The sequence below is a fragment of the Pseudogulbenkiania sp. FW507-F1 genome (assembly GCF_058781125.1).
Window position 1 is genome coordinate 56,393 of the sequence record NZ_JBYSWM010000012.1, and the last position, 55,054, is coordinate 111,446.

Consider the following 55,054-nt stretch of genomic DNA (forward strand, 5'->3'; position numbering starts at 1 on the left):
TCGATGCTGGTCACCTGCCCCAGCAGCGAGGCCTCTTCCCGGGGCAGCAGCTCGGCCCGAAACTGCACCGACTTCACCATCACCCTGACCCCGTAGCGACGCTGCAGCGTGGCGTACACCCCGCCACCGAACTGCCGCAGCCATCGGGCGTCGAGCCCTTCGAACTTTTCGCACGACAGGTAGGCATCGTCGAGCGCGATCGGCTGCCCCTGATAGCGCCACAACTGCCTCAATCGCCATAGCGGTTCGCTTCGACGCAACCCGAGCGCCTCGGCCATCTCCACCGAAGCATTGGCACGGGAGCAACTCAGCAGCTCGACCAGCGGAGCGGCACCGCCCGCCCCCATCGCGCCCGGAGCACTGAGCAAGGCATCACCCCAATCGCTGACGGACTCAGCGACGAATGTCCCCCTGCCTTGCTGGCGGTACAGAACTTCATCCTGGACCAGTTCGGTCAAGGCCCGACGGATAGTGCCCTGGCTAACCGACAGCTCTTCGGCCAAGTCCCATTCGCTGGGCAGCGCCTCGTCCACCTGCCACTCGCCGTCATTGATTCGCAGCAGCAGGAGCGACTTGATTTGTTCATACAACGGCCGGCGGCGGAGCTGGTTGCGATTCATGTTGTGTACTTTTTATCACCAAACAAATCAAGCGTAAATAGAAGTCTTATATAAGACATAAGTCATTATCGATGATATCAGAAAAAGTGATGGGGAATCCACGGCCACAAGCGCCGGACCTCGTGGTAGACTTCTTGGTCGCAGCCATTTATTGCGCAGCAACATTCCCTCACATCTCACGTCGAATAAAGGAGTGCCTCCTGATGAAAGCCCCTGTACGCGTTGCCGTGACCGGTGCAGCCGGCCAGATTGGTTATAGCCTGCTGTTCCGCATTGCCAGCGGTGAAATGCTCGGTAAAGACCAGCCCGTCATCCTGCAACTTCTGGACCTGCCGCAGGCCCAGACCGCCGTCAAAGGCGTGATGATGGAACTGGAAGACTGCGCCTTCCCGCTGCTGGCCGGCATGATCGCCACCGACGACCCGAACGTGGCTTTCAAGGATGCTCAGGTCGCCCTGCTGGTCGGCGCCCGTCCGCGCAGCAAAGGCATGGAACGCAAGGACCTGCTGGAAGCCAACGGCGCCATCTTCACCGTTCAGGGCAAGGCGCTGAACGACCACGCCGACCGCAACGTGAAAGTGCTGGTCGTCGGCAACCCAGCCAACACCAACGCCTACATCGCCATGAACAGCGCTCCGGATCTGGATCCGAAAAACTTCACCGCCATGTTGCGCCTTGACCACAACCGCGCCCTGTCGCAGCTCGCGGCCAAGACCGGTACCGCCGTATCCGACATCGAGCACATGCTGGTCTGGGGCAACCACTCCCCGACCATGTACGCCGACTACCGCTTCGCCACCGTGAACGGCGAATCGCTCAAGGCCAAGATCAACGACGAAGCCTGGAACCGCGATGTGTTCCTGCCGACCGTGGGCAAGCGCGGCGCCGCCATCATCGAAGCACGCGGCCTGTCGTCGGCCGCCTCGGCTGCCAACGCCGCCATCGACCACATCCATGACTGGGTGCTGGGCACCAACGGCAAGTGGGTGACTATGGGCATCCCGTCCGACGGCTCCTACGGCATTCCGGAAGGCGTCATGTACGGCTTCCCGGTTGTGTGCGAAAATGGCAAATACACGATTGTTCAAGGCCTTGAGATCGACGAGTTCAGCCGCGAACGCATGAACCTGACCCTGGCCGAACTGGAAGAAGAGCGCGCGGGCGTTGCCCATCTGCTCTGATAGCATTAGCCCGGTTCATGCAAAAGCGCACCGCGAGGTGCGCTTTTTGTCTTTGATCGGGCCTGCATTTTCTGTTTTTACGCATAGCGAATTGGGAGTTGTTGAGATGATCGAAGTCGAAGTTCTGAACCAGATCGACGCCAAGATTGCAGATCTGGCGAGCCGTGCCACCGCCATTCGGGGGTATCTTTGACTACGACGGCAAATGTGACCGTCTGGAAGAAGTCGTCCGTCTGACCGAAGACCCGGAAATCTGGAACGACCCCAAGCGCGCCCAGGACCTGGGCCGCGAACGCAAGCAACTGGAAGACGTGGTGCTGGTCATCGACAGTATCAGCGGCGCAGTCAACGACAGCCGCGACCTGTTCGACATGGCGCGCGAAGAAAACGACGCCGACACCATTCTCGCGGTGCAGGACGACCTGGCCGAGGCAGAGGCCAAGCTGGCCCAGCTCGAATTCCGCCGCATGTTCCACGACCCGATGGACCCGAACAACTGCTTCCTGGACATCCAGGCCGGCGCCGGCGGCACCGAGGCACAAGACTGGGCCGGCATGCTGCTGCGCATGTACACCCGCTACGCCGAGCGCAAGGGCTTCAAGGTCGAAATCCTGGAAGAATCCGAAGGCGAAGTGGCCGGCATCACCAGCGCCACGCTGAAGATCAGTGGCGAATACGCCTACGGCCTGCTGCGCACCGAAGTCGGCGTGCATCGCCTGGTGCGCGTCTCGCCGTTCGACTCCAACGCCCGCCGCCATACCTCGTTCTCATCGGTATTCGTCTACCCGGAAGTGGACGACTCGTTCGTGATCGAGATCAACCCGGCCGACCTGCGCGTGGACACCTACCGCGCCTCCGGCGCCGGCGGCCAGCACATCAACAAGACCGACTCGGCGGTACGCATCACGCACAACCCGACCGGCATCGTGGTGCAGTGTCAGAACGACCGCTCGCAACACCGCAACCGCGACGAAGCGATGCAGATGCTGCGCGCCAAGCTCTACGAACTGGAGCTGAAAAAGCGCAACGAAGCCAAGCAGGCGCTGGAAGACACCAAGACCGACGTGGGCTGGGGCCACCAGATCCGCTCCTACGTCTTCGACCAGTCGCGCATCAAGGATCTGCGCACCAGCTACGAGGTCGGCAACATCAAGTCCGTGATGGACGGCGACCTCGACGGCTTCATCGAAGAGAGCCTCAAGCAGGGCGTCTAAGCCCGCCTTGCTGACGGGGCGGAACCGCACCCTCCGCCCCAGATAAAAGATTGCCATTGGAGTCACTATGTCAGAACACGAACAAACTGCCCCCGCTCTCGATGAGAACCAGATCATGGCGGAACGCCGCCAGAAGCTGAAGGCCATCCGCGAACAGGGCGTCGCCTTCCCCAACGACTTCCGCCGTAGCCACATGGCGCGCCAACTACACGATGCGCACGACGATAAGGAGCGCGAACAGCTGGAAGGCGAACAGATCGAGGTGGCGGTGGTCGGCCGCATGATGCTCAAGCGCGTCATGGGCAAGGCCAGCTTCGCCACGCTGCAGGACGGCAGCGGCCGCATCCAGATCTTCGTATCGAACGACAAGACCGGCCTCGAGCAGCATGACCAGTTCAAGCACTGGGACATGGGCGACATCGTGGCGGCCCGCGGCACGCTGTTCAAGACCAAGACCGGCGAGCTGACTGTCCAGGCAAGTGAAGTGCGTCTGCTGTCGAAAAACATTCGCCCGCTGCCGGAGAAATTCCACGGTCTCACCGACCAAGAACAGAAATACCGCCAGCGTTACCTCGACCTGATCATGAACGAGCAATCGCGTGACGTGTTCACCAAGCGCTCGCAGATCGTCCAGGGCATCCGCTCCTACATGGTAGACGAAGGCTACCTGGAAGTCGAAACGCCGATGATGCACCCGATTCCGGGCGGTGCTACGGCCAAGCCGTTCGTCACGCACCACAACGCGCTCGACATGCCGCTCTACCTACGCATCGCCCCCGAGCTGTACCTGAAACGCCTGGTAGTGGGCGGCCTGGAGCGCGTGTTCGAAATCAACCGCAACTTCCGCAACGAGGGGATGAGCACGCGTCACAACCCCGAGTTCACCATGATGGAGTTCTACGAGGCCTACTCGGACTACCAGCGCATGATGGAAATGACCGAGGGCGTGATCCAGAAGCTAGCGAAGGACATTCTCGGCACGCTGCACATCCAGTACCAGGGCAAGACGGTCGACCTGTCGAAATTCGAACGCCTGACCATCGTCGGCGCCATCAAGAAGTACAACCCGCACTACAGCGACGAGCAACTCCACGACCGCGCCTGGCTGAAGGAAGAGATCGCCCGCCTCGGCGGCAAGCCGGTACTAACCGACGGCATCGGCGGCCTGCAGCTGTCGCTGTTCGAAGAATGCGCCGAGAGCCAGCTATGGAATCCGACCTTCATCGTCGACTACCCGGTGGAAGTGTCGCCGCTGGCGCGCGGCTCGGACAAGCACCCCGGCATCACCGAGCGCTTCGAGCTGTTCGTGGTCGGCCGCGAGCTTGCCAATGGCTACTCGGAGTTGAATGATCCGGAAGACCAGGCTGCCCGCTTCCTGGCCCAAGTGCAGCAGAAGGATGCCGGCGACGACGAGGCCATGCACTACGACGCCGACTACATCCGCGCGCTGGAATTCGGCCTGCCGCCGACCGGCGGCTGCGGCATCGGCATCGACCGCCTGGTGATGCTGCTGACCGATGCCCCGTCGATCCGCGACGTCATCCTGTTCCCGCAGATGCGCGCGGAATAAGCACGCCGATACGACCTTTTGTAGGTTTGCAGAGTTCGTGCAAATTACTGCATTTAGGTGAACAATCGAGTGCTTTCTCAGAAAAAGCCCCGACTTTAAGTCGGGGCTTTTTTACATACAGTACAGTGTTGGAATTGGGGATGAAGCGGGAAAATTGAGCAACAATGGCACGCTGATTTCGCGCACCATTTTCTTACGCGAGTAGACCTAGCCGTTATTGCGACGGCGGCGTGACTCCACGCTCGGCCAAGAGGGTGCGATGCGCGGCCAGAATCTCACCCATGCCATGGGGTTCGAGTTGACTTGAGGGGGCATGATTGGATGCCATCAAGCCAGCAACTCTTGGCTGAGGTTGATTGGCCTTATAGGTGGCGAGAATCTTCTGTGCTTCTTCAAGCAGCTTTAGGATTTCTTGACTGTCACCACGGAGCTTGCCGAACCAGTGCGCAATGAAGATAGAGTCGAGCTTTGCATAGTCGAGTACACCGTACTGGACCCGATAGGCCACGACACTTCTCGTGCGCGACTTCAAGCTGTTCGCCGAGAGGTGCCAGCGCCAGTAGCGCACATCCATACGCATGAGGAATCCGTTATCTGGGTAGATAACATACCGTTTGAGGGTATCTTCACCGGCGGTTCCGCTACCCAGGATAACGTCTAGGCCGTCGGAGATGACATCGCCGATAAAGTTGGCAATACGGGCTCCTTGTTCGTCGTCCTTGGTACCAAGTTTTGTAGCTTTGGTGACGAGGTCGGTGACACTTTTCCTCAAGCCCGCAGTGTCATCGCTGATGATGACGTGCGTCTGTTCGTCGATAAAGTCCTTCAATGTACCCGGGGCCATGTTCTCATCACCATTGGTCCAGGATTTGTTCATTTCATCGCGGAATGTGGCGAGACGCGCTTCGGCAAGTCGAGAAAGGACAGTCAGCGTTTCAGAGAGGGCCTGCTCAATTTCTTTTGAGTTGTCGAGGCTGTTTACGAAGTCACGAACGATACCCATGAATCCTCCTAAAACTTTGGTTAAGGCTCCCTGCTTGTTAAGGCAGGTAGCCCAGTAGCGCACAAGAAATATGTTATTAGTATATTTTTTGCCATTGCACTAGTATGAATGAGCAAAATTTTTGGCAGCAATCAATGCCCTAGCATGCTAATGCTTAACACTGATCCCGAAATCTTTGCTCACGTTTGGCTCGGAATTTCTAGTGAAGTAGTCCACACATCATCTGGAGAACCAGCACATGGGAATGGAAAAGCAGGTCGGTGCTTGGATGTATGGCCTTATCAAGAACCAGAATATGCAAACTCAGCAAGGCCAGGCATACAACAAGTATCTACAGGCACTTTTGCAGAAGGGTGGGGCCGAAGGCTGGGTTCAGGTCGAGATGGCAATTTTTTTCGAATCGATCCCAGGCGTCGTCAACGTGCACCGAGAGAAGCACATATATCAAAATCCGAACAAAAAGGTCGACTTTGCTCTTGAGTGTAAAAATGACGTGGGACAGTGGTTTGGTTACCTAGTGGAACTGAAGTGCGAATCGTTATTCCATTCCGCCGAACTAGGCCGCTCGACGATGGACCACACTCAATATGCCGAGGTACAGGTTGACGTCGACAAGCTGAAGTATGAAAGGTCGCCCGAATTCGCCTCGAATGGGTCGTGCGTTTTGGTTGTGACATTCTCACGGGAAGCAGAACAGGCGATAGATAACCGTTTCCAGCACATTCTCAACGATGATCCCGAATGCAAACAGGAACTGGAACTTCAACATTTCGGTGAGTGGTGGAAGGTCTGCGTCTATGCTCTGCCGGTGAGCTGACAAAGCACTGGCCTGTCAATCGTTCCCCTGGACGCAGGAGCCAGGCGACTCAAGCAGGAGGAGTTGGAGCCAGCGTCTCGGCAAAGTCCAGATACGCAGGGCGAGCAGCAAATGACTTCTCGGCAATGCAAGCAACTCACCCCGAAGAACAGCTAGTTTCCGGCACCCTCACGGCTTCAACCGTGGCGACAGGCGGAGGATGCTGCCCTATCAGGCGCTGGAGGTGGTGAGTCGCTCCGGCAGCAGGACGCCCTTCTCCAGCAGCTTCTCGAACTCCTTGGCCGGGACCGGTTTCGCCAGCAGGTAACCCTGGGCGGCATGGCAGCCCTCGCGGTCGAGGAACTTCCACTGCTCGATGGTCTCCACCCCTTCCGCAATCACCGTCATGTTGAGGTTCTTGGCCATGTTGATGATGGCGCGGGCAATAGCCGAATCGTCCGCATCCATCGGAATGTCACGCACGAAGGAACGGTCGATCTTCAGCTTGTCCGCCTTGAAACGCTTAAGGTAGGACAGACTGGAGTAGCCTGTACCAAAGTCGTCGATGGAAAGCTGCAGCCCCATGCTCTTGATGCGGTCGATGGTATGGATGGTGGTTTCGACATCGTCCATGATCACGCTCTCGGTCACCTCGACGTCCAGATCACTGCCCACCAGCCCGTGCGCCGATAGTGCCCGCTGCAGGTGTACGGCCAGGTCTTGCTGCCTGAACTGCAGCGTGGACAGGTTGACCGCCAGCGAGATGCGCGGCAGTCCCTGGCGGCGCCACTGCGCCAGCTGGCGGCAGGCCTCCTGGATCACCCAGTTGCCGATCTGGACGATGAAGCCCCGCTCCTCGGCGACCTCGATGAAGCGTACCGGCCCCAGCAGGCCCAGCTCGGGATGCTGCCAGCGGATGAGCGCCTCGGCACCGATGATTTCCCCGGTCTTCAGGTCGACCTGCGGCTGGTAGTGCAGCACGAACTCGTCTCGATCCAGCGCGTAGCGCAGCTGGCTCTCGATCTCAAGGATTTCCCGAGCCCGTGCATTGAGGTCGGCCGTGTAGAACTTGTAGCTGTTGCGGCCGGCCGATTTGGCGTGGTACATCGCGGCATCGGCGTTGCGCACTAGGGTCTCGAAGTCACGGCCATCGTCCGGGAACACGCTGATGCCGATCGACGGCGTGATCGAGATCGAGTGGTTGAACAGTTCCACCGGCGGCTCAAGCACCTCGCGGATGCGCTCGGCGGCCAGTGCCGCACTGCCAGGATCGGCGATCAGCGGCAACAGCACGATGAACTCGTCGCCGCCTTGGCGTGCCACCACTTCACCCGTCAGCAAGGTCGAGCGGATACGCTCTGCCAGCACCTGCAGCAAGGCGTCGCCCGCCGAATGGCCGAGCGACTCGTTGATGGTCTTGAAACGGTCGAGGTCGAGCAGCAGCAGGGCCAGCCGCTCGTTGTCGCGCGTGGCGTTCTGGATCGCCAGCTCGACCCTATCCTGGATATGCGCGCGGTTGGGCAAGCCGGTCAGCACGTCGAAATGCGCCAGGAACTGGATGCGCTCGTCGGCGGCCTTGCGTTCGGACAGGTCGCTGAAAATCGCCACGTAATGGGTGATTTCGCCCACCGCATTGCGCACGGCGCTGATTGCCAGCCACTCCGGGTAGACCTCACCGTTCTTGCGGCGATTCCACAACTCGCCCTGCCAGGAACCATGCTCGTTGATGGCACTCCACATCGCTTCGTAGAAGGTCTCGTCGTGACGGCCGGAAGACAGCATGTCCGGCTTCTGCCCCAGCACTTCCTGCTGGCCGAAGCCGGTGATCTGGCTGAACGCCCTGTTGACGCTGCGGATGCGCTTGTCCGCGTCGGTGATCATGATGCCCTCGACGGTATTCTCGAACACCTTGGCCGCTAGCTGCATGCGCTCTTCAGCCACGCGCTTTTCGGAGATGTCGCGCACCATGCGCCATACCGCGTTGATGCGACCGAAGGAATCCCGCATCGCCACGGTCTTGACGCTGACCGGCACCACGTTGCCGAAGCGGTTGATGTAGCTGGCCTCGAATTCATCGCAATAGCCGAAGCGCAGCACCTTGTTGTCGAGGTTGAAGCGCTCCATCCCCTCGCTCTCCGGCGCGATCAGCGACCAGAAGTTCTGCAACTTGAGTTGGTCGAGGCTGTAGCACATCAGGTTGAGGAAAGCCGGGTTGGCATCGATCACCTGGCCGTCGAGCGAGCTGATCACGATGCCGTCTAGATTGGACCAAAACAGCTCGCGGTACTTGTTCTCGGAACGGCGCAAGGCATCCTCCACCTCGCGCCGCCGGGCGATGTCCGACTCCAGCGCCAGGGTCTTGGCGCGCAATTCGTCGATCAGGCGCTTAAGTTCGGCTCGCGTCCACTCGAGGTGGCGCCCCAGCCGGCCGATCTCATCCTTGCGCTCCCAGAGAAAGGGGGTGTCGAGGTGCAATTCGGCCAGATGCGTCGCCTGCTCGGTCAGGGTGCGCATCGGCTTGAGGAAGCGGGAATGCAGAATGCCGACAATCAGCAGAATGGACAGCCCCAGCTGGGCGAACAGGATCATCAGCAGGTTCTTGAGCTGATTGCTCTGGGCGATGGTCAGGTGCTCGGTATCGAACTCGATGGTGACCTGGCCGATTTCCTCGCCACGGTAAATGACCGGCTTCTGAACGAAGGAGACGCCGCCGATACGGCGCTCGCTACGCAGCGCGTAGAGGAAAACGGTGTTGGACTGAGTATCGGTCACCCGCACCGAAATGACGCGGCTGTCCTCCATCACCGAGGCGATCAGCGGACTACCGGCCTGCCGGCTGAGGTTCCACAGCGGCTCCTGCATGCCCAGCGCCACGATGTCGAGCAAACGGCGCTGATCGGTTTCCAGCTGCGCCACCATGTTGTCGCGCTGCAGCCCGAACCCCAGCACGGTGATGATGGACGCAGGAATCAGCAGACCAAGAATAACGGCAACAAGCACCACCACCCGCAGCGAAAAGCGCGAAGCCACGGTCTGGTTAACGGCTGACTGGCGCGACGATGTCATGTTTTTCTGGTCCATCAAGCTCAAGCGGGGTCAGATCCCGGTATTTAATAGTTATCGACACGTTTACCTAATTCGAGAGGGAGTATACCCCTACCCGTCGATTGCCTTGCCTGTTTCACGCGCCTACAATCCGCAGAACTTATACCAAGGATAGGCAGTTCGAGCAAAGATGACACGACCACAGTATGACATGACGGTCAGCGCGCGCTGGATGATCACCGTCGAACGCGACGGCGAAGTGCTTGAAAATCATGCCATAGCCATCAAGAATGGCAGAATCGAGGCAATAATACCAGCCAACCAATTGGCGGCGATTTCTGCGACACAACACGTCGATCTGCCCCACCATGTTCTGATGCCGGGCCTGATCAATCTGCACGGCCACTCGGCCATGACGCTGTTACGCGGCCTGGCAGATGACAAAGCCCTGATGGACTGGCTGAACAACCATATCTGGCCGGCGGAAGGCAAGCATGTGCGCGACGACTTCGTGTTCGACGGCGCACTGATCGCGATGGCGGAAATGATCCGGGGCGGCACCACCACCATCAACGACATGTATTTCTATCATGCCGCCATGGCCCGCGCCGGGCTAGCGTCCGGCATGCGCACCTTCGTCGGTTGCTCCATCCTGGAGTTCCCGACCAATTACGGCGCCAACGCCGACGACTACATCAGTAAAAGCCTGGCCGAGCGCCGCGAATTCCTGGGCGAGGAGCTGGTCACCTTCACCCTCGCGCCGCACGCCCCCTATACCGTTTCCGACGACACCTTCCGCAAGGTCGCAATGCTGGCCGAGCAGGAAGACATGCTGATCCACTGCCATATCCATGAAACGGCCGACGAAGTCGAGGGCAGCGTCAAGGAACGCCAGCAACGCCCTCTGGCGCGCCTGAAGGAACTGGGCCTGTTGTCACCGCGCTTGATCGCCGCGCACATGGTGCACCTCAACGACGAGGAAATCGAGCTGGTGGCGCGCCATGGCGTCGCGGTCGCCCACAACCCGGCCTCCAACATGAAGCTCGCCTCCGGCATCGCCCCGGTGAAGAAGATGCTGGATGCTGGAGTGACCGTCGGCATCGGCACCGATGGCGCAGCCTCCAACAACAAGCTCGACATGCTGGCCGACACCCGCCTGACCGCGCTGCTGGCCAAGGTGGGCACGCTCGACCCGACTGCCGTCCCCGCCGCCACCGCCATCCGCATGGCCACCCTCAACGGCGCCAAGGCGCTCGGCATCGACGACAAGGTCGGCAGCATCGCGATCGGCAAGCAGGCCGATCTGATCGCCCTCGACCTGTCCGCCATCGAGACCGCCCCGGCATTCGACCCCATCTCGCACGTGGTCTATGCCGCCGGCCGCGAACAGGTGACACACACCTGGGTCAAGGGCGAGACGCTGCTGAACAACCGCGTTCTGACCACGCTGGACGAAGCAGCCCTGATGACCAAGGCCGCCGACTGGCGCAACCGTATCCTGGCAAGGTAAAGCAGATGAGTAATGTCGACGAACTGGAACTGGATAAATTCAGCCAGCTGGCCCACAAGTGGTGGGACAAGGAAAGCGAATTCAAGCCGTTGCACGAGATCAATCCGCTCAGGCTCGGTTACATAGACGACCGCGCCGGACTCGCCGGCAAGACGGTGCTCGACGTCGGCTGTGGCGGCGGCATTCTGGCCGAAAGCATGGCACTGAAAGGCGCCAACGTCACCGGCATCGACCTGGCCAAGAAGTCGTTGAGGGTTGCCCAGCTGCACAGTCTCGAGTCCGGCGTCAGCGTCGACTACCGCTGCGTGGCGGTGGAAACGTTGGCCGAAGAACTGCCCGGTCACTTCGACGTGGTGACCTGCATGGAAATGCTGGAGCATGTGCCGGATCCGGAGAGCGTGGTGCGCAGCTGCTCGCGTCTGGTCAAACCGGGAGGCTGGGTGTTTTTTTCCACCCTCAACCGCAACGCCAAGTCCTACCTGCTGGCGGTGCTGGCTGCCGAGTACGTTCTCGGCATGCTGCCGCGCGGCACCCACGAATACGGCCGCTTCATCAAGCCGTCGGAGCTCGGCCGCATCGCCCGCCATGCGGGACTCGAGCTCGAGGACATCTCCGGCATGAGCTATAACCCGCTGACCCGCACCTACGTGCTGGGCAACGACACCGGCGTCAACTACCTGATCGCCACCCGCCGTCCGCTCGCCTGACGCGACAAGGCCGCCCTCCCCCACACGGGTAGCGGCGGCCTTGGTAAACAGCCGATAACAAAAAACCCTTCGCCGTGCACCAGCGAAGGGTTCTTTATCAAGAAGACCAGCAGATTACTTCAGCTTGGTTTCTTTGTAGGTCACGTGTTTACGTGCAACGGGATCAAATTTCTTGATCTCCATCTTTTCCGGCATCGTGCGCTTGTTCTTCGTAGTGGTGTAGAAGTGGCCAGTGCCGGCGGTGGATTCCAGTTTAATCTTATCGCGCATGGTATACCTCAGTCGCTATCTTGATGAGCTGCTATCAGATCTCGCCGCGTGCGCGCAGATCGGCCAGGACAACTTCGATGCCCAGCTTGTCGATGGTACGCAGTGCAGCGTTGGATACGCGCAGACGCACCCAGCGGTTTTCGCTTTCTACCCAGAACTTGCGATATTGCAGGTTCGGCAGGAAACGACGTTTCGTCTTGTTGTTGGCGTGGGAAACATTGTTCCCGGTCATCGGACGCTTGCCGGTGACTTTGCAAACTCGCGCCATGGTTAAACTCCCAAAACCGGTAAAAGCTGGCTTTATAACATAGAAACAGGAAGATACGCAAGAAGAACCGTTGGCGCGGCACCTTGCTCTCATACCCAGAATGATTGCCTGGAATTATACCCGCATTCCACGGCGGCAGGCAGCAAAAATCGTCCGGCGCCGCCTTGGCGGCACAACACCGCTTGCGCCACATGACGGTTCAACTCTCGTCCGTTTCAGGTTAAAATCCGGGATTCCGTTACAAGCGTGTTCCCATGACCAAGTACATCTTCGTCACCGGCGGCGTGGTGTCCTCCCTCGGCAAAGGCATTGCCGCGGCGTCTATCGCTGCCATCCTCGAGTCCCGTGGCCTGAAGGTCACCATGTTGAAGCTCGATCCCTACATCAACGTGGACCCGGGCACCATGAGCCCGTTCCAGCACGGCGAAGTGTTCGTGACCGAAGACGGCGCCGAAACCGACCTCGACCTTGGCCACTACGAGCGCTTCATCCACGCCAAGATGAAGAAGAGCAACAACTTCACCACCGGCCAGGTATACGAGTCCGTCATCACCAAGGAACGCCGCGGCGACTACCTCGGTGGTACCGTGCAGGTGATCCCGCACATCACCGACGAGATCAAGCACAAGGTCCACGAAGGCGCCGGCGATGCCGACGTCGCCATCGTCGAGATCGGGGGCACCGTGGGCGATATCGAATCGCTGCCCTTCCTCGAGGCCATCCGCCAGCTGCGCTCCAACCTCGGGCGCAAGAACACGCTCTACGTGCACCTGTCGTACGTGCCGTTCATCGCGGCGGCCGGCGAGATCAAGACCAAGCCGACCCAGCACTCGGTGCGCGAGCTGCGCGAGATCGGCATCCAGCCGGACATCCTGCTGTGCCGCATGGACCGCGAGCTGCCGGAAGACGAAAAGCGCAAGATCGCGCTGTTCTGCAACGTCGAAGAAAACGCCGTGATCGGTTGTTACGACTCGGACAGCATCTACAAGGTGCCGAGCATGCTGCACGCCCAGGGCATCGACGACATCATCTGCGAACAGCTGCAGCTGGAACTGCCCAAGGCCGACCTGTCGGTGTGGGACCGCATCGTCGACGCCATCGAGCACCCGGAACACGAGATCAACATCGCCATGGTCGGCAAGTACGTCGACCTGACCGAGTCGTACAAATCGCTGTCCGAAGCGCTCAAGCACGCCGGCATCCACACCAAGAGCCAGGTCAACATCCATTACGTCGACTCGGAAGAAGTCGAGCGCGACGGCTGCGCCACGCTGAAGGGCATGGACGCGATCCTGGTGCCGGGCGGCTTCGGCAAGCGCGGCGTCGAGGGCAAGATCAAGGCGGTCAAGTTCGCCCGTGAAAACAAGATCCCGTATCTGGGCATCTGCCTCGGCATGCAGATCGCGCTGATCGAGTACGCCCGCGACGTGGCCGGACTGAAGGGCGCCAACTCCACCGAATTCGACCTCGAAACCGAATACCCGGTGGTAGCGCTGATCGATGAATGGGTCAACCACGACGGCAAGATCGAGAAGCGCGACGAGAACTCCAACCTGGGCGGCACCATGCGCCTGGGCGGGCAGGCCTGCGACCTGGAGCAGGGCTCGCTGGCGGCGCACATCTACGGTGCCAAAAGCATCGTCGAGCGTCATCGTCATCGCTACGAAGTGAACAATTACTACGTGCCGCGACTCGAAGAAGCTGGCCTCACCATCAGCGGCCGCTCCGCCGGTCATGAAAAGCTGGTGGAAACCATTGAGATCAAGGACCATCCGTGGTTCTTCGCCTGCCAGTTCCACCCGGAATTCACCTCCACCCCGCGTGACGGCCACCCGCTGTTCATCGCTTACGTGAAGGCGGCGCTGGCTCACCAGCAAGGGAAGTAAACGATGCAACTGTGCGGATTTGAAGTCGGCCTCGACCAGCCGTTTTTCCTGATTGCCGGCACCTGCGTGATCGAGAGCGAGCAGATGGCGCTCGATACCGCCGGCCAGTTGAAGGAAATCACCAGCGCGCTGGGTATCCCGTTCATCTACAAGTCGAGCTACGACAAGGCCAACCGGTCGTCCGGCAAGTCGTTCCGTGGCCTCGGCATGGACGAGGGCCTGCGCATCCTGGCGGAGATACGGCGCCAGATCGGCGTGCCGGTGCTGACCGACGTGCACACCGAAGCCGAGGTACCGCACGTAGCGGCCGTGGTCGACGTGCTGCAGACACCCGCCTTCCTGGCTCGCCAGACTGACTTCATCCGTGCCGTGGCGCAAAGCGGCAAGCCGGTCAACATCAAGAAGGGCCAGTTTATGGCTCCTTCCGACATGAAGAACGTCATCGACAAGGCACGCGATGCCGCACGCGAGGCGGGCCTGTCCGAAGACCGCTTCATGACCTGCGAACGCGGCGCCTCGTTCGGCTACAACAACCTGGTGTCCGACATGCGCTCGCTTGCCATCATGCGCGAGACCGGCTGCCCGGTGGTGTACGACGCAACCCACTCGGTGCAGCTGCCGGGCGGTCAGGGCACCGCCTCGGGAGGGCAGCGCGAGTTCGTCCCGGTGCTGGCGCGAGCCGCCGTCGCGGCCGGCATCGCCGGCATGTTCATGGAAACCCACCCCGACCCGAGCAAGGCACTGTCCGACGGCCCCAACGCCTGGCCGTTGGGCCGGATGCAGGAGCTGCTGGCCACGCTCAAGGGCATCGACGCGCTGGTCAAAGCAGGCCCGCTGCCAGAACAATCACTGTAACCATTTGACTACATTTCGGCCAACCATTACGGTTGGCCGAAGCATTTGCTTGACTAAACACACCTAGAACAAAGGGAACAGACATGAGTTCGATCATCGATGTGATCGCCCGCGAGATTCTCGATTCGCGCGGCAATCCGACGGTTGAAGCCGACGTGCTGCTGGAATCGGGCGTGATGGGCCGTGCCGCCGTGCCGTCCGGCGCCTCCACCGGTGCCAAGGAAGCGCTGGAACTGCGCGACGGCGACAAGAGCCGTTACCTGGGCAAGGGCGTGCTCAAGGCCGTGGAAAACATCAACACCGAGATCTGCGAAGCCATCATCGGCCTCGATGCCTCCGACCAAGCCTTCATCGACAAGACCCTGATCGAACTCGACGGCACCGAAAACAAGGGCCGCCTGGGCGCCAACGCCATGCTGGCGGTATCGATGGCCGTGGCCCGCGCCGCCGCCGAAGACGCCGGCCTGCCGCTCTACCGCTACCTCGGCGGCGCCGGCCCGATGGCCCTGCCGGTGCCGATGATGAACGTCATCAACGGCGGCGCGCACGCCAACAATACCCTGGACATCCAGGAGTTCATGATCATGCCGGTGGGGGCCGCGACCTTCCGCGAAGCCCTGCGCTGTGGCGCCGAGATCTTCCACTCGCTGAAGAAGCTGTGTGACCAGAAGGGCTACTCCACCACCGTCGGCGACGAAGGCGGCTTCGCCCCGAACCTGGCCACCCACGAAGACGCCATCAAGCTGATCCTCGACGCCATCGACGCCGCCGGCTACGTGGCCGGCCAGGACGTGATGCTGGCGCTCGACTGCGCCTCGTCCGAGTTCTACAAGGACGGCCAGTACCACCTGTCCGCCGAAGGCCTGTCGCTCAGTTCCGAGCAGTTTGTCGACTACCTGGAAACGCTGGCCAACAACTACCCGATCATCTCGATCGAAGACGGCATGAGCGAGCACGACTGGGACGGCTGGAAGATCCTGACCGAACGTCTGGGCAAGCGCGTACAGCTGGTCGGTGACGACCTGTTCGTGACCAACCCGACCATCCTGGCCGAAGGCATCCAGCAGGGGCTGGCCAACTCGCTGCTGGTCAAGGTCAACCAGATCGGCACCCTGAGCGAAACCCTGAAGGCCGTCGATCTCGCCAAGCGTTCGGGCTACACCAGCGTGCTGAGCCACCGCTCGGGCGAAACCGAAGACAGCACCATCGCCGATCTGTCCGTGGCTACCAACTGCATGCAGATCAAGACCGGTTCGCTGTCGCGCTCCGACCGCATGGCCAAGTACAACCAGCTGCTGCGTATCGAAGAAGAGCTGGGTGATGCCGCCTACTACCCGGGCCGTTCGGCCTTCTACCACCTGAAGTGATTGCATGCGCTGGCTGACCCTGGTCCTGGTCGTCCTGATCACTACCCTGCAATGGCCGTTATGGTTCGGCAAGGGTAGCTGGCTCAGGGTCTGGCAGCTGGACAAACAACTTCAGGAACAGCGTGCGGTCAACCAGACCCTGATCGCACGCAATGCCGCCCTCGATGCCGAAGTGGGTGACCTCAAGCGGGGTACCGACGCCATCGAGGAGCGCGCGCGCAATGAGCTTGGCATGATCCGCCAAGGTGAGGTATTTTTCCAGTTGTTGGACCCGAACGGTAAATCGCCACCCCGAGAATGACCGTGGCCGCCGGGCCCAACCTCACGTATTCATGACCAACACCGATGATGGCTGGCGATAAAAGCTCCAGGATCTGGGCAATGACAACAAACAACCCCATCGAAGTCGCCCGCGAAACGCTGAAACAACTCAGCACCCGCAAACTACTGCCCACCCCGGAAAATTACGAGCGCGTCTACCAGGAGCTCACCAAGGCTCCGGCAGAACGGGAAAACAAGCTCGCCACGCAACTGTTTCGTGCGCTGGAGAGCCTGCCCAACGACAATGCTGCCGCCAAGGCGATGCTGCAACGCCTGCAACTGCTCATCAAAGCGTCCCACTGGGAGCAGGTTCCGCAACTGGTGATCGATTTTGCCCGACAGAGCCAGACCACCCAGCAGCTCGCCCAGGAATGGGGCAGCCTGATCGAGAACCTGATCAAGAGCTGGGATTTGCGCCAGACCGATTTCCCGCAGCACTTCAAGCAAGCCGGACTGGAACGGCTGCTGATCACCTACGGCAAACAGCCGCAGGAACTCAACAAGAAACTGCATTCGCTGATCCAGACCTGGAATACCCCGTTGCGGGATCGCGAGCCGGTCTCGGAGGAAATACTGCCTTCCGACGAGACGACGGCGGTCGCCGATCTCCCCCCGAGCTGGACGGTCTGGCAGCGCATCCTGTGCTTTGCCTTGAAGCACGGCCTGGAGCCGCGCCTGCAGCCCTACCCCGAGCTGGTGCTGAATCTCGAAGCCATGATCGGCGAAGTGGAGCAGCTCGGCGACGAGGCCACGCTCAACAGCCTGCTGCCGCGGCTGCGCGCCTTCATGATCAAGGTCGAACTCTATACCCAGCAGGAAGGGCGCCTGGTCACCGGGCTGTCGAACCTGCTCAAACTGCTGCTCGACAATATCGCCGAGGTCAACCGCTCGGACAGCTTCATGGTCGGTCAGATCGCCACGCTGCAGGAAGTGCTCTCGCAAGAACCCTTGTCGATGCAGCAGATCTACCAGCTGGAAACCAGCCTGAAGGAAGTCATCCGCAAGCAGGGTGCGCTGAAGAACTCGCTCGACGAGGCGGCCAGCTCGCTGCGCAATCTGCTGGATCGCTTCGTGTCGCGGCTGGCCAGCATGACCGACAGCACCGACGAGTTCCACAGCAAGATCAGCACGCACAGCACGCGGCTGAGACAGATCCAGAACGTCGAGGAACTCACCCCCATCATCAGTTCGCTGATGGAGGACACCTCGACGATGCAGCTCAACCTGGTCAGGTCGCGTGACGAGCTGCTGTCCTCGCGCGAACAGGTAGAGTCGGCCGAACAACGCATCAAGGAACTGGAAATCGCCCTGGAGGCGGCTAGCGCCAAGGTGAAGGAAGACCAGCTGACCGGCGCCTACAACCGGCGCGGACTGGCCGAGCACTTCCAGCGCGAGATCAGCCGCGCCGAACGCACCAACAGCCCGTTGTCGGTAGCGCTGATCGATGTCGACAACTTCAAGCAGCTCAACGACCACTATGGCCACCTGACCGGCGACGACGCGCTGAAGCACCTGGTCAACGTGACCCGCCACACCATGCGGCCTTCTGACATCGTGGCGCGCTTCGGCGGCGAAGAATTCGTCATCCTGCTGCCGGACACGCCCCCCCCCGAGGCCATCCAAGCCATCCAGCGCTTGCAGCGCGAGCTGACCAAGACCTTCTTTCTCGCCAATAACGACCGCCTGCTGATTACCTTCAGCGCCGGGGTAGCGAAATGGCATCTGGGCGAGCGCGATACCGACGTGATCGAACGGGCGGACCAGGCCATGTATCAGGCCAAGATCAGCGGCAAGAACCGGGTCTGCTCCGCGGAAGCGGAAGAAGCCCCCCCTGCTGCCTGACGGCGTTCATCCAACAAAAAACGGCCCGAACGGGCCGTTTTTACTTTGGGGGGCTCACTCTGCCACCGGGCCGCCACCCCTCTTCGTGGCCTTACCGGCCTTGGCGCGACGCCGCCGCACCTCCTTGGGGTCGGCAATCAGGGGACGATAGATCTCCACCCGATCATGCGCACGCAGTACGAAATCCTCCTTCACCGCCTTGCCGAACACCCCCAATTGGAGATGGGCCAGGTCGATCTCGGGGAACTGCCCGGCGATACCCGACAGCTCCACCGCTTGACGCGCCGTGGTGCCTGCCGCAACGGTCTGCGTGATGATCTGCTGGCGCTCGGGCCGCGCGTACGTGACTTCAATCTCAATGGTATTAGTCATCGCCGTAAATCCGGTCTGCTTCCTTGATGAAGGCATCCACCAACGAACCGGAGATATGGCCGAATACCGGTCCGATCAATTTTTCCAGCAGATGACTGGAAAAGCGATAGGTGAGACGGAACTCGATCTTGCAGCCAATCTCGCCCAACGGGTGGAAATGCCATCGTCCCTGCAGATGCTCGAAAGGCCCCTCGACCAGTTCCATGCTGATCGTCTCGCCATCGACATTGACATTGCGGGTGGTGAAATGCTGCCGAATTCTCAGATAGTCGATATGCAGACTGGCCACCAGCTGGTTGCCCACACGTTCATGAACCTCGGCCCTTCCGCACCAGGGCAGGAAGCGGGGATAGTGCTCGACATCGTCCACCAAGGCGAACATCTGTTCTACCGTATGGGGCACCAGGACATTCTTTTCGACAACCAGCATGGCAAGGGAAAACGCAAAAAGAGTAAAGGTACACCAAGCGCGCCTCCCCCGCCATGTCCGAGTTGGACGCTGCCAGGCCCAACGGAGCCAAACCGCTGAAATGACTCGACTTTAGCGATAGCACCGGTATCTGATAGAATACCGGATTCTCTTACCCTCACATGCCCATGAGCATCATCGACAACCGCAAGGCCTACCACGATTATTTCATCGAGGAAAAGCTCGAGGCCGGCCTCGTGCTGGAAGGCTGGGAAGTCAAGGCGATCCGGGCCGGCCGGGTGCAGCTCAAGGAGAGCTACGTCATCTGGAAGAATGGCGCTTTCTGGCTGTTTGGCTGCCATATCTCGCCGCTGCAGTCCGCCTCGACCCACGTCAAGCCCGACCCGACGCGCAACCGCAAGTTGCTGCTGAACCAGGCCCAGATCAATAAGTTCATCGGCAAGGTCGAGCGAGCCGGCTACACCATGGTCGCCCTCGACCTGCACTACACCAAGGGCATGATCAAGGCTGAAATCGGGCTGGCCAAGGGCAAGAAACTGCATGACAAGCGCGACAGCGCCAAGGAACGCGAACTCGACCGCGAGAAACAGCGTTTCCTGCGGGACCGGGGGTAAGCCATGAAAACCAGTGTTTCGCTACCGATCGTACTGATCACGCTGGGCTCGCTGTGGTTTCTGAAGAGCACCTACCTGCTGCCGGAAACCTCGACCCTGCTTGCCCTGTTGCTGGTGACGGCCGGGGTTATCCTCTTCGTCATCGACGGCTTCAACAAGTCGTCGATGGTCACCAGCCCGATGCTGATGTACGGCGGTGCCGCCGTTTACCTGTACGACTCTGCCGGCCTGCGTCTGAGCCACGTGCTGTCGCTGGGCATGGTGCTGATGGGAATCCTGCTGCTGTTGGCGCGCAGCGACCGCATCCCGGAGCGCAGCCAGCGTGCACCGGAACGACAGCTCAACGGCGACGGGCGTTGAGCCGATACTGACATCTATTAGACGATTGAGGGCCGCAAGGCCCGTTCTCCATTATCAAGGATAGGCATGGACAAGATCCTCATTCTCGACTTCGGCTCCCAGGTGAGTCAGCTCATCGCCCGCCGCGTTCGCGAGGCCCACGTGTATTGCGAACTGCATCCGTTCGACATGCCGATCGACGAGATCCGCGCGTTCAATCCGAAGGCCATTATCTTGTCCGGCGGTCCGAACTCGGTGTACGAGTCTGACTACCAGGCCGACCCGAAAGTCTTCGAACTGGGCGTGCCGGTGCTGGGCATCTGCTACGGCATGCAGTTCATGGCCCAGACCCTGGGCGGCAAGGTGGAAGCCGGCGACAAGCGCGAATTCGGCTACGCCGAGATCAAGGCACGCCACCACTCCAAGGTCTTCGAAGGCCTGCAAGACCGCATCGACGACGCCGGCAACGGCTACCTCGACGTCTGGATGAGCCACGGCGACAAGGTGGTGGAGTTGCCTGCCGGCTTCAAGGTCATCGCCGAGACCCCGTCCTGCCCGGTCGCCGCCATGGCCGACGAGGACCGCGGCTTCTACGCCGTACAGTTCCACCCGGAAGTGACCCACACCAAGCGCGGCACCGAGATGCTGCACCGCTTCGTGCTGCACGTGGCCGGCGCCAAGCCGTCCTGGACCATGCCGAACTACATCGAGGAGGCGATCCAGAAGATCCGCGAGCAGGTGGGTGACGAAGAAGTCATCCTCGGCCTGTCCGGCGGCGTGGACTCCTCGGTGGCGGCCGCGCTGATCCACCGCGCCATCGGCGAACAGCTTACCTGCGTCTTCGTCGACCACGGCCTGCTGCGCCTGAACGAAGGCAAGATGGTGATGGAAATGTTCGCGCAGAACCTCGGCGTGAAGGTGATCCATGTCGACGCGACCGAACAGTTCATGGGCAAGCTGGCCGGCGAGACCGACCCGGAGAAGAAGCGCAAGATCATCGGCGCCGAATTCGTCGAGGTGTTCCAGCACGAATCCGGCAAGCTCACCAACGCCAAGTGGCTGGCCCAGGGCACCATCTACCCGGACGTGATCGAATCCGCCGGCGCCAAGACCAAGAAGGCACACGCGATCAAGAGCCACCACAACGTGGGCGGCCTGCCGGACGACATGAACCTGAAGCTGCTGGAGCCGCTGCGCGACCTGTTCAAGGACGAAGTGCGCCAGTTGGGCGTAGCGCTTGGTCTGCCACATGACATGGTGTATCGCCACCCCTTCCCGGGCCCGGGCCTCGGCGTGCGCATCCTGGGTGAAGTGAAAATGGAATACGCCGACCTGCTGCGCCGCGCCGACGCCATCTTCATCGAAGAGCTGCGCAACACCATCGACGAGAAGACCGGCAAGAACTGGTACGACCTGACCAGCCAGGCCTTCGCCGTGTTCCTGCCGGTGAAGTCGGTGGGCGTGATGGGCGACGGCCGCACCTACGATTACGTGGTGGCGCTGCGCGCGGTGATCACCAGCGACTTCATGACCGCGCACTGGGCCGAACTGCCGTACAGCCTGCTGGGCAAGGTGTCCAACCGCATCATCAACGAAGTGCGCGGCCTCAACCGCGTGGTCTACGATGTGAGCGGCAAGCCGCCGGCGACCATCGAGTGGGAATAAGCCCCCTCCCTTTGCAGCATGAACACCATGGCCCTGCCTTTGCGCAGGGCTTTTTCTTGCCCGTTGGCCGACAACATCGGTGATGTTATCGCCCCCGAACCACTTGGACTCGACGCCTGATGTCATAGACTGTTAGGGTAATCGCATGTTTCCATGCTGAAGGGAGTGGCGGAGCCGCCACGTCCTTCCTCTTCCCGTTTCACCACGCACCAGGAGGATCACCATGAACGAGCAAACATTTGCCGCCGAGAAGGAACAATTGCTGCAGGATGTCCGCCACGTTCTGTCAAGCACGGAGGATTTGCTCACCGCCGCTGGCGACGAAGGCGGCGAGAAGGCCCAGCAGTTGCGCCAGCGCCTGGCCGACAAGCTGAAGGAAGCCAAGGCCAAGCTGACCGAGGCCGAGCAGGTGGTGGTCGGCAAGGCCAAGGTGGCGGCCAAGGCAACCGACCAGTACGTGCACGAAAACCCGTGGAAATCGATCGGCATCGCCACCGTGCTCGGCTTCCTGCTGGGCCTGCTGGTTTCCCGCCGCTGAGCCGGCCCGTCCCGATGCCGGAACATACTCCGACACCGCCCCGCCCGGGCTCGCTGCGCTCGCTGTTGGGCGGGTTCGTGGCCTTGGCGCTGACCCGGGCCGAGCTGTTCGGCCTGGAGGCCGAGGAACAGAAAGAACAGCTGCTGCGCAATACCCTGATCGGGGTTGCGGCACTGATCTGCCTGCTCATCGGCCTCATGGCCGCGCTGCTGTTCGTCGTGCTGCTCACCCCCCCCGAGTGGCGCGTGACGCTACTCGGCTTGCTCACCATCCTGTTTGCCGTTCTCGGGGCCGCCGCCTTGCTGCAGCTGCAGCGGCGTCTGAGCCGGCAATCCGCACCGTTCGCCACGACGCTGGCCGAGGTGCGCAAGGACTGGGACGCCCTCAACGGACGCGAGTAAGCGATGACTCCACAACAACGCGCCATCAAGAAAGAGCTGCTGCTGATGAAGGGTGAGGCGCTGCGCCTGAAGCTGCGCATGGAGCTGAAAGCCATCAAGCGGCCGATGAGTCTGGCTGGAGAAGGCTGGCACGCCTGGGGCACGATCAGGCGTCTGGGCCCGCTGCTGGGCGTGCTGGGCGGCGTCATTCCCAGCAAACGCCTGCGGGGCATGCTGCTGGGCGGCGTCCGGGTCTTGCTGCTATGGCGGGTTGCCCGCCGGCTCTGGGCTCGCCTGTGAGCGCGCCGGGGCTGGCGTTATAATCGGCGCCATGACGCTACTGAGCTCGCCCCCTCTTCCCCCCAATACCCTCCACCACCTGGCCGCGCTGGGCATCTCCAGCCGCGAGGCCTTGCGCGCCCAGGGAGTGGTGCATACCTTTCTGTTGTTGAAGGCAGCCGGCCATACCGTGACGCAGCGCCTGCTGTTCGCGCTGGAAGCGGCGGCGCGCGGCGTGCATTGGCAGGAACTCGACGACGATGATCGTGCCCAATTGACATGGGCGCTGCACCATCACGCCCCGGTGCGCCTGCCGCCGCCGGCCGAAGAAGCACAGCATTTCATGGCCGAGGCAATGAGGTTGGCCGAAGCCGCCGCAGCTGAAGGCGAGGTGCCGGTGGGGGCGGTGGTGGTGAAGGAAGGCCGCGTCATCGGCCGTGGCTTCAACCGCCCGGTGACGAGCCACGACCCGTCCGCCCACGCCGAGATGGTGGCCTTGCGCGAGGCCGCCGCGACGCTCGGGAATTACCGCCTGAGCGGCTGTGATCTGTACGTGACGCTGGAGCCCTGCCCGATGTGCGGCGGGGCGATCCTGCATAGCCGGCTCGACCGGGTGATCTACGGCGCGGCCGATCCCAAGATCGGTGCCGCCGGCAGCGTGCTGAACCTGTTTGGAGAGCGTGCCCTGAATCACCAGACGGCGCTGTTTAGCGGGATAGAAGCAGAGGCCTGCGGCCGGTTGCTGAGCGAGTTTTTCCGGCAGCGCCGTGCTGCTGGCCGAGCATGAAGGGAACGATGAAGATTCGTGTTTCAATCGCCGAACAGGCGCTGACGCTGCGGGACGACGACGGCCGCGTACTGCGCCGCTACCCGGTATCCACCGCCGCGTTGGGGGCGGGCGAGCGTAGCGGCAGCTACCAGACGCCGCGCGGGCGCCACATCGTGCGCGCCAAGATCGGCGCCGGCATGCCCGCCGGTTCGGTGTTCAAGGCGCGCCGCTGGACCGGTGAAATCTGCAGTGCCGAGGCGTACGCCGCCCAGCCCGAGCGTGACTGGATCCTGAGCCGCATCCTGTGGCTGTCCGGGCTCGAACCGGGGCGCAACCGACTGGGCCCGGTCGACACCATGCGCCGCTACATCTACCTGCACGGCACGCCGGACCAGGTCGAATTGGGCCGCCCCGGCTCGCACGGCTGCGTGCGCATGCGCAACAGCGACATCATCGAGCTGTTCGAGCTGGTGCCGTGCGGTACCGAAGTGGAGATCGTCGAGCATGAACCGGCTTAAGCTGGTGCTGGCCACCGGGCTGGCACTGGCGTCGGCCTTGCTGTACGCGGCCGAGGGTGAGAACACCCCGCCGCCACCCGCCGCGGCTGGCTTCATCCTGGCGCAGCAAACTACCGGTCCCCTGCTGCCCACGCATCCCAACCCGCAGCAGTACGGCAAGCCGTGGATCGTGGTCGGGGTGAAATCGCAGTCGCTGACCTTCTACGACGGCTGGGGACTGATGCAACACCGCTATAGCGTGTCCACCGCCCGCAATGGCGTCGGCGAGCTGGCCAACAGTTTCATGACGCCGCGCGGCTGGCACCGGGTATGCGAGAAGATCGGCGACGGCGCCGAGGAAAACACCATCATCTTCCGGCGCCAGGTCACGCCGTGGAAGTACACCCCGGCGCTGCACGCGCAATACCCCGAGAAGGACTGGATCCTGACGCGCATCCTGTGGCTGTGCGGCATGGAGCCGGGCAAGAATCAGGGTGGCGACGTCGACAGTTACGACCGCGCCATCTACATCCACGGCGCCGGCGAGCACGTCGCGTTCGGCACCCCGACTTCGCTCGGCTGCGTACGCATGCGCAACCCCGACGTCATCGAACTGTTCCAGCAGGCCGAACTCGGCACCGACGTGCTGATCGACGAAAACGGCTGACCCCCTGCTCCCACCGGCCCAGGTTGGCCGAAGCCCTTTTTCCCCGCACCGCACCACGGTGGCTCGCTGAACGACCCGAATCCCATTCGCGGTGCCGCATGACGCTGTTCTGGTGCATGTGCTCCGCCGGCTCCCGCCGGATTCCCCCTCCGTCATGGCACGTGGCTTGCTAAGTCCTGTTCAGGGCCATGCCATCTCTCCAGCTGGCCCGCCCGAAAAACATCAAGACAAGGGAGATTCCCATGCACGCCCTAACCCTGCCCCATTCGTCCCACTACGATGAAATGCTGCTCTCCAGCGGCGCGGTCCGCCCCCACTACCAGGGCTTTGCCGAATGGCTGCAGGCCCAGACCCCGGAAGCGCTGTCGCGCAAGCGCGAGGAGGCCAACCAGCGCTTTCACCGGGTCGGCATCACCTTCTCGGTGTACGGCGACGAGTCCGGCGCCGAGCGCCTGATCCCGTTCGATACCATCCCGCGCATCGTGCCCGCGGCCGAATGGCGCGCGCTGGAGGCCGGCATGCGTCAGCGGGTGAAGGCGCTCAACGCTTTCCTGCACGACATCTACCACGACCACGCCATCGTCAAGGCCGGCATCATCCCGGCCGAGCAGGTGTTCACCAACGCCCAGTACCAGCCGGCTATGCAGGGCATTGATCTGCCCGACCAGATCTACGCCCACATCACCGGGGTCGACATCATCCGCCACGCCGACGGCCAGTACTACGTACTGGAAGACAACCTGCGCGTGCCGTCCGGCGTGTCCTACATGCTGGAAAACCGCAAGATGATGATGCGGCTGTTCCCCGAGCTGTTCGCCCGCCACGCCGTGGGCGTGGTCGACCAGTACCCGGCGCTGCTGTTGTCGACGCTGCGCCAGGCCAGCCGGATCGACAACCCCACCGTGGTGGTACTCACCCCCGGCCATTACAACAGCGCCTACTTCGAGCACGCCTTCCTCGCGCAGCAGATGGGGGTGGAGCTAGTGGAGGGGCGCGACCTGTTCGTGCGCGACGACCACGTCTACATGCGCACCACCGCCGGCCACAAGCAGGTAGACGTGATCTACCGCCGCATCGACGACGCCTTCCTCGATCCGCTGGCGTTCCGCCCCGACTCCATGCTCGGCGTGCCCGGCCTGCTCTCGGCCTACCGCCAGGGCAACGTGATCCTGGCCAACGCCATCGGCACCGGCGTGGCGGACGACAAGTCGATCTATCCCTACGTGCCGGAGATGATCCGCTTCTACCTGGGCGAAGAACCGCTGCTCAACAACGTGCCGACCTGGCAGTGCCGCAAGCAGGAGGATCTGCAGTACGTGCTGGAACACCTCGACGAGCTGGTGGTGAAGGAAGTCCACGGCGCCGGCGGCTACGGCATGCTGATCGGCCCGGTGGCGAGCGAAGCGGAAAAGCAGCTGTTCCGCGACAAGCTCGCGGCCGACCCGGCCGGCTACATCGCCCAGCCGACGCTGTGCCTGTCGTCGTGCCCGACCTTCGTCGAAGCCGGCATCGCGCCGCGCCACCTCGACCTGCGGCCGTTCGTGCTGTCGAGCGGCAAGGACATCACCATGGTGCCCGGCGGCCTGACGCGGGTGGCGCTGAAGGCCGGCTCGCTGGTGGTCAACTCGTCGCAGGGCGGCGGTACCAAGGACACCTGGGTTTTGGAGGACTTAATCATGATGCTATCGCGTACTGCCGACCACCTGTTCTGGATGGGCCGTTACATGGAACGGGCGGAAAACCTCGCCCGCCTGCTCGAAGTCAGCCATGCCATCTCGCTGATGCCGCGCTCGCACAACGGCGGCGCCGAGATCAGCGCGCCGCTGGCGCTGACCGGGAGGCTGGACGATTTCCAGAGCCGCCACGATGGCACCGAGCCTGCCCAGGTGCTGCACTACATGGCCTACGATCTCGGCAACCCGGCGTCGATCCTGTCGGCGCTGCGCAGCGCGCGCGAAAACGCCCACGCGGTGCGCGGCAAGATCAGCTCGGACATGTGGATGTCGCTCAACGCCAGCTGGCTGGAAGGCCGCAAGTTGGCCGAACAGGGCGAGGATTTCCAGTGGTTCTTCGACTGGGTCAAGGAGCGCGCCCACCTGTTCCGCGGCGCCACCTACAGCACCATGCGCCGCAGCGATGCCTTCTACTTCCTGCGTCTGGGGACCTTCCTTGAGCGCGCCGACAACACCGCGCGCCTGCTCGACGTGAAGAGCCACCTGTTGCCCGACCAGCAGAGTGCCGACAGCACCGACTACTACACCTGGAGCACGCTGCTGCGCGGGCTGGGGGCGTTCGAGGCCTACCACGAGACCTACCGCGACACGCTCAACGGCAAGCGCGTGTTCGACCTGCTGCTGCTGCGCGAGGACATGCCGAGAAGCTTGCGCGCCTGCTTCGACGAAATCCGCCAGGCGCTGGCGCAGATCCAGGGCGACAACGGACGCCCGGCGCGGCGCCTGGCCACCGAGCTCAACGCCGCGCTGGAGTTCACGGCGATGGACGAGGTGTTCGACGAGGGGATGCACCCGTTCCTGCGCCGCATGCTGGGCGAGATCAACCGGCTGGGCGAGTCGATCCAGCGGGCCTACCTGGAGGCGGCGTGATGAAGCTCGCCATCCGCCACTGCACGCTGTACCAGTACGCCGAGCCGGCCTCGCGCAGCACCCAGTACCTGCGCCTCACTCCGCGCTCCAGCCGCCATCAGCAGGTGCTGAGCTGGCGCCTGACGCTGCCGGGGCCGGCCAGCCAGAGCGTCGACGCCTTCGGCAACATCACCCACCTGATGACGCTGGAAGCGCCGCACGACAGCATCGAGCTGGTGGCGGAAGGGGTGGTCGAAACCGGCCCCGACGGCTGGGACGACGATGCCTGCCGTCTCGATCCGCGCGTGTTTCTTCGGCCAACCCCGCTCACCAGTGCCGACGCCGCGATCGATGAACTGGCACGCCAGGCCAAGCCCGGGGGCAAGGCCGCCAAGCGCCTCGCGGCGCTGGCGGAGACGGTGCTGGCACGGATGCCCTACACCGCCGGGGTGACCGACGCCACCACCACGGCCGCCGCCGCGCTGGCCCTGGGGGCCGGGGTGTGTCAGGACCACACCCAGGTGTTCATCGCCGCCTGCCGCCGCCTGGGCTACCCGGCGCGCTACGTCAGCGGCTATCTGCTGAGCGGGACGGTCGAGCATGCCGCCAGCCATGCCTGGGCCGAGGTCTACGCCGACGGCGGCTGGCTGGGGTTCGACATCAGCAACCGGTGTACGCCGGGCGATCATCACCTTAAACTGGCGGTCGGTCTCGACTACCTCGACGCCTGCCCGGTGCGCGGCATGCGCCGCGGTGGCGCCGGCGAAACCATGCACGCCCACGCGGCGGTAGAACAACACAACCATTAACGCTTGCAGCCAGGAAGTCCGACCGAGGGTCGCTTCCCGGCCTTCACGGATTTCCCGACCATGACGTACTGTGTGGCCATGCGCCTGGAGAGCGGCCTGATCTTCGCCTCCGATTCCCGCACCAACGCGGGCGTGGACAATATCGCCACGTTCCAGAAAATGTACACCTTCGAGATGGCCGACCGGCTGCGGCTGGTGATGATGACCTCCGGCAACCTCGCCACCTCGCAGAGCGTGGCCAGCCTGCTCGATCTGAGAAGCCGCCGGGACGGGCCGGACTCGTTGCGCAGCATCGGCTCGCTGTACGATGCGGCGGTGCTGGTCGGCCACACGCTGCGCGAGATCATCGCCCGCGACGGCGGCGGCGACGGCCAGGTCGACCTGGGTTCCAGCTTCCTGCTCGGCGGCCAGCTGGCCGGCGAGAGGCCGCGCCTGTTCAACATTTACCCGCAGGGGAATTTCATCGAGGCGACGACGGACACCCCCTGCTTCCAGATCGGCGAGACCAAGTATGGCAAGCCCATCCTCGATCGCGTGCTGAACTACCGCTCCTCGCTGGAGGAAGCCATCCGCTGCGCGCTGATCTCGCTCGACTCGACCATGCGCTCCAACCTGTCGGTAGCGTTGCCGATCCACCTGATGTGGCACCGCAACGACGATTTCTCGCCGCGCTCGCCGCTGCACATCGGCGAGGACGACGGCTATTTCCGCGAGCTGCGCGCCGCCTGGGGACGCGGCATCAAGGAAACCTTCGCCGCGCTGCCGGCCACGCCGTGGAGCGAGGAGCTGGCATGAACACCCCGTTGTCCCTGACCACCCCGGCCCTGCTGTTCCCGGCCATCTCGCTGCTGCTGCTGGCGTACACCAACCGCTTTCTCGGTCTGGCCAGCATCATCCGCCACTTGTTCAACGACTACCAGGACAACCCCGAGGACAAGATCATCCAGCAGATCGGCAACCTGCGCAGCCGCATCAACCTGATCAAGTGGATGCAGTTTCTCGGCGTGGGCAGCCTGTTCCTGTGCGTGGTCACCATGCTGCAAATCTACGTGCAGATGGCGATCAGCGCGCAGTACACCTTCGGCGTCAGCCTGCTGCTGATGATGGCGTCGCTGGCGCTATCGCTGGTCGAGCTGAGAAAGTCGTCCGACGCGCTGAACATCCTGCTATCGGACCTGGAACAGCAGCACGGCCGGGGCTGAGCCAGAAATCGCATGATTGGCGCAAAAAAAGCCGGAGCACGCGCTCCGGCTTTTTGCTTCGGCCAACCACAGGGCCGATGCGCTACACCTTGTAGCGCTGCAATGTCTCGCCGACCCGCGCCGCCAACTGGTCGAGCCGGCGCGCGTTGTCGGCCGTCTCGTTGGAGGTGGCGTGGTTCTGCTCGGCCATGTCCGAGATGGTGTGCACGTGATGGACGATGGCCTCGCTCGCCTCGCCCTGCACCTTGAGGATGCGGGTGATATCGGCCACGGCATCGGCCACGCGCTGCGCCTGCCCCTCGATCTCGGCGATATGCTGGCCGGCGCCGCTGGCAAGGGCGCGCCCTTCGCCCACCTGCTCCACCACCTGGCGCATCTCCTCGACCGCACCGTTGGCGGCGTTCTGGATCGCTGTCACCATCACCCCGATGTCGGCGGTGGACTTGGCGGTGCGTTCGGCCAACTTGCGTACCTCGTCCGCCACCACGGCGAAGCCGCGGCCGGTCTCGCCGGCACGCGCCGCCTCGATGGCGGCGTTGAGCGCCAGCAGATTGGTCTGGTCCGCAATGTCGCGGATCACCTGCACCACGCTGCTGATCTGGCGCGACTCCTGCCCGAGCTGCTCGATCACCTTCGACGCCGCGGTGACGCTGTCGGCGATGCTGGCCATGCCGTCGGTGGTCTGGGCGATCACCTGGCAGCCCTGGCGGGACACCTCGCCGGCCTCCAGCGACAACTGCATCGCCGCGTCGGCGTGCTCCGCCACGCCGTGGATGTTGCCGGTCATCTCCTGCACCGATCCGGCGATCGCCCCGGTCGAGCTGTTCTGCTGCGCCGAGCTGGCCGCGAGCTGTTCCGACGCCGCCGACAGGCCGCTTACCGCGAGGCGGATGTCGGCCTGGCTCTGCTGAATCTCGCGGAATGACTCCTGCACCCGGCCGATCAGGTTATTGAGGGCGCTAACCATCTGCCCGACCTCGTCCTTGTTCTTGACGTCGATACGCTGGGTGAAATCGTTGCTCTCGGCGATGGCGAGCACGGTGCGGCGCGCCCGGTTGAGCGGGCGCAATACCGCCGCCAGCACCGAGGTGCCGTTCACCAGCAACAGCAGCAGCGCGAACACGTTGACCGCGATCATCCAGTGCAGGCTCTGGCGCGAGGCGGCATTGGCCTGCTCCACGCTGGTCTGGGCCAGGCGGTCGTTGACCTCCACCATCTTGCGCAACAGCTCGTCCATGCCCTCCACCACCGGCAGCTGCACCTGGGCGTTGGCGTAGAATTCGCGGAAGATGGCGTACTGCTCTTCCGACGTCACGCCCTTGGCGAGCTTGTCGAGCAGCTCGTCCTGCGATTTGTCGGTACGCTGCCACTCCTGCAGCAGCGGGCCGAACTGGTGCCACAGCTTGTTCTCTTCCTCGCTGCGCGGGAACGCGGCGTAGCGTTTGAGCGCGTCGTCGAACAACTGACGCGCCTGCTGCTTGCCCTTGAAGGTGTCGGCAAACAGCTTGCGCGACTCCAGCGAATTGTCGGTGGCGCGCACCGACACCTGCAGATTGCGCAACAGGGTGCGGTTGAAGTTGGAGCGCGCATCCAAGAGCGCAATCACCGCCGGCATGCGCTGTTCGCCCACTTCGGCCATCGAGGCCCCGGAGGACAGCATGCCGCGGTAGCCGAAAACCGCTACCAGCGCCAAGCCCAGCAAGGCGGTCAGCAGCAGCACGATCAGGCGTGTTCTTATCGTCATCGAGTTCCTCCCCCCGGCGTATGGGACACCGTATTCGCTTACCTTGCCTCCCTTTTCGGCACGACGCCATCAGGGAAAACAGCAGCCGATAATCGAACCCGCGTCATTATCGGGCGAGCATGACACCCGGCTGAACGAAAAACAAGAGCAAGGGGTGCGCGAACGGCTCATGTCATGCCGGAGCGTTGCGCCGGATGTCCGCCGACCCACCGTGAGCACCAGGGCCATGGAGGCCTCCTCGTCCGACAACCCGGCACGGCGGCTGCCATGCCGGAAAAAACGACGTTGGCCATTCGAACGAAAAGTTCCTATTGCTTTTGTAAAAAAATGTAATGATAATGATTCGCATTAATATATTTGAGTAACGGACCCACCAACCCGAGTCGCCATAACCGTCTCGCCTCCTTAAAACCTCGGCTCCTGCACCGCATCAATCGAGGCATCCAAACCCCAGGCAACACCCCGTTTCCACCCGCCCCGGCAGGGAGGAGGGGCTGCTGTTGCCTGACGCGGTACGGCGAGGAGGCCGTGACGTTCCGGGATGCTCGTGTTCGATCGTTCGGCCGGCCCCGCCGGCACTGTTTACGGACCATAACCCAAAGCAAAATCATGAAGCAGAAGACGCTATCCACCCTCATTTCCCTGATCGGCACCTTCGGCGCTCTGCCGGCGCTGGCCGATACCGAATTGCCCACCGTGCGCGTGGAAGCCAGCCAGGACGCCGATCCGGCCACCAGCTACACCCGCGCCAGTTCGACCAGTGCCACCAAGATCGCCGCCCCGCTCAAGGATGTGCCGCAGACCGTCAACGTGGTGCCGGCGGCGGTGCTGAAGGACCAGAACGCCAGCTCGATGCAGGACGCGCTGGCCAACGTGCCCGGCGTCAGCTTCAGCGTCGGCGACGCACAACGCGACCAGGTGAGCATTCGCGGCTTCTCGGCGATCAACGACCAGTACGTCGACGGCGTGCGCGACGACGCGCTGTACTACCGCGATCTGTCCAACGTCGAGCGGGTGGAGGTACTGAAGGGACCGTCCTCGGTACTGTACGGGCGCGGCAGCTCGGGCGGCCTGATCAACCGCATCAGCAAGAAGCCGCTGGCCAAGCCGGTACACGAGCTGGCAGTCAGCCTGGACGACCAGGGCAAGCAGCGCCTGTCGTTCGACCTCGGCGCCAACAGCGACGACGACTTCGCCCGCTTCCGCCTGACCGGCGCGGTGGAGGACTCCGAGGGCTTCCGCAACCAGTCTTTCCTGAAACGCGAGGCCGTGGCGCCGTCGCTGCAGTTCAACTTCTCGCCCAACACCACCCTGTTGCTGCAGGCCGACTACCTGCAGGACAAGCGCCTGGCCGACCAGGGCGTGCCGGGCTACAAGGGCAAGCCGGTGGACGTGCCGATCGAGACCTACTACGGCTCGGCCAACGGCCGCGACCAGACCGCCAACGAGAGCGACGTCACCAGCTTCACCGGCACCTTCGACCACCAGTTCGATAGCGGTTTGAAGCTGCACAACGTGTTCCGCACCTATGACTTCTCGCTGGACCGCAATTACACCACCATCGCCAGCGTCAACGAGACCACCAACAAGGTCACCATCGACCGCACCAAGCGGCTGCGCGACGAGCATGGTTTCTACAATCAGCTGGAGCTGAGCCACGATCTCGACCTCGCCCAGACCAGGCACACGCTGCTGTACGGACTGGAAGTGGGCAAGCAGCACAAGACAGAGAAACTGTGGACACGCAAGAACGCCGCCACCTACGACCTGTTCAATCCCCAGCTGATCGAGCTGCCGGCGATCAACACCAGTGCCGCGCCCGGCAACGACAACGACACCGACATCGACATCGCTGCGCTCTACCTGCAGGACCTGGTGAGCCTGAGCGAGCACTGGAAAGCACTCGCCGGGGCGCGCTACGACCACCTGACGCAGACCCGCGACGACAAAACCAGCAAGAACCAGGACCTGGCGCGCACCGACAACACGATCAGCCCACGCCTGGGCGTGGTGTACCAGCCGACCGAACGCGTGTCGCTGTATGCCTCGGCCAGCCAGTCGTTCCAGCCGATCGCCGATTCGTTCACCTTCAAGCAGAACAGCGACCAGCTGAAGCCGGAGGAGACCATCAACTACGAGGTCGGCAGCAAGATCGATTTGTTCGACAACCTCACCCTGACCACCTCGGTGTTCGAGATGACACGCAGCAACATCCAGGCCGCCGACCCGAGCGACAGCAACAAGGCGTTGTCGGTGGGCGAGCAGCGCGTACGCGGACTGGAACTGGCGGTGGCCGGCGCCCTCACCCCGCTGTGGGATGTGATCGCGGGCTACGCCTACCTCGACGGCGAGATCACCCAGTCGACCGAGAAGACCAAGATCGGCACGCCGTTCCAGGGCAACAAACCGGCGCTGACGCCGCGCCATTCGGCCAACCTGTTCGTCAAGCGCAAGCTGCCGGGTGGCTTCAACGTCAACGCCGGCCTGCGCTACGAGGGCGAGCGCTATGCATCGCCGGACAACTTGGTCAAGCTGCCGGGCTATACCCGCTTCGACCTCGGCACCGGCTACAGCGGCAAGTCGCTGGAGGTGAACTTCACGCTGAAGAACGTGTTCGACAAGAAGTACTACATCTCCGCCCACAGCGGTGCCAACGACTACAACATGCCGGGCGCCCCGCGTACGGCCGAAGTCACGGCCCGCTGGAAGTTCTGATCCAGGCAGTGCGGCGGATTGTGCGTCATGAGCCAGTGAAGCCCCCTTGCAGGGCCAGGGCGGACTGCGGGCGACGCTCTCGCGCCAATCGGCGATTGGCACGCAGAGCTTCGCTCACTGAGGGATCGGGGCTAGGTGGACAGGCGGAGAAATGTCCATCTCGGCCTGCGCCCGAACCGGGACTAGAGCGGCGGGGTGTCGACGAAGGCGGGCAATTGCTCGGCCAGCTGGGCAAACGCCTGCAGTCGCGGGAAATCGGCCGCCTTGACCACGTCCGGCAGCATCAGTTGGGTAAAGCGCCACGCCACCGCGACGCTGACGCCCGCCTGGTCGATCCCCTCCGCGCTGGCGGCTAACGGCGCACGCGCGAATTCGCGCTCCAGTTCGCCGTAAGCCGCCAGCACCTGACCCTCGACGCGCTCCAGCCAGGGCTGGTGCTGCTTCTCGGCCGGGCGCAGCTGACGCTCGTAGACGATCTGCACGCTTTTCTCGCACGCCGCCAGCGCCAGCCCGATCAGGCGCAAGGCACGCTGGCGCCCGGCAGGCCCGGCCGGCATCAGCCTCTTGGCCGGGGCCAGGCAGGTTTCGACGTAGTCCAGAATCAGCGTCGAATCCATCAGCACCGTACCGTCGTCGCAGACCAGAGTCGGGGCCTTCACCACCGGGTTGATCCGGTGAAACTGCTCGAAGGTGCGGAACACCGAGACCGCCTGGTGCTCGAACCCGACCCCCATGAGCCGCAGCGAGACGGCCACCCGGCGCACATAGGGCGAATCCAGCATGCCGATCAATTGCATCGTGTTTTCTCCTGTCAGAAGCAGACTTTGCCCAGTAGCATCGTCCCCTGCGCGGCACGGTCCTCTGCGCCGCGAGCCGGCAGTGCTGAGGACGGCGAGAACTCCAGCTGGCCCAGCCCCTCGGCCAGGATTTTCCCGGCCGGAACCGTTTCCCGCTCTCCGGGCGCGAGGTAGACGTCCAGTCCATCGACCGTCAGCCAATGGTAGCCCGACACGGCGCGGACCTCGACTGCAGACGGCAATTCGATCGCCAAGAGTTCCTGACTGGCCAATTCGACACGTAGATGATGTTGCATGATCGCTCTCCGGTTGACGTTCTGGGTTCACTATAAGCGCCAGAAGAGGCAGAAAAAATCGATATTTATTTGTCTTTCATGTTAGTTTTACTTACATGAGCACACTTCCCCCCCTGCCCGCGCTGCGCAGTTTCGAAGCCGTGTCCCGCCTCGGCAGCATCACCCTGGCGGCGGACGAACTGCACGTCACCCACTCCGCCATCAGCCAGCAGATCAAGCAGCTGGAAGAGCTGCTGGGGGTGGCGCTGTTCACGCGCGAGGGGCGCGGCCTCAAGCTGAGTGAGGACGGCCGGCTCTACGCCCTGCAGATCCGCATCGGGCTGGGGGAAATCACCGAGGCCACACGACTGGTGCGCGCCCGGCCGCGCGTGGATGAGGTGGTGGTGGCGGTATTGCCCTCGTTCGGGGTGCACTGGCTGCTGCCGCGCCTGCCGCGCTTTTACGCGCGCCACCCGCGTTACCGCGTCAGTCTGCGCGCCAGCCTGGATATCCAGGACCTGCGCCAGGGGCTGGTGGACATCGGCGTACGCATGGGCCAGGGCGGCTGGGAAGGGCTGGCGCAGAAGCGGTTGTTCGACGACGAACTGGTGGTCATCGCCTCCCCCGCCTTCAACGGCGGCCGCCTGCCGCAAACGGTGCAGGAGGTCGTCTCCGGCTCCATCGTCCGCACCGTGGAATCGTGGCTACCCTGGTGCAGTGCCGCCGGCGTGGCCGAACCGGGCAACGCCGCGCTGTGGATCAACGACTCCAACCTGGTGCTGGAGGCGGTGCGCCTCGGCATGGGGGTAGCGCTGGAGCGGCGCAGCCTGGTGCACGGCGCCCTGCAGCGCGGGGACTTGGTGCAGCTGACCGACATCAGCGTGCCCTATCCCTACCCGCACTGGCTGGTATGGCCGCAACGCGAGAGCTCGCAGACCAAGCAGCAGGATTTCAGCACCTGGATCGAAGAGGAAATTGCCAGCTATCTGGCGGAACGGCCGCCCACGGCGTGATCCCCGAGGCAGTCCCGCCGCCGGCTAGCCGTGCCAGCGTCCCCACGCCAGCACCAGCCCCCACGCCGCCACGGCCCAGCACAGCGCCGCCACGAACAATGCCCAGCCCAGGCGCAGGCGGTCGGCCAGCAGGTATACCGCCGCCAGATAGACGAAGTAGGGAATCAGCGACCACATGCCGAACACGATGGTGGTCTTGAGCTCGGCCACCGAGCGCTCGGAGCCGACCAGATAATGCGCGATCAGGGCAAAGGTGGGGAACAGCGGCACCAGCCCGGCGATGAAGTAGTGCTTGCTCTTCGACAGCACGGCGATCAGCAGCACCGCCGCCGAGCCCAGCAGGGCTTTGAGAAACAGGGCCATCGGCCACTCCACGGAGAAAACCCGTGATGGTGGCCCAGGGCGCGCCGCCCGGCAAGCGCCGGCCCGCGCTCTTGGCGCCGTCTTCGGCCAACCTGTGCGCGTCAGCGCACGTCGGCGCCGCGCTCGGCGAGCAAGAGGCGCAGCACCGAGCGATGGCAATGCGCCTCGTCGGCGCAGTAGCAGCCGACGGAGAAGCTGCTGTGGTGCGACAGCGCCGCCAACAGATCGAGCGTGCGGCTGTTCTCCGGCGTCGCCATCTCGGCACGGTACTGCTTGATGAAGGCCGCCCAGTCGCGGTCCGTCTTGGCCTGCTGCGCCAACTTCACCGTTTCCGCGCTGGGCGCCAGGTTCGGGTACCACACGTCGTACCAGTTCTGCGTGGCGAACTCGCTCTTCGGCACACCCCGCGGCGGGCGCCGCACCGTGCCGATGCGCAACCCTTCGTCCTGCCGCCGCTCGCTACCCAATCTGACGATATACACCGGCATCGTATCCTCCCTCCCCGATCAAGTGCCCGGCCCTCAGCCCGGCCGCGGCGCGAACAGGATGATCGCCATGCCGGCCAGGGTCACCGCGCTGCCCGCCACGTCCCACAGCGAGGGACGGATGCCGTCCACCGCCCACAGCCAGCCCAGCGCCACCGCGACGTAGACCCCGCCGTAGGCGGCGTAAACCCGTCCCGCCGCCTGGGGATGCAGGGTCAAGAGCCAGGCGAACACCGTCAGGCTCAGCGCCGCCGGCAGCAGGTACCAGGCCGGCGCCGACTTCTTCAGCCAGAGATACGGCAGATAGCAGCCGATGATTTCGGCCAGCGCCGTGGCGATGTACAAGGCGAGGGTTTTGGCGATCACAACCATGCGAATCCCGATCAATGGCAACCCGGCAGCATAGGCGCGAGCCCGCCCGTGGCGCAAGCTGCGCCAGCGCTCACAGCGCCCGACCGTCGAAGTGCTTGACCGTGAGCGTGTCCAGATCGACGTCGTCGAGGCAGCGCACGTTGACCGCCGCCATCGCGTTCCCGGCCGGGTCGCGTCCCTCGCCAAACGGGTGCATGCCGCAGGTCGGACAGAAATGGTGCTGGATGACGTGCTTGTTGAAGGTGTAGGTGCTCATGTCCGCCTCCGGCGTCAGCAAGCGCAGTTGCTGGCGCGGCACGAACCACATCAGCGCCCCCTTGCGGCGACAGATAGAACAGTTGCAAGACATGACCTGGCCGAGATCGCCCTCCACGTCGAAGGCGATCCGCCCGCAATGACAGCTTCCATGGTAAATCATGATGTAGCTCCTTCAATGTCCAACTCTTCAGGCTCATGGCCGCGCTGCGCGGCCTCGCCAGACGTGGCTTCTATCAGCACCAAGACCATGATGCTGACGATTTACACATCCTGCGGACCGATCGCCATAAACGGATTCCATGCCACTTCCCAGAGATGGCCATCCGGATCGGCGAAATAGCCGCTATAGCCTCCCCAGAAGGCATCTTGTGCCGGCTTCACCAATCGCGCGCCGGCATTCACCGCCTGCTCCAGCACCTGATCGACCTCTTCCCGCGTCGACACATTGTGGGCTAGGGCACAGCCGCGAAAACCGCTACCCTCGGCCGGCACCGTGGCGTCTTCGGCCAGCGCCGTCCACGGATACAGGGCCAGCCAGGTGCCGTGGAGCGCAAAGAAGGCGACGCCGGCCGCCTCCATCGGATAGCGCGGCAGACCCAGCCCCTGCTCGTAGAAGCGGGTGGCACGGTCGAGGTCGCCGACACCCAGCGTCAGCATGCTGATTCGCGGTTTCATGGTTTTCTCCCTGGCTTGACGATGGCTGGCGCGCCCGCTTACAGCTCCCCGTACACCGGCTCGCAACGCACCTCGGTCTTGACCGAGTTGGCGATGAAGCACTCCTCGTGCGCCTCGTGATGCATCTGGTCGAGCTGCTCCCGCGTGGGGAGACGCTCCCCGGAAAACGTCACCTCCGGCCGCAACGTAACCACCGTCATGGCCATCTTGCCAGCCGCATTCTTGGCCATGACGCCGACGGCCGCGTCGAAGTAGCGCTCGACACAGAACGCGCGCCTGGCGGCGATCGACAGGAACCACAGCATGTGGCAGCTCGACAGCGAGGCCACAAATGCTTCCTCCGGATCGACGGCGGAGGCGTCGGACATCGGGACGGGAACGACGTGCGGGGACGACGAACCGGGCACTTCCACGCCGCTGTCGAAGCGCAAAACATGGCGGCGGCTGTAACGGTTGCCGTGGAAATCCTGCTCGCCGCGCTGCCAAAGGACTTCGGCGGTGTACTGGGCCATTCTCTGCTCCTGGGAAATGAACGTTAGGCAGCTGGCAACAGCGACACAGCGACCAGCCAATGGGCATGCCAGTTTAGCGCCGGTTCACCCCTCTGGCCCGTCAAAGCGGCACGTGCCCGCATGCGACGTCATCGGCCAACTTCACGGGGAAGTCAACGGATGAAATGCGAGGCTGCACACTCTCCGCCGGCGGGGGGCGTTTCCAATCAAGCCACCCCGGCGTAGGCGCGCTGCAAGGCGGCGATGTCGAGCTTTTTCATCTGCAGCAGGACGGTCATGACGCGCTCGGATTTTGCATAATCGGCATCGCTCAGCATCTTGGGCAGCGCCGTCGGCACCACCTGCCAGGACACACCGTACCGGTCCTTGAGCCAGCCGCATTGCTGCGCCGCCTCATCCCCGCCGGCGGACAGCCTCTCCCAGTAGTAGTCCACCTCATCCTGCGTCTCGCAGCTGACCTGGAACGACACGGCCTCGTTGAAGGTGAATACCGGGCCGCCGTTGAGGGCGGTGAAGGCCTGGCCATCCAGCTCGAACTCCACGGTCAGGACCGACCCCGCCGGCCGGCCGTGAATCTCATGCCCCGCCTCGCCGTAGCGGGTCAGGCTGACGATCCGTGAGTTCTTGAAGATGGCGGTGTAATACCCAGCCGCCTGTTCGGCCTGGTCGTCAAACCACAGGCAGGGGGTGATCCGTTGAATGCTTGCCATGGTGCGTCTCCTAACCGAGTCTCAGCACGACGGTGAATGGTCGTGACTACCAGCTTAGACCTCTACGGCGAGTAGGACGCCATTGAAACCTCCACACTCCCCTTCACACTGGTTAGTGGCGGGGGCTGGAGAGTGGTACGTCAGCGCTTGGCCGTGGCCAGTGCGGCGCCGAAGCACACGAATGTCACCCCGGCCGACTTGTTGACCATGCGGCCACCGCGTTCGGACACCAACCAGCCCTTGGCACGCTTGGCAAACAGCGCGTAAGAACAGTGAATGACAACAACCAGGGAGCTGTAGGTCAGCACCAGCGTGGCAAACTGAATCGGGTAGCTCCTCGCCGGATCGATGAACTGCGGAAACACCGAGAGAAAGAAGAAAATTGCCTTCGGGTTGGTGAGCTGCAGGGACAGTCCCTCAAGAAAGCGCTTGCCGAAACTCGCCTCGTGTACCAACTGCTCCGCGAACCGGAACGGAGGCGCCCGCCAAAGCCGAATACCGAGGTAGATGAGATAAGCGGCACCGATGAGCTTGAGGGCGGTAAAAGCCAACGCCGAGGCGGCAAGCAGCACCCCGAGGCTGGTGGCCGAAATCGCCGCGACCGCCAGTGCGCCACAGGCAATCCCCAGGATGCCGCCAAAGGTGCCGCGCATACCATAGCGCAGGGCATTGCTGAGCGTCATCACGACACCTGGGCCGGGGCTGAACACCGTGGCGGTGGCCATCAGCAGGAAAAGCGAGTAAAGCTTCATGGAGACTCCTTGGGCGGTATTTGGTCATGACGGCTCGAAAAGAGGAGCCATCTCAAAAAAGGGCTGAAGTTACAGCCTCGGCGCGACAAATACGGCGCCACGACACCGCACAGGTAGCCTACTTCGCCCGTCTTTGCCTTGCCTTCACGACGGAGACATTGAAGTCGACCGCGGCCCGGATGAGCGCCTTGAACGCATCCGCGTCGATCTCCTCTCCCTCATGGATATCAATCGCGCGCCTTGTGTTTCCGTCGAGGCTCGAGTTGAAGAGCTTGGCTGGGTCCTGCAGCGACGCCCCCTTGGCGAAGGTCAACTTCACGATCGACTTATAAGACTCGCCGGTGCAGATGATCCCGTCGTGCGACCAGACGGGCGTGCCCATCCATTTCCACTCCTCCACGACGTCCGGGTCGGCCTCTTTGATGAGCTGGCGCATCCGGCTCAAGGCCGCCCCGCGCCAGTCCCCGAGTTCGGCGATTCGTTGGTCGATCAGCTCGGATGCCGACTGGCCCTCGGTCGAATCCAGTTTTTTCATGCTCTCCTCCCTAGCTTGTCGCTCCCACCAGCCTGTCAGCCTGCGGATGCCGTCTCAGGCGAGTGGCAAGCGATGCAGATTTTGTTGCCGTCAGGATCGCGGAAGTAGGTGCCAAAGTAATGCTCGTGGTACTCGGGCCTTAGGCCAGGAGCGCCGTCACATGTACCTCCGTTGGCGAGTGCGACTCGGTAGGCCTCTGCAACCATTGGCCGGCTTTCAGCGAGAAAGGCCACCATTTGACCATTGCCTGGCGAGTGGGGCTGTTGGTTGTAGGGAGAGCCGATCAGGAAGAGCGGCCTAGGCTCGTCAGGGCGCTGCCAACCCGCCCAAGGGCGGCTTCGATCACAAAAGCGACGCTTGATGCCGAGGGTAGCCATGAGCGGTTCATAAAAAGCCAATGCGCGGTCGATGTCACTCACGCCGATAAAGATATGGGAGAACATCCAGCGCCCCTTTGTGTGAATATCCGACGTTTGGCATGAGCGGCAGCCGATGGACGCAGCCCCTAGGAGTCTAACTAGGGGGAGTTGGGCAGCACAGTACGTCTACTGCTTCCTGGCTGTTTCAACATGGCGAGTAAAATTATTCAAAATAGCCTGCCACCCGTCGCGTTGCTGCTCGATGGAATGCGATGGCTCGCTATCGAAAGTCACGCGGACCACAACACCTTTTGGGCTATCAGCAAATTCAACCTGCGCGGTGCGGTCGCCAAAGGAATATTCGATCAGTTTGTGTGCCACCACAGCGGTATAGGTTCCGGCAAAATCGAACCCCACGCTGCCATCCTTGGCTTCCATTCGTGACGAGAAGATACCGCCGACGCGCAAATCCACTGTGGCCGAGGTGGTATGCCAATCATCAGACGCCGCGTTCCACTGCTTGATATCCTCGGGAGTTGTGTATGCGTGCCAAACTTTCTCGATGGGGGCCGCGACGGTGGTTTCAACAGTGATTTTCATGACGAGCGTCCTTCTTGGTTTGGGGCAATTAGAATTAGATTTGGCGATGTGGTGCACCGGTGTACTCAAGCTAGAAGACGTATTTTTTACGTCATCATCCAGAATGCATGGCAACAATCATGCTGGCCATGATTGCCACAGAACTATTTATGGCATAGGAGTGCGAAATAACTACCGGGAAATACGTCATATCCACACCTCTTCGCAAGCTGCTTGATCAAGTGCGCAGCCGCATCCACCTCTTTGATAGCGCATCGCCCATCGTCCAAGACAGATATGGCGAACGTTGGGCTTCATTTCATGAAGCCCAACCTACCGTGCTGTCCGTGTTGAACGCCTTGTTATGCACACGCTCTCTAACCCTGAGCTGCGCCTTGTTTTTTAGGGAGCTGGGGGTTCATAAAATCCCACGTTGCGGCACTTGCCACATAGAAATCTAACTTGGGTACATAGCGCGATACTTCGTTTAACGTGCCCGCTTTGATACCCAGCATGCCGGGAAGACTGCTGAACTTTGCGAATAATTGTGAGCCGCAATTCGGGCAGAACCCTCTTTTGTGCACATTTCCGCTGTCGGCCGTTGATTCGAAATAGCTTGCCTCGCCGGAAACAACAACGTCTTTCTCGTGGAAAAGCATTGCAGGAATAAACGCACTACCTGAAGCCCTTTGGCAGTCTTTGCAGTGGCAGTTTCCTGCAAATAATGGCTCGACATCGATTGAATAGTGGATTGCGCCACAAAGACACTGCCCGGTGTATTTTGAATTCATACTTAAATCCATGCTGGTTGGTAACGCGCATAACTAGAAGTAGACGTCCAATAAAAACGTATTTTTTACGTCACCATCTGGACAGCTTGCCACATCACCACCTATGACGGAAGAGTAGGCAGCCCATCCCCAAGCAGACCCTTCCTCCTCCACACCGCAGAACCATCATCTGCCAACAGACTGAGCGCCTCCCCAAACAAAACACCCCCGCCTGCAGCGCAAGCGGGGGTGTGGATTTGGCCTTCGGCCAACGTTGGCCGAAGAGTTCAGCGTGCGTTCAACAACACGCCATCAGGCGGTGGCGACCGGAATCTTACCGATCTTGACGCGCCATTCGGCCGGGCCGGTGTTGTGCACCGAGGTGCCACAGGAATCCACCGCCACGGTCACCGGCATGTCTTTCACTTCGAACTCGTAGATGGCTTCCATGCCGAGGTCTTCGAAGCCGACCACCTTGGAGGCCTTGATCGCCTTGGAGACGAGGTAGGCGGAGCCGCCGACGGCCATCAGGTACACCGCCTTGTTGTCCTTGATCGCCTCGATCGCCGTCGGGCCGCGCTCGGCCTTGCCGATCATGCCCAGCAGGCCGGTCTGCTCCAGCATCTGGCGCGTGAACTTGTCCATGCGGGTGGCGGTTGTAGGGCCGGCCGGGCCAACCACTTCGTCACGCACCGGGTCAACCGGGCCGACGTAGTAGATGAAGCGGTTGGTGAAGTCCACCGGCAGCTTCTCGCCCTTGTTCAGCATGTCGACCATGCGCTTGTGCGCGGCGTCGCGGCCGGTGAGAATCTTGCCGTTGAGCAAGAGCACGTCGCCCGGCTGCCAGCTCGCCACTTCTTCCTTGGTGATCTTGTCCAGATCGACACGCTTGCCGTTGCTGGTGTCGTAGGTGATTTCCGGCCAGTCTTCCAGCTTCGGTGTTTCGAGGTGGGCCGGGCCGCTGCCGTCCAGATGGAAGTGGATGTGGCGGGTGGCGGCACAGTTCGGGATCATGGCGACCGGCAGCGACGCGGCGTGGGTCGGGTAGTCCAGGATCTTGACGTCGAGCACGGTAGTCAGGCCGCCGAGACCCTGGGCGCCGATGCCCAGCGCGTTGACCTTCTCGAAGATTTCCAGGCGCAGCGCTTCGACCTTGGTCAGTTCCGCGCCGCTGTCGGCCTTGGCCTTGAGCTCGTGGATGTCGACGTGGTCCATCAGCGATTCTTTGGCCAGCAGCATTGCCTTTTCCGGGGTGCCGCCGATGCCGATGCCGAGGATGCCCGGCGGACACCAGCCGGCGCCCATGGTCGGCACGGTCTTGATGACCCAGTCGACGATGGAGTCGGACGGGTTGAGCGCGTAGAACTTGGATTTGTTCTCCGAGCCACCGCCCTTGGCGGCACAGATTACCTCGACGCCGTCGCCTTCGACGATCTCGAAGTGCACCACGGCCGGGGTGTTGTCCTTGGAATTCTTGCGCAGGCCGGCCGGGTCGAGCAGCACCGAGGCGCGCAGCTTGTTGTCCGGGTTGTTGTAGGCACGACGCACGCCTTCGTTGACCATCTCCTGTACCGACAGCTCGGCGTCCCACTGCACCTTCATGCCGACTTTCAGGAACACCACGGCAATACCGGTATCCTGGCAGATCGGGCGGCGGCCTTCGGCGCACATGCGGCTGTTGATCAGGATCTGGGCTATGGCGTCCTTGGCCGCCGGGCTTTCTTCGTGCTGATACGCCTTGTACAGCGCGTCGATGTAGTCTTTCGGGTGGTAGCAGCTGATGTACTGGAAGGCATCCGCGATGCTCTGGATGAAGTCTTCCTGACGGATGATGGTCATGAGGCTGTCTCGCAAAAACGTGGGGTGATGACGAGTGGCCAGCGGGCTGGCCGCGGGAGCCGCCAAGAGCAGCCGTCCAACGGGAGCGCGATACGGCTGGTCTTAGCGGCCCAGCCGCCGATTGTAACACCGTTCCGGCCCCGGCTTCTGCCTTGTCGCCCCCATGACAGGCTGCTAGGCTTCATGAAGCACCTGTTCACGATCTTGCTGGACGTCTCTGGGCGTGATCCCGCAACCGAAGAGCGCCAGCCGGCGTTCATCGACGATGGGTTTCGCTACGCTCCCCCATCCTACGCTCTACCTCGATCCACGATCCGCTCTCGACATATCGTGAAGCAGGTTCGGAAAATTGCTTCTCGTGCAGGAGAGACTGTCATGTCCGTCCGTATGGAACGCGATACCTTCGGCGAGATCGCCGTCCCGGCCAAGCGGCTGTGGGGTGCCCAGACCCAGCGTTCGCTGGAAAACTTCCGTATCTCGAGCGAGAAAATGCCGCCCGAACTGATCGAGGCGCTGGCCCAGGTGAAGCGTGCCGCGGCCGGGGTCAACGCCGAACTCGGCCTCCTGGCACCCGAGCTGGCGGGGGCGATCGAGGCCGCCGCCGGCGAAGTGATCGCCGGGCAGCATCCGGACGAGTTTCCGCTGGCGGTGTGGCAGACCGGCTCGGGCACGCAATCCAACATGAACATGAACGAGGTACTGGCCAACCGCGCCAGCGAGCTGATGGGCGGTGAGCGCGGCGAGGCGCGCCTGGTGCACCCGAACGACCACGTCAACCGCGGCCAGTCGTCCAACGACGTGTTCCCCACCGCGATGCACGTGGCGGCGGTGGCGGCGCTCGAACAACGCCTGCTGCCGGCGCTAGACGCGCTGGCCAGGACGTTAGCGGAGAAGTCACTGGCGTTCACCGACATCGTCAAGATCGGGCGAACCCACTTGCAGGATGCTACGCCGCTGACGCTGGGACAGGAGTTTTCCGGCTACATGGCGCAGTTGGCGCATAGCCGGCGCCATCTCGAAGACGCGCTGCCGCACCTGTGTGAACTGGCGCTCGGCGGCACCGCCGTCGGCACCGGGCTCAACGCGCACCCGGAATTCGCCGTGCGCGTGGCGCAAAGGTTGGCCGAAGACACCGGCCTGCCCTTCGTCACCGCCCCCAACAAGTTCGAGGCGCTGGCGACGCACGATGCGCTGGTGCACGGCCACGGCGCGCTGAAGACGCTGGCCGCGGCGCTGATGAAGCTCGCCAACGACGTGCGCTGGCTGGCCAGTGGGCCGCGTTGCGGCATCGGCGAGATCACCATTCCTGAGAACGAGCCGGGCAGCTCGATCATGCCGGGCAAGGTCAACCCGACGCAGAGCGAAGCGCTGACCATGGCCTGCGCCCAGGTGCTGGGCAACGATGTGGCGGTCAACATCGGCGGCGCCAGCGGCAACTTCGAGCTCAACGTGTTCAAGCCGCTGATCATCCACAACTTCCTGCAGAGCGTGCGCCTGCTGGCCGACGGCATGACCAGCTTCAACGAGCACTGCGCGGCCGGCATCGAACCGAACCGCGCCCGCATTGACGAGCTGTTGGAAAAATCGCTGATGCTGGTGACGGCGCTCAATCCGCACATCGGCTACGACAAGGCGGCAGCCATCGCCAAGAAAGCGCACCAGGAAGGGCTGACGCTACGCGAGGCGGCGCTGGCCAGCGGCTACCTGACGGCGGAGCAGTTCGACGCCTGGGTGAAGCCACAGGACATGGTGGGCTGAGCGCAGCCCGGCCGACGCTTAGAGCCTGTTTACGATCTCGAGAGCGAGAGCTAGACAAGGCAAAAATGGCTGAGGAAGCGGAGTTTACGAGGGGTAAATGAGCATTCCGAAGTCGTTTTTAACGCCGTACCGCCGAAGCGCAGCAGATCGCAAACAGGTTCTTACGCCGGCACCCCCAGGATCACACTCGACGCCTTGAAGATCGCTGTGGCGGTCTTGCCCACGGCGAGGTCGAGTGCCTGGCTGCTGTCGTTGGTGACGATGGCGGCCACGGCGATGCCGCCGGGCAGATCGATCACCACTTCGGTGTTCACCGCTCCGGGCACGATGCGCGCGATGGTGCCGCTCAGACGATTGCGCGCGGAGAAGCGGGCGCCTTCGCCATCGGTCAGCACGATCACCGACGACGACTTCACCAGCGCAAACGCCTCGGCCCCCGGACGCAAGCCCAACCCTTCGGTGCTTTCATGCGTGACCGTGGCCACGATCTTCTGACCGCCCGTGACTTCCAGCTCGATTTCGTCGTTGACGGCGCCATGCTTCACGGCGACGACCTTGCCCAGGAACTGATTGCGGGCGCTGGTTTTCATATTCATTCTCCTGATCAGAACATAATCGTCGGCGAGGCTGTCGGCCTGTCTCCCCAGCTGCTCGATGAAACGGTGGTGCTCGCGCTCGATGATGCGGAAGTTCTCCACCAGTTGCTGACCACGCGGCGTCAGGCGCGTGCCGCCGCCGCCCTTGCCGCCCACCAGCCGCTCCACCAACGGCTCGCCAGCCAGGTTGTTCATGGCGTCGATGGCGTCCCACGCCGCCTTGTAACTCATCTTGATGGCCTTGGCGGCCCGGGTGATGGAGCCGCATTCGGCAATCTTGGCCAGCAATTCGATACGACCGGCGCCGCCGAAATTCTCGCCGCCCACCGTCATCCACACCGAACCGCACAAGGCAATGCTGTTGTCTTTCGTGTCCATGGCGTCCTAGCACCCTCGCCTGTCTGAATCGGAAAAGCCCGCACGCTGCCCCAGACCCGTAGCACCTTCCGGCGCCGCCGCGCCAGCACGCGAGGCCGCCAGCTCGGCGAACAGGAAGGATTTCCAGCTCCGGCGGGCGGGGTTGCGTCGCGACAGCGACGGGAAATAGCGCACCAGGAGCCGTGACACCGCCTCCCGCCCGCTCAGCCCCAGGTCCACCGACAACAGCCGCTCGCCAAAGCAGGCCGCCGCCACGGCACGTGCCAGCCACTCGGCTTCCGCCTCCGGCACATCGGGCGCGCGGTGCGCCCCCAGCAGGGCGACCAACTCGGCAAAGCCGGCGGGCGTCGCGGCACGGATGCTGGCGTAATCCGGTTCCGGCATCGGTTCCAGACGGTCCAGCTCGGGAAAGCGCTGCGCCAGCATCGCCAGCAGCGCCGGCTGCGGCAGACCGAGGGTCCAGGCGAACAGCGGCAAGTCGCCGTCCTGGGCATGGCGCAGCACGCCGGCGATCGCCCGGTCCAACAACGCCGACTCGTCACGGGGCAGCGGCGCCGTGGCCGTGGAGAGAGAAAGAGCACTCATGTCGCGAGCCTTTCTGTTGTCGAGGTGGGTGGGTAGGTCATGGGACAGCGCAGCCGGCCCGTCCGCCGGCGCCGGGCCGAGGGAATGCAGGTCAACACGCTCGGGCCGGCAGCACGCCCGGCGGCTGGCACGCCTCGGCGGAAGCGATCATGCCGTCGTGCAGCGCCAGCACCTGCTCGCCGAACACCGCCACGTCCTCCGGATCGTGCGTGATCAGCACCATCGGCACCTGCAGGCGGCGCTGCAGTTCGTCCAGCTCCTCCCGCATCCGCTGGCGCAACAGGGGGTCGAGCGCGGCAAACGGCTCGTCCAGCAGCAGCGCCCGGGGTTCGGCCACCAGCGCCCGCGCCAGCGCGGTGCGCTGGCGCTGCCCGCCGGACAGTTCGCCGGGCATCTGGTGGGCGAGGTGACTCAGATGCAACGCCTCCAGCCAGTAATCGACCGCCTCGCTCTTCTCGGCAGCGCGCGGGTTGAACCAGCCGCGCTTCAGGCCGAAGCCGATGTTCTGGCGCACGCTCAGGTGCGGGAACAGCGCGTAGTCCTGGAACAGGTAGCCCACCTTGCGCGCCTGCGGCGCAAGGTCGATGCCGGCGGCGGCATCGAACAGGGGCTCGCCGTCGAGGCGGATATGGCCGTGGTCGGGCCGCATCAGCCCGGCGATCGCCTTCAGCGTCAGGCTCTTGCCCGAACCGGACGGCCCGAAGATGACGATGCGCTGGCTCACCGACTGAAAGCGGACCTGCAACTGGAAGGTGCGCTTGCCGGAATGCAGGGTCTTGCGGATATCGATATCGAGCTGCATGCTCCGCTCTCCTACTGGTTGGCGATGCGGCCGGGGGCCAGACGTCCCGCCGCCAGCAGCACCACCATGCACACCACCGAGGTGATCAGCACCAGGGTATTGGCCACGTCGTCCTGCCCGGCCTGCACCGCCTCGTACACGGCGATCGACAGGGTTTGCGTCTTGCCCGGGATGCTGCCCGCCACCATCAGCGTCGCGCCGAACTCGCCCAGCGCCCGGGCGAAGGCCAGAAGCACCCCGGCCAGGATCCCGCGCCAGGCCAGCGGCAAGGTGACGCGGAAGAAAATCGCGGCCTCTGAGACGCCCAGCACCCGCCCCGCCTGCTCAAGCTGGCCGTCGACCGCCTCGAACGCCGCCCGCGCCGGCTTGAACACCAGCGGAAAGGCCACGATGGAGGCGGCGATCACCGCGCCCTGCCAGGTGAAGATCAGGTTGATGCCGAAGCTGTCGTGCAGCCAGGCGCCCAGCCAGCCGCGCCGTCCCACCAGCACTAGCAGGTAGAAGCCCAGCACCGTGGGCGGCATCACCATCGGCAGGGTCAGTACGGTGTCGAGCAGGTCGCGCCCGACGAAACGCCCCCGCGCCAGCAGGAAGCCCACGCCCACGCCGAGCAGCAGGTTGAGCAGCGTGGCGCAGCCGGCCACCTTCAACGACAGCGCCAGCGCCGTCCATGCCGATTCCATGTGTCCTCGCTCAGGGCTTCAAGAAGCCATACTTGCCCAGGACCGCCTGGCCGGCCGGGGACAGCACGTAGGTGACGAAACGCCGGGCTTCGTCGCTATTGGCGCTGCCGGCGGTTTTGGCGATCGGGTAACGGATGGCGAGGTCGAGCGGCACCGAGAACGCCACTTTCACCTTGTCCTTCATGATGGCGGCGTCGGTGCCGTAGACGAAACCGGCATCGACCTCGCCGCGCGCCACGTAGTCCAGCGACTGGCGCACGTTCTGGGTCGTGACCGCCTTGGTTTCCAGCGCCTGCCACAGCCTGGCGGCCTCCAGCGCGTGCCGGGTGTAGCGGCCGACCGGGACGCTGGCCGGGTTGCCGATGGCGACCTTCTGCACGCCGCCCTGATTCAGGTCCTCCAGCCGCTTGAGCGCCAGCTTGCTGTCGCCCGGCACGATCAGCACCAGGCTATTGCGCACGAAATCATGCCGCTCGCTCGCCGCCACCAGCTTCTGCTGCACGGCCTGGTCCATGGTTTCCTGATCGGCCGAAGCGAACACGTCGACGGGGGCGCCCTTGGCCATCTGCTGCAGCAGCGCGCCCGAGGCGCCGAAGTTCAGCAACACCTTGGAACCCGGATACTTGGCCTCGTAACCCTGAGCGATGTCCTTGAAGGCGTTGGTGAGGCTGGCGGCGGCGGACACCGTGAGCTCGCCGGCGTGCACCAGGCCGGTGACGGCAACGATGGCGGCGGCGGCCAGAAGGCGTTTCATCAGCGGGAGCGGCATCTCGGTCTCCGAGTCATGTATCGATTAAGCGTAATATACAGCAATATATCACGCCATCGAAAACCCTCGCCGCAGAAGCTGATTTACATCAAGGAAGGCGTCCGGCCCCGGTCACCTCGGACGCGCGTGGCCGGGCGCAATGGCCGAATCTTGGGAGGGAAAAGGTGGACGATGCCGACCCTTACGGGAGGCCGGCCGGGACGCCCTCAGTCGTCCCGCGTCAACACTTCCAGCAGCTCGATTTCGAAGATGAGGTTGGAGTTGGGCTTGATGTGGGCGCCGATCTGCCGTTCGCCGTAGGCGAGATGGGCCGGCACGAAGAGCTTGCGCTTGCCGCCGACCCTCATCCCCATCAGGCCCTGATCCCAGCCCTTGATCACCCGCCCGGTGCCGATGACGCACTGGAAGGGGCGGCCACGATCGTACGAGGAGTCGAACTTGGTGCCGTCCTCGAGAAAACCGTTGTACTGGGTGGTGATCAAGGCACCCTTGACCACTTCCTTGCCGTCGCCCGTTTGAATGTCCACAACCTGTAATTCTTTACTCATCAAGCACTCTCGTTGATTCGGTCATCGGTCAATGCTGCACGCAGCACGTTGGCCGAAATTGTAGCGCATCTTGCGCCGCCGTCGCCGCCGCGGGCAGCGCCAGGGGCGCGCTCAGGCCCGGGGGGAATTGAAACGCGCTTCGGCCTCGCGGAACAGCGTTTTGACCCGCTCCACGTCCCAGGGACGCTCGATCAGCGTTTCGTGGTCCCACTCGCTTCTCGGCCGGGCGGGGTGGAAGAAGTCGCCGCCGTACACGTGAATGGCGCAGGTCATCTTGCCGATGGGATTCAGCACCGAATGAATGATGTCGCGACCGAGTGTCGCCACCTCGCCGGCGCCGAGCGACTGGGCCCCGGCCGCCTCGATGCTGCCTGCCGTGCGGCGCCAGAACACGTTGTCTTCACGGCCAGAATAGATGCCGATCACGGAAAACATCTGGTGGTTATGCGGCATCAGGCTCATGCACGGCGCCCAGACGAAGTTGAGGATGGTGAGTTCCGGGCCGGCATAGAGCGGGGTAATGCCGGCATGCTGCGGCTCGCCCAACCCGGCCATAACGCCTTGCCTATCCGCCACCGCCTCCTGCACCAGCTCGCGAATGGCCCCCTGCCCGTCGGCCACCGCCTTCAGGCAGTTCTGGATGAAACGGTCCTTGTCGAACATGATTTTTACCCTCCCCGGTTTCGCTCGATGGCCGGCCCTTTCAGCGTGGCACATGCCTCCCTGGAGAGAAAGATTTTCGCGGCGCTCACGCCCGGGCCGGGCGCGCCCCCCCGGTGCGGCGGCCGGATCTCGAGTCGGTTGATGGCAGTCAATGAAAACAGCGCGCCGCTTCGCCACTATCACCTCACCAACATCAGCGGAGTAACTGAACATGCAGAACAGACTTCAAGGCAAGGTGGCCGTCGTCACCGGGGCCAGCAGCGGGATCGGACGCGCGATCGTGACGCGGTACGTGGCGGAAGGCGCCAGCGTGGTCGCCTTCGCCCGCAACGCCGAGGCGCTCGCGGAACTGGCGGCGGCGCATCCCGGACAGGTGATCGCCGTCACCGGCGACGTGACGCGCCAGGAGGATTTGCAGCGGCTGGTCGAGGAAACCACCAGGCACGTCGGCAAGATCGACATCCTGGTTCCCAACGCCGGCATCGCGCGCGTGGTGCCGTTTGCGGACAGCAGCGCCGAGGCGTTCAACACGCAATTCTCGGTCAACCTGTTCGGGGCCGCCGAAACCGCCCGGCTCTTTCTGCCGCACATCCGCCCGGGTGGAACGATCCAGTTCATCACCACCTTCCTCACCCAGGTCGGCTTTCCCGGGCTCGCCATCTACAGCGCCAGCAAGGCGGCGCTGAAGTCGCTGTCGCAGACGCTGGCGGCGGAACTGGCGCCCAGAGGCATCCGGGTGAACTGCATCGCCCCCGGCCCCATCGGCACCCCGCTGTGGGGCACGGTCGGCCTCCCGCCCGAGGTGCTCGGCCAAGTGGCGGAACAGGTCACCGCCAGGCTGATCCCCGGGGCGTTCGGCCAACCCGACGACATCGCCGAGACCTCGGTGTTCCTGGCGTCGGATGCGGCCAAAAACATCTACGGGCAGGAAATCGTGGTCGATGGCGGTTACACCATTGGCTAAGTGGAAGCGGCCTCCTATCCTGCTAGGAACGGAGGCCGACTCGCGATGCCGCACGGCATCGCCATCGACCTCCCCGTTGTCACTGTCACACCGAGTATCGCCACCATGAGCTATCCCGCCTTTTTCGACGCCGTTCCCCCGATTCTGGTTCACGACAAGCTGGCCGGCCTGCTCGGCGCCAGCAGCGACGGCATGCTGACCTATCACTACGTCGACGCCGTGCGCCTGGCCGGCCACTCCTGCCCCACGGTGGCGAGCGCCTACCTGATGGCGAGGCGCGCCTTGCAGGTGTTGTTCCCCGACGACGTGCCGGAGCGCGGCGAGATCGACGTCAGCTTCGCCAAGTCGCAGGACGAGGGCGTGACCGGCGTCATCGCCAGCGTGATCGGCCTGATCACCGGTGCCGCCGGTCCGGGAGGGTTCAAGGGCATCGGGGGACGCTTCCAGCGGCACGACCTGCTGCATTTCGATGCCGCGATCGAGGGCGAGGTCCGCTTCCAGCGCCAGGACAACGGCGCCGCCGTGCAGCTTGGCGTCAACCTCGGCCGGGTGCCTCCCAGCCCACTCAGTGGCCCCCTGCTGCAGCGGATCATGGCCGGCACCGCCACGTTGGCCGAAGCCCATGAATTCGCCGAACTCTGGCAAGCCCGGGTGAAGAAGATCCTGATCGAGCATGCGGACGACCCGGAGCTGATCGTCGTCAGGCTCTGAGCCTCCTCCATCTGGCATCACTGGCGCAGCAATGCCCCGGGAGGTGGTGCCTCACCCGCTAGCCGGAGGCCGCCGCGCGTCGCCATGGGGCACAGCGGCCCCCTCCTCCTCTATGCCGGATCAGCACGCGCAGGCCGCAGCGCCGCCACGCATCCCGTTTTCCCGTTATGATGCTTGTGGCCGGGATGAGAGCGGGCCTCCGGCCGACGACCGGCGCCGATATTTGCTACCGCTATCGCTCCTCCCTTCACTTGCCTACCCGGCAGGGCGACCGCCTCGGCCGGCCTGCCCGCAACCAAGTCAACACCATGATTATCGATTTCACCGAGACCGATCCGCTGCTGGCGTACCAATGGCTCACCGCCACCGTGACCCCACGCCCCATCGCCTGGGTATCCACCCGCTCGGCCCAGGGCATCAGCAACCTGGCGCCGTTCAGCTTCTTCCAGGTGGTGACCGGGACGCCGCCGACGGTGATGCTGTCCCCCCTGGTGCAAGGCGACGGCAGTCCCAAGGACACCGTCCGCAACATCCAGGAAACCGGGGAGTTCGTTGTCAACCTGGTGCCGTTCGCCATGGCAGACCAGATGAACGCCACCGCCTTCGGCTACAAGCACGGCATCAGCGAGTTCGAGCGCTGTCACATCCCGAGCCAAGCGGCCGAACACGTCCAGCCCTTGCGCGTCGACGGCGCCAGCGTCAGTTTCGAATGCAGGATGGCCGCGCTGTACCCCTACCCAGAACACAAGCCGTCGTGCCACATCATTCTGGGCGAAGTGCTGCTAGCGCATATCGACGAGTCGATACTGGACGAGCGCGGCCGCGTCGACCCGGCCCGCCTCGACATCATCGCCCGCATGGGCGGCAAGTGGTACAGCCGGACCCGCTCGGAAGCCAACTTCGAACTGTCGCGGCCGAGCGGCTGGGACGACCGCTCGGCCGGCCGGGCCACCCAGTAAGGCCAAATCGCGGCAGGCCGGGCCGGCGTTGACGCCGTGTCGTATCGACAGCGTACCGACAACGTCGGCCACCGGTTCTGCGGGGCCTTCCGAATACATTCATGAAGAAGCAATCGGAGCCTGCGCTAAAGCCGGCATTGTGCCCTTGGTTTCGAAACCGGCGACCTCCGCCCCCCTCCCCCCAAATGGTGCTGCCCGTAGCGCGTCCTATACTGCATCAGGATCAGTGTACACATCGATATCCACAAGGAGTTTCACCATGGGCAAGATCAGACAAGGCAACAAGGAAGCAAAGAAATCACCCATCATGACGCCCAAGGAGAAGAAAGCCGCGAAACAGGGCAAGAAACACACCTCGGACAAGATGCCTTGATGGTTTCCTGATCGGTTTGCCGCGATGGATGGCTTGATCCATGGACAGGACGAGCAGGCTGTTTTTCTAGCATGGGATGTTTCAGTCTTGCCGAATAAGGATTCAATTCTTGGTCTCGGCAGGCGGCTTGCCTTGTGCCCCCATCCGCCATCGCAGGGTTCTGGACGGATGTCGGCCCTCCCCTGCCACTGATGAGTCACGTGACCGCCTCAGCTGAGGGAAGTCGTTTGTTTGGTGGCCAGCCAAGACAGCCACGCGTTCATGGTGGAATAGAGCATGACGACCACCGGGGGTAAGATGCGTCACGCATTAAGCAATCACCGAACAAACCTCATCACGATTGCCACGTTGGCAATGTTCAGCCGCGGACTTGACCCAGAGTATTCTCGCGGCGTACAGCAGGAACTCGCCAGGCTGAAAGGGCCCGCCCGGGAGTCGGATAGCCATATTCGGGACCTGACGGCGCTGCTCTGGTGTTCGATTGACAACGACGACTCCCGTGACCTTGACCAACTGACGGCAATCCAGCCCCTAGCACGAGGTTCGGTGCGGGTATTCGTAGCGGTTGCCGACGTTGATGCACTCATCACAAAGGGATCACAAATTGACGAGCATGCCCGCGTCAACACCACTTCCGTTTACACCTCGGCACGCGTTTTTCATATGCTGCCCGAACGTTTGTGCACCGATCTAACTTCCCTCAACCCCGACGAAGACCGCTTGGCCCTAGTGACCGAGATGGAGTTCACCTGCGACGGTGTCCTGGTCCACCCGACCATTTACCGCGCCCTGGTTCGCAACAAGGCCCAGCTCGCTTATGACGATGTCTCCGCCTGGATCGAAGGGACTGGCGAGTTGCCCGCCGCGGCGCAACGCATCACGGGGATGAACACCCAGTTGCGCATGCAGGATGA

Annotated in this window: 61 protein-coding genes (2 of these 61 cut by a window edge); 31 read left to right on the plus strand and 30 right to left on the minus strand. The window is 63.0% G+C overall.

Going from position 1 to position 55,054, the window contains the following annotated elements; genetic code table 11:
- Positions 1–620: the 5' portion of a GntR family transcriptional regulator gene (locus AC3WG5_RS09845; protein ID WP_014086284.1), read on the minus strand. It extends 112 nt beyond the left edge of the window; 620 of the gene's 732 nt are visible here — the first part of the coding sequence; it begins with the start codon at positions 618–620; its stop codon lies off the left edge, out of view.
- 203 nt (positions 621–823) lie between these two features.
- Here AC3WG5_RS09845 and AC3WG5_RS09850 point away from each other — a divergent pair, with 203 nt between their 5' ends.
- From AC3WG5_RS09850 to lysS, 3 genes are all read left to right on the plus strand, one after another.
- Complete coding sequence (locus AC3WG5_RS09850; protein WP_014086283.1) at positions 824–1,801, plus strand: malate dehydrogenase; 978 nt, start codon at positions 824–826, stop codon at positions 1,799–1,801.
- Positions 1,802–1,910: 109 nt separating this feature from the next.
- A protein-coding gene (prfB, locus tag AC3WG5_RS09855) for a peptide chain release factor 2 (protein ID WP_148283018.1) occupies positions 1,911–3,015 on the plus strand; the annotation gives its coding sequence in 2 pieces (ribosomal slippage) (positions 1,911–1,991 and positions 1,993–3,015; 1,104 coding nt in all).
- Between the two features lie 67 nt (positions 3,016–3,082).
- Positions 3,083–4,585, plus strand: coding sequence for a lysine--tRNA ligase (gene lysS, locus AC3WG5_RS09860; RefSeq protein WP_482583058.1), 1,503 nt, complete (start codon positions 3,083–3,085; stop codon positions 4,583–4,585).
- 214 nt (positions 4,586–4,799) lie between these two features.
- Here lysS and AC3WG5_RS09865 read toward each other — a convergent pair whose 3' ends face one another.
- On the minus strand, positions 4,800–5,588 hold the full coding sequence (locus tag AC3WG5_RS09865) for a hypothetical protein (RefSeq protein WP_482583059.1): 789 nt from the start codon (positions 5,586–5,588) through the stop codon (positions 4,800–4,802).
- Between the two features lie 244 nt (positions 5,589–5,832).
- Between AC3WG5_RS09865 and AC3WG5_RS09870 the strand changes: the two genes are divergently transcribed.
- Complete coding sequence (locus tag AC3WG5_RS09870) at positions 5,833–6,405, plus strand: hypothetical protein (RefSeq protein ID WP_492568546.1); 573 nt, start codon at positions 5,833–5,835, stop codon at positions 6,403–6,405.
- A 210-nt stretch (positions 6,406–6,615) separates the two neighbouring features.
- Here the strand turns inward: AC3WG5_RS09870 and AC3WG5_RS09875 are convergent, their stop codons facing one another.
- On the minus strand, positions 6,616–9,450 hold the full coding sequence (locus AC3WG5_RS09875; RefSeq protein ID WP_492568547.1) for an EAL domain-containing protein: 2,835 nt from the start codon (positions 9,448–9,450) through the stop codon (positions 6,616–6,618).
- Between the two features lie 169 nt (positions 9,451–9,619).
- Here AC3WG5_RS09875 and AC3WG5_RS09880 point away from each other — a divergent pair, with 169 nt between their 5' ends.
- Complete coding sequence (locus AC3WG5_RS09880; protein ID WP_492568548.1) at positions 9,620–10,939, plus strand: TRZ/ATZ family hydrolase; 1,320 nt, start codon at positions 9,620–9,622, stop codon at positions 10,937–10,939.
- A 5-nt stretch (positions 10,940–10,944) separates the two neighbouring features.
- On the plus strand, positions 10,945–11,646 hold the full coding sequence (ubiG, locus tag AC3WG5_RS09885; RefSeq protein WP_492568549.1) for a bifunctional 2-polyprenyl-6-hydroxyphenol methylase/3-demethylubiquinol 3-O-methyltransferase UbiG: 702 nt from the start codon (positions 10,945–10,947) through the stop codon (positions 11,644–11,646).
- A gap of 114 nt (positions 11,647–11,760) precedes the next feature.
- Here the strand turns inward: ubiG and rpmG are convergent, their stop codons facing one another.
- Together rpmG and rpmB are read right to left on the minus strand one after the other, a co-directional pair.
- Positions 11,761–11,916: a 50S ribosomal protein L33 gene (rpmG, locus tag AC3WG5_RS09890; protein WP_008953150.1), complete on the minus strand. Its 156-nt coding sequence runs from the start codon at positions 11,914–11,916 to the stop codon at positions 11,761–11,763.
- 34 nt (positions 11,917–11,950) lie between these two features.
- Positions 11,951–12,184: a 50S ribosomal protein L28 gene (gene rpmB, locus AC3WG5_RS09895; RefSeq protein WP_008953151.1), complete on the minus strand. Its 234-nt coding sequence runs from the start codon at positions 12,182–12,184 to the stop codon at positions 11,951–11,953.
- 254 nt (positions 12,185–12,438) lie between these two features.
- Here rpmB and pyrG point away from each other — a divergent pair, with 254 nt between their 5' ends.
- The 5 genes from pyrG (at position 12,439) to AC3WG5_RS09920 (ending at position 18,455) form a co-directional block, all read left to right on the plus strand.
- A complete protein-coding gene (gene pyrG, locus AC3WG5_RS09900; RefSeq protein WP_014086215.1) occupies positions 12,439–14,070 on the plus strand; it encodes a CTP synthase in 1,632 nt (543 codons plus the stop codon).
- Positions 14,071–14,073: 3 nt separating this feature from the next.
- Positions 14,074–14,925 carry a 3-deoxy-8-phosphooctulonate synthase gene (gene kdsA, locus AC3WG5_RS09905; protein WP_492568550.1) on the plus strand — a complete coding sequence of 284 codons (852 nt, stop codon included), beginning with the start codon at positions 14,074–14,076 and terminating at the stop codon, positions 14,923–14,925.
- 83 nt (positions 14,926–15,008) lie between these two features.
- Positions 15,009–16,292: a phosphopyruvate hydratase gene (gene eno / locus AC3WG5_RS09910; RefSeq protein ID WP_008953154.1), complete on the plus strand. Its 1,284-nt coding sequence runs from the start codon at positions 15,009–15,011 to the stop codon at positions 16,290–16,292.
- Between the two features lie 4 nt (positions 16,293–16,296).
- Positions 16,297–16,593: a cell division protein FtsB gene (gene ftsB, locus AC3WG5_RS09915; protein ID WP_008953155.1), complete on the plus strand. Its 297-nt coding sequence runs from the start codon at positions 16,297–16,299 to the stop codon at positions 16,591–16,593.
- 80 nt (positions 16,594–16,673) lie between these two features.
- On the plus strand, positions 16,674–18,455 hold the full coding sequence (locus AC3WG5_RS09920) for a GGDEF domain-containing protein (RefSeq protein WP_492568551.1): 1,782 nt from the start codon (positions 16,674–16,676) through the stop codon (positions 18,453–18,455).
- Positions 18,456–18,509: 54 nt separating this feature from the next.
- Here AC3WG5_RS09920 and AC3WG5_RS09925 read toward each other — a convergent pair whose 3' ends face one another.
- Positions 18,510–18,827: an RnfH family protein gene (locus AC3WG5_RS09925; protein ID WP_492568552.1), complete on the minus strand. Its 318-nt coding sequence runs from the start codon at positions 18,825–18,827 to the stop codon at positions 18,510–18,512.
- Complete coding sequence (locus AC3WG5_RS09930; protein ID WP_008953158.1) at positions 18,820–19,257, minus strand: type II toxin-antitoxin system RatA family toxin; 438 nt, start codon at positions 19,255–19,257, stop codon at positions 18,820–18,822. The genes AC3WG5_RS09925 and AC3WG5_RS09930 overlap by 8 nt, the downstream gene beginning before the upstream one ends.
- Before the next feature lie 167 nt (positions 19,258–19,424).
- Between AC3WG5_RS09930 and smpB the strand changes: the two genes are divergently transcribed.
- From smpB to AC3WG5_RS09995, 13 genes are all read left to right on the plus strand, one after another.
- Positions 19,425–19,871 carry an SsrA-binding protein SmpB gene (smpB, locus tag AC3WG5_RS09935; RefSeq protein ID WP_008953159.1) on the plus strand — a complete coding sequence of 149 codons (447 nt, stop codon included), beginning with the start codon at positions 19,425–19,427 and terminating at the stop codon, positions 19,869–19,871.
- A 3-nt stretch (positions 19,872–19,874) separates the two neighbouring features.
- The gene (locus AC3WG5_RS09940; protein WP_008953160.1) at positions 19,875–20,231 is read left to right on the plus strand and encodes a hypothetical protein; all 357 of its coding nucleotides are present in this window, start codon (positions 19,875–19,877) and stop codon (positions 20,229–20,231) included.
- Between the two features lie 60 nt (positions 20,232–20,291).
- Positions 20,292–21,875, plus strand: coding sequence for a glutamine-hydrolyzing GMP synthase (guaA, locus tag AC3WG5_RS09945; protein ID WP_492568598.1), 1,584 nt, complete (start codon positions 20,292–20,294; stop codon positions 21,873–21,875).
- Between the two features lie 223 nt (positions 21,876–22,098).
- Complete coding sequence (locus AC3WG5_RS09950; RefSeq protein WP_492568553.1) at positions 22,099–22,413, plus strand: ElaB/YgaM/YqjD family protein; 315 nt, start codon at positions 22,099–22,101, stop codon at positions 22,411–22,413.
- 14 nt (positions 22,414–22,427) lie between these two features.
- Entirely contained in the window at positions 22,428–22,814 is a 387-nt protein-coding gene (locus tag AC3WG5_RS09955) for a phage holin family protein (protein WP_008953163.1), read from the plus strand.
- A gap of 3 nt (positions 22,815–22,817) precedes the next feature.
- Positions 22,818–23,093, plus strand: a complete 276-nt coding sequence (locus tag AC3WG5_RS09960; RefSeq protein ID WP_492568555.1) for a hypothetical protein — start codon at positions 22,818–22,820, stop codon at positions 23,091–23,093.
- A gap of 31 nt (positions 23,094–23,124) precedes the next feature.
- Positions 23,125–23,859, plus strand: coding sequence for a tRNA adenosine(34) deaminase TadA (gene tadA / locus AC3WG5_RS09965; protein ID WP_492568556.1), 735 nt, complete (start codon positions 23,125–23,127; stop codon positions 23,857–23,859).
- 8 nt (positions 23,860–23,867) lie between these two features.
- On the plus strand, positions 23,868–24,359 hold the full coding sequence (locus tag AC3WG5_RS09970) for a L,D-transpeptidase family protein (RefSeq protein ID WP_492568557.1): 492 nt from the start codon (positions 23,868–23,870) through the stop codon (positions 24,357–24,359).
- Positions 24,346–25,005: a L,D-transpeptidase family protein gene (locus AC3WG5_RS09975; protein WP_492568558.1), complete on the plus strand. Its 660-nt coding sequence runs from the start codon at positions 24,346–24,348 to the stop codon at positions 25,003–25,005. Before AC3WG5_RS09970 ends, AC3WG5_RS09975 begins: the two co-directional genes overlap by 14 nt.
- 242 nt (positions 25,006–25,247) lie before the next feature.
- Positions 25,248–27,608 (plus strand): circularly permuted type 2 ATP-grasp protein, encoded by a 2,361-nt coding sequence (locus tag AC3WG5_RS09980; protein ID WP_492568559.1) that lies wholly within the window; start codon positions 25,248–25,250, stop codon positions 27,606–27,608.
- Positions 27,608–28,396, plus strand: coding sequence for a transglutaminase family protein (locus AC3WG5_RS09985; RefSeq protein WP_492568560.1), 789 nt, complete (start codon positions 27,608–27,610; stop codon positions 28,394–28,396). Before AC3WG5_RS09980 ends, AC3WG5_RS09985 begins: the two co-directional genes overlap by 1 nt.
- 60 nt (positions 28,397–28,456) lie before the next feature.
- Positions 28,457–29,191: a proteasome-type protease gene (locus tag AC3WG5_RS09990; protein ID WP_492568561.1), complete on the plus strand. Its 735-nt coding sequence runs from the start codon at positions 28,457–28,459 to the stop codon at positions 29,189–29,191.
- The gene (locus AC3WG5_RS09995; RefSeq protein ID WP_008953172.1) at positions 29,188–29,598 is read left to right on the plus strand and encodes a DUF2721 domain-containing protein; all 411 of its coding nucleotides are present in this window, start codon (positions 29,188–29,190) and stop codon (positions 29,596–29,598) included. The genes AC3WG5_RS09990 and AC3WG5_RS09995 overlap by 4 nt, the downstream gene beginning before the upstream one ends.
- Positions 29,599–29,680: 82 nt before the next feature.
- Here the strand turns inward: AC3WG5_RS09995 and AC3WG5_RS10000 are convergent, their stop codons facing one another.
- On the minus strand, positions 29,681–31,342 hold the full coding sequence (locus tag AC3WG5_RS10000; RefSeq protein ID WP_294864243.1) for a methyl-accepting chemotaxis protein: 1,662 nt from the start codon (positions 31,340–31,342) through the stop codon (positions 29,681–29,683).
- A gap of 609 nt (positions 31,343–31,951) precedes the next feature.
- Between AC3WG5_RS10000 and AC3WG5_RS10005 the strand changes: the two genes are divergently transcribed.
- Complete coding sequence (locus AC3WG5_RS10005; RefSeq protein ID WP_492568562.1) at positions 31,952–34,057, plus strand: TonB-dependent receptor; 2,106 nt, start codon at positions 31,952–31,954, stop codon at positions 34,055–34,057.
- A gap of 182 nt (positions 34,058–34,239) precedes the next feature.
- On the opposite strand, the gene AC3WG5_RS10010 is transcribed toward AC3WG5_RS10005, so the two are convergent.
- Together AC3WG5_RS10010 and AC3WG5_RS10015 are read right to left on the minus strand one after the other, a co-directional pair.
- Positions 34,240–34,854: a glutathione S-transferase gene (locus AC3WG5_RS10010; RefSeq protein ID WP_492568563.1), complete on the minus strand. Its 615-nt coding sequence runs from the start codon at positions 34,852–34,854 to the stop codon at positions 34,240–34,242.
- Positions 34,855–34,868: 14 nt separating this feature from the next.
- Positions 34,869–35,150: a hypothetical protein gene (locus AC3WG5_RS10015; RefSeq protein WP_294864246.1), complete on the minus strand. Its 282-nt coding sequence runs from the start codon at positions 35,148–35,150 to the stop codon at positions 34,869–34,871.
- 95 nt (positions 35,151–35,245) lie between these two features.
- On the opposite strand from AC3WG5_RS10015, the gene AC3WG5_RS10020 reads away from it, so the two are divergent.
- Positions 35,246–36,142, plus strand: a complete 897-nt coding sequence (locus tag AC3WG5_RS10020) for a LysR substrate-binding domain-containing protein (RefSeq protein WP_492568564.1) — start codon at positions 35,246–35,248, stop codon at positions 36,140–36,142.
- Between the two features lie 24 nt (positions 36,143–36,166).
- Here the strand turns inward: AC3WG5_RS10020 and AC3WG5_RS10025 are convergent, their stop codons facing one another.
- From AC3WG5_RS10025 to AC3WG5_RS10085, 13 genes are all read right to left on the minus strand, one after another.
- A complete protein-coding gene (locus AC3WG5_RS10025; protein WP_008953178.1) occupies positions 36,167–36,505 on the minus strand; it encodes a GlpM family protein in 339 nt (112 codons plus the stop codon).
- Positions 36,506–36,606: 101 nt separating this feature from the next.
- Complete coding sequence (locus AC3WG5_RS10030) at positions 36,607–36,993, minus strand: DUF488 domain-containing protein (protein ID WP_492568565.1); 387 nt, start codon at positions 36,991–36,993, stop codon at positions 36,607–36,609.
- Between the two features lie 33 nt (positions 36,994–37,026).
- The gene (locus AC3WG5_RS10035; RefSeq protein WP_008953180.1) at positions 37,027–37,362 is read right to left on the minus strand and encodes a YnfA family protein; all 336 of its coding nucleotides are present in this window, start codon (positions 37,360–37,362) and stop codon (positions 37,027–37,029) included.
- A gap of 70 nt (positions 37,363–37,432) precedes the next feature.
- Complete coding sequence (locus AC3WG5_RS10040; RefSeq protein WP_008953181.1) at positions 37,433–37,780, minus strand: GFA family protein; 348 nt, start codon at positions 37,778–37,780, stop codon at positions 37,433–37,435.
- 101 nt (positions 37,781–37,881) lie between these two features.
- Positions 37,882–38,295 carry a VOC family protein gene (locus tag AC3WG5_RS10045; protein ID WP_482583084.1) on the minus strand — a complete coding sequence of 138 codons (414 nt, stop codon included), beginning with the start codon at positions 38,293–38,295 and terminating at the stop codon, positions 37,882–37,884.
- A 38-nt stretch (positions 38,296–38,333) separates the two neighbouring features.
- Positions 38,334–38,807: an OsmC family protein gene (locus tag AC3WG5_RS10050; protein ID WP_492568566.1), complete on the minus strand. Its 474-nt coding sequence runs from the start codon at positions 38,805–38,807 to the stop codon at positions 38,334–38,336.
- 206 nt (positions 38,808–39,013) lie between these two features.
- Positions 39,014–39,517 carry a VOC family protein gene (locus tag AC3WG5_RS10055; protein ID WP_482583085.1) on the minus strand — a complete coding sequence of 168 codons (504 nt, stop codon included), beginning with the start codon at positions 39,515–39,517 and terminating at the stop codon, positions 39,014–39,016.
- A gap of 140 nt (positions 39,518–39,657) precedes the next feature.
- The gene (locus tag AC3WG5_RS10060; protein ID WP_492568567.1) at positions 39,658–40,269 is read right to left on the minus strand and encodes a LysE family translocator; all 612 of its coding nucleotides are present in this window, start codon (positions 40,267–40,269) and stop codon (positions 39,658–39,660) included.
- A gap of 118 nt (positions 40,270–40,387) precedes the next feature.
- Positions 40,388–40,804 carry a DUF1801 domain-containing protein gene (locus AC3WG5_RS10065; protein ID WP_492568568.1) on the minus strand — a complete coding sequence of 139 codons (417 nt, stop codon included), beginning with the start codon at positions 40,802–40,804 and terminating at the stop codon, positions 40,388–40,390.
- A 35-nt stretch (positions 40,805–40,839) separates the two neighbouring features.
- Positions 40,840–41,247: a VOC family protein gene (locus tag AC3WG5_RS10070; protein WP_492568569.1), complete on the minus strand. Its 408-nt coding sequence runs from the start codon at positions 41,245–41,247 to the stop codon at positions 40,840–40,842.
- Positions 41,248–41,349: 102 nt separating this feature from the next.
- Positions 41,350–41,763, minus strand: a complete 414-nt coding sequence (locus tag AC3WG5_RS10075; protein ID WP_492568570.1) for an SRPBCC family protein — start codon at positions 41,761–41,763, stop codon at positions 41,350–41,352.
- A 356-nt stretch (positions 41,764–42,119) separates the two neighbouring features.
- Complete coding sequence (locus AC3WG5_RS10080; protein ID WP_492568571.1) at positions 42,120–42,533, minus strand: GFA family protein; 414 nt, start codon at positions 42,531–42,533, stop codon at positions 42,120–42,122.
- 291 nt (positions 42,534–42,824) lie between these two features.
- Positions 42,825–44,351: a fumarate hydratase gene (locus AC3WG5_RS10085; RefSeq protein WP_492568572.1), complete on the minus strand. Its 1,527-nt coding sequence runs from the start codon at positions 44,349–44,351 to the stop codon at positions 42,825–42,827.
- Positions 44,352–44,726: 375 nt separating this feature from the next.
- On the opposite strand from AC3WG5_RS10085, the gene fumC reads away from it, so the two are divergent.
- A complete protein-coding gene (fumC, locus tag AC3WG5_RS10090) occupies positions 44,727–46,109 on the plus strand; it encodes a class II fumarate hydratase (protein ID WP_492568573.1) in 1,383 nt (460 codons plus the stop codon).
- Positions 46,110–46,270: 161 nt separating this feature from the next.
- On the opposite strand, the gene AC3WG5_RS10095 is transcribed toward fumC, so the two are convergent.
- The 7 genes from AC3WG5_RS10095 to AC3WG5_RS10125 form a co-directional block, all read right to left on the minus strand.
- Positions 46,271–47,083 (minus strand): TOBE domain-containing protein, encoded by an 813-nt coding sequence (locus AC3WG5_RS10095; protein ID WP_492568574.1) that lies wholly within the window; start codon positions 47,081–47,083, stop codon positions 46,271–46,273.
- A 6-nt stretch (positions 47,084–47,089) separates the two neighbouring features.
- Positions 47,090–47,668, minus strand: a complete 579-nt coding sequence (locus tag AC3WG5_RS10100; RefSeq protein ID WP_492568575.1) for a nitrogen fixation protein NifQ — start codon at positions 47,666–47,668, stop codon at positions 47,090–47,092.
- Positions 47,669–47,759: 91 nt separating this feature from the next.
- Positions 47,760–48,470, minus strand: coding sequence for an ABC transporter ATP-binding protein (locus tag AC3WG5_RS10105; RefSeq protein ID WP_492568576.1), 711 nt, complete (start codon positions 48,468–48,470; stop codon positions 47,760–47,762).
- A gap of 11 nt (positions 48,471–48,481) precedes the next feature.
- Positions 48,482–49,153 (minus strand): molybdate ABC transporter permease subunit, encoded by a 672-nt coding sequence (gene modB, locus AC3WG5_RS10110; protein WP_492568578.1) that lies wholly within the window; start codon positions 49,151–49,153, stop codon positions 48,482–48,484.
- A 10-nt stretch (positions 49,154–49,163) separates the two neighbouring features.
- Positions 49,164–49,922: a molybdate ABC transporter substrate-binding protein gene (gene modA, locus AC3WG5_RS10115; protein ID WP_492568579.1), complete on the minus strand. Its 759-nt coding sequence runs from the start codon at positions 49,920–49,922 to the stop codon at positions 49,164–49,166.
- 206 nt (positions 49,923–50,128) lie between these two features.
- Positions 50,129–50,470 carry an FKBP-type peptidyl-prolyl cis-trans isomerase gene (locus AC3WG5_RS10120; protein ID WP_492568580.1) on the minus strand — a complete coding sequence of 114 codons (342 nt, stop codon included), beginning with the start codon at positions 50,468–50,470 and terminating at the stop codon, positions 50,129–50,131.
- Positions 50,471–50,581: 111 nt separating this feature from the next.
- Complete coding sequence (locus tag AC3WG5_RS10125; RefSeq protein WP_492568581.1) at positions 50,582–51,133, minus strand: hypothetical protein; 552 nt, start codon at positions 51,131–51,133, stop codon at positions 50,582–50,584.
- Between the two features lie 211 nt (positions 51,134–51,344).
- Between AC3WG5_RS10125 and AC3WG5_RS10130 the strand changes: the two genes are divergently transcribed.
- The 4 genes from AC3WG5_RS10130 to AC3WG5_RS10145 form a co-directional block, all read left to right on the plus strand.
- Positions 51,345–52,097 carry an SDR family NAD(P)-dependent oxidoreductase gene (locus AC3WG5_RS10130; protein WP_492568582.1) on the plus strand — a complete coding sequence of 251 codons (753 nt, stop codon included), beginning with the start codon at positions 51,345–51,347 and terminating at the stop codon, positions 52,095–52,097.
- Positions 52,098–52,202: 105 nt separating this feature from the next.
- Positions 52,203–52,808, plus strand: coding sequence for an FmdE family protein (locus AC3WG5_RS10135; RefSeq protein ID WP_492568583.1), 606 nt, complete (start codon positions 52,203–52,205; stop codon positions 52,806–52,808).
- A gap of 308 nt (positions 52,809–53,116) precedes the next feature.
- The gene (locus AC3WG5_RS10140) at positions 53,117–53,767 is read left to right on the plus strand and encodes a flavin reductase family protein (RefSeq protein WP_492568584.1); all 651 of its coding nucleotides are present in this window, start codon (positions 53,117–53,119) and stop codon (positions 53,765–53,767) included.
- A 649-nt stretch (positions 53,768–54,416) separates the two neighbouring features.
- Positions 54,417–55,054: the 5' end (the start) of an RNB domain-containing ribonuclease gene (locus AC3WG5_RS10145; RefSeq protein WP_008953200.1), read on the plus strand. 856 nt of this gene lie beyond the right edge of the window; the window shows 638 of its 1,494 coding nt (coding positions 1–638); the start codon lies at positions 54,417–54,419; the stop codon falls past the right edge of the window.

Coding starts and splice junctions, on each gene's coding strand:
- AC3WG5_RS10080 (WP_492568571.1), bottom strand. CDS start 42,533: ATGAATTCAAAATACACCGGGCAGTGTCTTTGTGGCGCAATCCACTAT.
- AC3WG5_RS09955 (WP_008953163.1), top strand. CDS start 22,428: ATGCCGGAACATACTCCGACACCGCCCCGCCCGGGCTCGCTGCGCTCG.
- AC3WG5_RS09980 (WP_492568559.1), top strand. CDS start 25,248: ATGCACGCCCTAACCCTGCCCCATTCGTCCCACTACGATGAAATGCTG.
- rpmB (WP_008953151.1), bottom strand. CDS start 12,184: ATGGCGCGAGTTTGCAAAGTCACCGGCAAGCGTCCGATGACCGGGAAC.
- smpB (WP_008953159.1), top strand. CDS start 19,425: ATGAGCATCATCGACAACCGCAAGGCCTACCACGATTATTTCATCGAG.
- ubiG (WP_492568549.1), top strand. CDS start 10,945: ATGAGTAATGTCGACGAACTGGAACTGGATAAATTCAGCCAGCTGGCC.
- AC3WG5_RS10030 (WP_492568565.1), bottom strand. CDS start 36,993: ATGCCGGTGTATATCGTCAGATTGGGTAGCGAGCGGCGGCAGGACGAA.
- AC3WG5_RS10125 (WP_492568581.1), bottom strand. CDS start 51,133: ATGTTCGACAAGGACCGTTTCATCCAGAACTGCCTGAAGGCGGTGGCC.
- AC3WG5_RS10020 (WP_492568564.1), top strand. CDS start 35,246: ATGAGCACACTTCCCCCCCTGCCCGCGCTGCGCAGTTTCGAAGCCGTG.
- AC3WG5_RS10070 (WP_492568569.1), bottom strand. CDS start 41,247: ATGTTCTCCCATATCTTTATCGGCGTGAGTGACATCGACCGCGCATTG.
- AC3WG5_RS10120 (WP_492568580.1), bottom strand. CDS start 50,470: ATGAGTAAAGAATTACAGGTTGTGGACATTCAAACGGGCGACGGCAAG.
- AC3WG5_RS09985 (WP_492568560.1), top strand. CDS start 27,608: ATGAAGCTCGCCATCCGCCACTGCACGCTGTACCAGTACGCCGAGCCG.
- AC3WG5_RS09960 (WP_492568555.1), top strand. CDS start 22,818: ATGACTCCACAACAACGCGCCATCAAGAAAGAGCTGCTGCTGATGAAG.
- kdsA (WP_492568550.1), top strand. CDS start 14,074: ATGCAACTGTGCGGATTTGAAGTCGGCCTCGACCAGCCGTTTTTCCTG.
- AC3WG5_RS10140 (WP_492568584.1), top strand. CDS start 53,117: ATGATTATCGATTTCACCGAGACCGATCCGCTGCTGGCGTACCAATGG.
- AC3WG5_RS10000 (WP_294864243.1), bottom strand. CDS start 31,342: ATGACGATAAGAACACGCCTGATCGTGCTGCTGCTGACCGCCTTGCTG.
- AC3WG5_RS10025 (WP_008953178.1), bottom strand. CDS start 36,505: ATGGCCCTGTTTCTCAAAGCCCTGCTGGGCTCGGCGGCGGTGCTGCTG.
- AC3WG5_RS10085 (WP_492568572.1), bottom strand. CDS start 44,351: ATGACCATCATCCGTCAGGAAGACTTCATCCAGAGCATCGCGGATGCC.
- AC3WG5_RS09920 (WP_492568551.1), top strand. CDS start 16,674: ATGACAACAAACAACCCCATCGAAGTCGCCCGCGAAACGCTGAAACAA.
- AC3WG5_RS09950 (WP_492568553.1), top strand. CDS start 22,099: ATGAACGAGCAAACATTTGCCGCCGAGAAGGAACAATTGCTGCAGGAT.
- AC3WG5_RS10075 (WP_492568570.1), bottom strand. CDS start 41,763: ATGAAAATCACTGTTGAAACCACCGTCGCGGCCCCCATCGAGAAAGTT.
- AC3WG5_RS09870 (WP_492568546.1), top strand. CDS start 5,833: ATGGAAAAGCAGGTCGGTGCTTGGATGTATGGCCTTATCAAGAACCAG.
- AC3WG5_RS10095 (WP_492568574.1), bottom strand. CDS start 47,083: ATGGACACGAAAGACAACAGCATTGCCTTGTGCGGTTCGGTGTGGATG.
- AC3WG5_RS10060 (WP_492568567.1), bottom strand. CDS start 40,269: ATGAAGCTTTACTCGCTTTTCCTGCTGATGGCCACCGCCACGGTGTTC.
- AC3WG5_RS10105 (WP_492568576.1), bottom strand. CDS start 48,470: ATGCAGCTCGATATCGATATCCGCAAGACCCTGCATTCCGGCAAGCGC.
- AC3WG5_RS10130 (WP_492568582.1), top strand. CDS start 51,345: ATGCAGAACAGACTTCAAGGCAAGGTGGCCGTCGTCACCGGGGCCAGC.
- AC3WG5_RS10040 (WP_008953181.1), bottom strand. CDS start 37,780: ATGATTTACCATGGAAGCTGTCATTGCGGGCGGATCGCCTTCGACGTG.
- AC3WG5_RS09875 (WP_492568547.1), bottom strand. CDS start 9,450: ATGACATCGTCGCGCCAGTCAGCCGTTAACCAGACCGTGGCTTCGCGC.
- AC3WG5_RS09970 (WP_492568557.1), top strand. CDS start 23,868: ATGAAGATTCGTGTTTCAATCGCCGAACAGGCGCTGACGCTGCGGGAC.
- AC3WG5_RS09940 (WP_008953160.1), top strand. CDS start 19,875: ATGAAAACCAGTGTTTCGCTACCGATCGTACTGATCACGCTGGGCTCG.
- AC3WG5_RS09850 (WP_014086283.1), top strand. CDS start 824: ATGAAAGCCCCTGTACGCGTTGCCGTGACCGGTGCAGCCGGCCAGATT.
- AC3WG5_RS10065 (WP_492568568.1), bottom strand. CDS start 40,804: ATGAAAAAACTGGATTCGACCGAGGGCCAGTCGGCATCCGAGCTGATC.
- AC3WG5_RS09865 (WP_482583059.1), bottom strand. CDS start 5,588: ATGGGTATCGTTCGTGACTTCGTAAACAGCCTCGACAACTCAAAAGAA.
- AC3WG5_RS09995 (WP_008953172.1), top strand. CDS start 29,188: ATGAACACCCCGTTGTCCCTGACCACCCCGGCCCTGCTGTTCCCGGCC.
- rpmG (WP_008953150.1), bottom strand. CDS start 11,916: ATGCGCGATAAGATTAAACTGGAATCCACCGCCGGCACTGGCCACTTC.
- pyrG (WP_014086215.1), top strand. CDS start 12,439: ATGACCAAGTACATCTTCGTCACCGGCGGCGTGGTGTCCTCCCTCGGC.
- AC3WG5_RS09930 (WP_008953158.1), bottom strand. CDS start 19,257: ATGCTGGTTGTCGAAAAGAATGTCCTGGTGCCCCATACGGTAGAACAG.
- AC3WG5_RS10035 (WP_008953180.1), bottom strand. CDS start 37,362: ATGGTTGTGATCGCCAAAACCCTCGCCTTGTACATCGCCACGGCGCTG.
- AC3WG5_RS10135 (WP_492568583.1), top strand. CDS start 52,203: ATGAGCTATCCCGCCTTTTTCGACGCCGTTCCCCCGATTCTGGTTCAC.
- eno (WP_008953154.1), top strand. CDS start 15,009: ATGAGTTCGATCATCGATGTGATCGCCCGCGAGATTCTCGATTCGCGC.
- AC3WG5_RS10010 (WP_492568563.1), bottom strand. CDS start 34,854: ATGCAATTGATCGGCATGCTGGATTCGCCCTATGTGCGCCGGGTGGCC.
- AC3WG5_RS10045 (WP_482583084.1), bottom strand. CDS start 38,295: ATGAAACCGCGAATCAGCATGCTGACGCTGGGTGTCGGCGACCTCGAC.
- ftsB (WP_008953155.1), top strand. CDS start 16,297: ATGCGCTGGCTGACCCTGGTCCTGGTCGTCCTGATCACTACCCTGCAA.
- tadA (WP_492568556.1), top strand. CDS start 23,125: ATGACGCTACTGAGCTCGCCCCCTCTTCCCCCCAATACCCTCCACCAC.
- AC3WG5_RS10050 (WP_492568566.1), bottom strand. CDS start 38,807: ATGGCCCAGTACACCGCCGAAGTCCTTTGGCAGCGCGGCGAGCAGGAT.
- AC3WG5_RS10005 (WP_492568562.1), top strand. CDS start 31,952: ATGAAGCAGAAGACGCTATCCACCCTCATTTCCCTGATCGGCACCTTC.
- AC3WG5_RS09925 (WP_492568552.1), bottom strand. CDS start 18,827: ATGACTAATACCATTGAGATTGAAGTCACGTACGCGCGGCCCGAGCGC.
- fumC (WP_492568573.1), top strand. CDS start 44,727: ATGTCCGTCCGTATGGAACGCGATACCTTCGGCGAGATCGCCGTCCCG.
- AC3WG5_RS10055 (WP_482583085.1), bottom strand. CDS start 39,517: ATGGCAAGCATTCAACGGATCACCCCCTGCCTGTGGTTTGACGACCAG.
- AC3WG5_RS10015 (WP_294864246.1), bottom strand. CDS start 35,150: ATGCAACATCATCTACGTGTCGAATTGGCCAGTCAGGAACTCTTGGCG.
- AC3WG5_RS10100 (WP_492568575.1), bottom strand. CDS start 47,668: ATGAGTGCTCTTTCTCTCTCCACGGCCACGGCGCCGCTGCCCCGTGAC.
- AC3WG5_RS09990 (WP_492568561.1), top strand. CDS start 28,457: ATGACGTACTGTGTGGCCATGCGCCTGGAGAGCGGCCTGATCTTCGCC.
- modB (WP_492568578.1), bottom strand. CDS start 49,153: ATGGAATCGGCATGGACGGCGCTGGCGCTGTCGTTGAAGGTGGCCGGC.
- AC3WG5_RS09880 (WP_492568548.1), top strand. CDS start 9,620: ATGACACGACCACAGTATGACATGACGGTCAGCGCGCGCTGGATGATC.
- lysS (WP_482583058.1), top strand. CDS start 3,083: ATGTCAGAACACGAACAAACTGCCCCCGCTCTCGATGAGAACCAGATC.
- modA (WP_492568579.1), bottom strand. CDS start 49,922: ATGCCGCTCCCGCTGATGAAACGCCTTCTGGCCGCCGCCGCCATCGTT.
- AC3WG5_RS09975 (WP_492568558.1), top strand. CDS start 24,346: ATGAACCGGCTTAAGCTGGTGCTGGCCACCGGGCTGGCACTGGCGTCG.